Source organism: Rhodoflexus caldus (assembly GCF_021206925.1).
GTDB classification, from domain to species: Bacteria; Bacteroidota; Bacteroidia; order Cytophagales; family Thermoflexibacteraceae; genus Rhodoflexus; species Rhodoflexus caldus.
On sequence record NZ_JAJPRF010000006.1, the window covers coordinates 115343 to 173013 of the forward strand.

The following is a 57671-nucleotide window of genomic DNA, read 5'->3' on the forward strand; positions in this document are numbered from 1 at the left end:
GGCGGCGGCAATACGGAAATTCCGCACAGCATGATTGTCAATAACCGCAATCAACTGATAATTTTCGGTACTACCGGCTCTGCAAATTTTCCTACCACTACTGCCGCATTTGACCGCACGTATAACGGAGGAGTAGCGCACGAACCCATCGGCGGTATGCAATACTTGGCAGGTTCCGATATTTTTATCAGTATTCTCAACAACCTTGGCACTCAACTGATAGCCTCTACCTATGTTGGCGGCACCGGCAATGACGGGGTAAACCTCCGCGAAATTCAGGGCATCACCTTTCTTTCACCGCTGATTCGCAACTATGGGGACGAACTGCGCGGCGAGGTAGTAGTAGATGCTAATGATAATGTTTACATCGCTTCCTGTACGCGTTCTGCTAACTTCCCTGTGCGCAATGCCTTTGCCAACACGCTCAACGGCGCAACCGATGGCGTGGTATTTCGCATGAATCCGACTTTGAGCATATTGGATTGGAGTACCTACCTCGGTGGAAACGGTTTTGACGCTGCTTACAGCCTTCGCATAGCTTCAACAGGTGAAGTAGTAGTTTGCGGCGGAACTACCAGTACCAGTTTCCCTATCACGCCCGGCGCTTTAATCAGTACCTACGCAGGTGCAACCGATGGCTTCGTGGTCAGGTTGTCATCGGCAGGTGTATTGCTGAACAGTACATTTTTGGGTACAAACAATTTCAACCAAGCCTATTTGTTAGACTTAGACCAGCAAAACAACGTCTATGTATTTGGCACTACTGTGGGTGCTTACCCCATCACAGCGGACGTGTATGCCAACGGAGGCAGTGGACAGTTCATTCATGCCTTGCCGCCAACGCTGAACCGCACCTTGTTTTCAACAGTTGTGGGGGCTTCACGCGGTAGACCCGACATATCGCCTACCGCATTTTTGGTGAATGAATGCGGCAATATTTACTTGGCCGGATGGGGAGGCATTACCAACAACTTCCCCCCCTACCCGGGCTCAACGGCAGGTCAGGCGACCTCTGTTACAGGTATGCCCGTTACTCCCGATGCCATCAAAGCCTCTGCCTTTGCAGGCGATGATTTCTACATTGCCGTACTTAGCAGCAATGCGCGCTCACTCATCTACGGCACCTATATTGGCGGAAACAGTTTGGACGACGGCGACCATGTGGACGGCGGCACCAGCCGTTTTGATAAAAATGGAGTTATCTACCACTCGGTTTGTGCCTGCCGAAGCAACGGATTCCCCGCTACGCCCGGGGTTTGGGCTACCACCAACCGCGCATCGGCAACAGGTTGCAACAATGCGGCTTTTAAAATTGACATAGATGAACTGCGCGCGGCCTTCCTGACAACCGATGCGGCAGGCAACCCCACCAAAGAACTCTGTGCACCTGCCGACTTTCGTTTTCCGAACCGCAGCACCAACGCCACTCGCTTCCGTTGGGAAGTCCGCGATTTGGCAACCAATACCGTTGTATTTACTTCAACCGTCCGCGATGCACGCTTTGTATTCCCCAACGAAGGGCGCTACGCCATCCAACTGACAGCAGAAAGCGATATATTGTGTCGTCCGGCACAGGCTTTTGATACGGTTCGGGTGCGCCCGGGGCAACTGCGACTGGTTGCGCCTCCGCCCATTTGTCGCGGCGAAGCCGTGCAACTTTCTGCCGATACTCGCGACCCAAGCAGCACCTACACATGGTCGCCGGCCACGGGTTTGAGCAATCCTAATATTGCCAACCCCATTGCCCGACCTACGCAAACTACCACCTATCGCCTGCGTGCGACCAGCCCTACCGGATGTACGTATGACACAACGGTTACAGTAACGGTGCGCAATGTGCAGGCTGCTTTTACCGCACAATTAGCCGACCCTTGCGACCCTGCAACTTTTGTGCGCATTACCAACAACTCTACGGGAGGCGAGCGTTTTGAATGGGATTTTGGCGACGGCAGGACTTTCTCCGGCCGACAGCCTGCCATTTTCCGCTATGAGCGCCCGGGTACTTATCGCATTATTCTCACCGCCATTGAAGGCAACTGCATCAGCCGCGACACGGCTACCGTGCGCATCAGTGCGCAGTTGGTGGTGTCGCTGAATGCACCGCCGACTATTTGCAGCGGAGAATCGGTACAATTAACGGCCACAGGCGGCACACGCTACACTTGGACACCTGCCGCAGGTTTGAGCAACCCCAATATTGCCAACCCCATTGCATCGCCGCAACAAACCACTCGCTATAACTTGCGGGTAGAAGCCGAAAGCGGCTGTATTCGCGATACTTTCCTTATCGTAACCGTTGTGCCGCAACCGGTGGCGCGCTTTACCGCGGCAGTAGAAGGACAATGCGAACCCAATCCATTGGTACGCATCACCAACAACGGCACCAACAACGGCGAAACCTACACATGGGACTTCGGCGATGGCAGAACCTTTGAAGGCTTTCAGCCGCCAACGCAGCGCTACGCCGCCAACGGGCGCTACCTGATTCGTTTGACAGTGCGCAACGGACAATGTATTGCCCGCGACAGTGCCTTTGTCAATGTCAATGGGTTTAATCAGGCGCTGTTCCGCGCAGGTATCACGCTCAGCCCCAATACGGTTATTTGCTCCAATGAATCTGCACAATTGAATGCCACGGGCGGCGCACGCTATCAGTGGACACCTGCCACAGGTTTGAGCAATCCGAATATTGCCAACCCCATTGCCCGACCTGCGCAAACCACCCGCTATCAGGTGCGCATTTTTGATGCAGGCGGATGCTTTTTGGATACTGCCGTAACCGTAGAAGTTTTTCAGGCCATCAACATTGACTTTGAAGCTGTTACATCGGCAGAGTGCGGCAGCCCCGGAACACTGCAACTCATCAACCGCACTACCAATGCAACCAATTTTGTATGGTCGTTAGACAACGGCGTAACATTCAACGGACAAACACCGGGCACTGTAACCTATCCGCGCTCGGGTGTGTATCGCATCACATTGACGGCCAGCAATCGCGCATGTACGGCTACGCGCACCATTGAAGTGCCCATAGAAAACATCCTGCCGCCCAATGTGATTACGCCCAACAATGACGGCAAAAATGACTTCTTCGTTATTAACAACATTCGCGACAATTGGAAATTGCAAATATTCAACCGATGGGGCAAACCTGTTTTTGAATCGTCCAATTACCGCAACGACTGGGGGGGTGAAGGTACAAGCGCAACCTACTTCTACCTACTCACCTCGCCCGAAGGCAAAACCTGCCGCGGCTGGGTACAGGTAATTACCGAACAATAAAAAATTTTCTTCCGAGTTTAGGGATACAGCCTGCTTGCGTTTCTTATGGTTAGAAACACCGTAAGATGATGAACAAGCAGGCTTTTAATCAACTTTTACAGCGGTATTTAAACGGCACCTGTACACCGCAGGAGCGTTTAATGGTTGAGCAATGGTTTGAGGCATGGAAAGAAGACCGACCACAGTCGGCAGTATCGGATGAAGAATGGCAGCACATCACCGACCGCATGTGGAGCCGTATTATGCTGCAAACCGAGCAATCTAATACACCCGCTGCAACTGTAAAACCGCTTTACAGCCGAATGTGGTGGCGCATAGCCGCTTCCGTAGCATTGCTAATCGTCTGTTTTTCAGGTTGGTATTATTTTAACAGAACCCCTGCGGAACAATTTCGCATAGCCAATACCGACAGCAAGCCCAAACAATTACTCCTCCCCGATGGCAGCAAAGTAATCCTGTACAGCGGTGCACGTTTGCAATTCCCCGATGTATTTGCCGATACGATTCGGGAAGTCTTGCTGGAAGGCGATGCTTTTTTTGATATTACCCATCGGCCTGTTCAACCTTTCTACGTCAAAACCAGCGACTTGGCAATCAAGGTGTTGGGCACAAGTTTTTTTGTTCGCCAAACGGCAGAAGCAAAAACCGAAGTAGCCGTGCGAACAGGCAGAGTGGCCGTTTCGGAACGTTATTCGGTCAATGACAAAAACAACGGCGTGCTGCTTACGCCCAATCAAAAGGTGGTTTATTATGCCGAACAACAGCACTTTGTTACGGCTCTGGTAGAAAAACCCGTACCGGTAACTGCCAAACCCCCTGCATTCAATTACGAAGAAACCCCCTTGGCGGACGTTATCAACGACTTACAGACAACCTATCAGGTACAAATCACACTGGAAAACAATCGGTTAGCTAACTGCAACCTCACCGGCAACCTCAATCAGATGGATATGTATGCGCAATTAGATGCGGTAGCGCAAGCCATCGGCGCATCTTACCAAATTAAAGGCACAACCATCCTGATTGTCGGGGCGGGATGCGACTGATACGCCATTTGCTTTATTCAACCTAAATACGTATAATGAAAATGAAAAAGTTACTTACACACTCCATGCTTACCCTGCTTGCGATTCTGCTTTGGCAAGCGCCCTCTCTGGCCGGTATAGATTTACTGGAAAGAAATGTTTCTGTCAGCGTTCAAAATGCGGAAATGAAAACCGCACTCGCTCAAATAGAAAAAGCAGCCGATGTGCGTTTTATATACAGCCCCAAAGCAATTCATGCAGAACGAAAAATTAATTTGGAGGCAAAAAACGAGCGGCTGTCCGAAGTATTGAACAAATTATTGTTGCCTATGGGCATTTCCTACACTGCCAAAGGCAACCAAATTATCCTCAGCCTGCCCATGGATTTCTCACCTGCCTTACCCGACAATCCGATTAAGGGCAAAGTAACCAATGCGGCGGGCGAAGGTATGCCGGGTGTTTCTATCGTTATCAAGGGAACCAGCAAAGGCACAACCACCGATACCAACGGCAACTTTACCATCAATGCCGATAAAGGCCAGACGCTTGTGTTGTCGTTTATCGGTTACAAAACACAGGAAGTAACCATTGGCGATGAAACAACATTAAACATTACGCTGGAAGATGCTTCGCTTCAATTGAGTGAAGTGGCTATCGTAGGCTCACGCTCCAATATCGCACGTACAGACGTAGAACGCCCTGCACCCATTGACGTACTGAATTTCAAGGACTTACAAAACACAGGTCAGGTAGAATTGGGTCAAATGCTGCAATTTACCTCGCCTTCGTTCAACTCTGCCAAATACGGTATCAACGGTGTGGCTAACTATGCCGACCCTGCTACGCTGCGTGGCCTCTCCCCCGACCAAGTGCTGGTGCTGATTGAAGGCAAGCGCCGCCATCAGTTTTCAGCATTAAACCTTAACATTACGGTTGGTAAAGGAACGGTTGTAACGGACATGAACACCATTCCGGCGCTTGCACTTGACCGCGTGGAAATTCTGCGCGACGGTGCGGCAGCGCAATACGGCTCTGATGCCATTGCCGGTATTGTCAATGTCGGCCTGAACAAAAGCGTAAACAAAGGCAAATTCATGTCGCAGTTTGGTATTACTACCAAAGGCGACGGAGCCACTTACATGGCCGGCGTAAACTACGGCTTCCGATTAGGCAAAGACAAAAGCTACCTCAACCTGACTTTGCATTATCAACATGCCGACGGTACAGACCGCTCTGACCCGTTCAACGGCAATATTTACTCTACCAACGCTGCCACCGAGCGCGCTACCCGTGCTGCACGCGGCGTATGGCCGGTAGACGGCGAATTCCGCGTATCGGAATATGGCAGCAACCAAACCACAGCCTATCAGGGCTTTGCTAACTTTGGCTACCCCATCAACAACAAGTGGATGCTGTATGGCTTTGGCGGCTACTCTCAAAAGCAAATCAAAGCATTCGGATTTTTCCGCAATGCCATCCCTACCAATGCCAACTCCAATACAGACATATGGCCGGACGGTTACTCACCCATACTGCCCGGCAAAACCCTTGACTACTCAGGTGTCGTAGGTATCCGCAAACAAGTGTTCGGCGAGTGGAATTTTGATTTCAGCACAGGCTACGGCTACAACTCGCTGGACTTGGAGGCTAAAAATACATCCAACCCTTCTATGGGTGCAGATTCGCCCCGCGACTTTTACGTAGGCAAAAGTGCATTCGGACAAAGCACCACAGAGGTCAATTTGTCTAAAAACTTTATCGGCTTCTTAGGTACCAAAACCTTTAACGTGGCGCTGGGCAGCCAATTCCGTGTAGACCGCTTCCAATTGGTGCGCGGCGACCCTAACTCTTACCTCGTAGGGCCTTTGGCGCGTACTCGCGGCAAACTGCCGGGTTCCAGCGGTCGCCCGGGTATTGCCCCTGAAGACGAAACCAATACCACCCGCTCCAATATCGGCGTTTATGCGGACGTAGAATCGGACATTACCGATAAATTCCTTTTGGCAGCCGCACTGCGCTACGAAAATTACAGCGACTTTGGCAGCAATCTTTCGGGAAAAGTGGCTACCCGCCTCAAACTAACTGAAAGTTTCTCTGTCAGAGGTTCTATCAACCGCGGTTTCCGTGCGCCTTCGCTGCAACAGATTTTTAACAGCGTTACCACCTCTACGGTTCAGGCCGGCGAAATCCGCCAGACCAAACAGTTGCGCAGCGATGAACCTCGCCTCCGCCAATTAGGCATCAGCGAACCCAAAGCCGAAACCTCGTGGAACTATAACCTCGGCGTAACTGCTAATATCAAGGACAAACTGCTGGTTACGCTCGACGCATATCAGATTGATATTCAGGACAGAATTATCGTAACCGAAAACCTGATTGTCAATAATATTCCTGCCTTGCGTAATCTGTTCCCGGGCTTTCAGGAAGTGGCCTTCTTTACCAACCAGATTGACACCCGCACACAGGGCATTGACTGGGTTACTACCTACAAACACGCTTTCAACGAGCGTAAGAGTTTTAATGCCAGCGTAGCACTGACGCTGAACCGCACACAAGTTAGCCGCATTAAGCCTACTTCTTCGCAATTGCAGGAAGGCTCTGCGCGCCCTGTCGTACTGCTCGATACCATCAGTATTTCGCTGATAGAAACCAGTCAGCCGCGCGAAAAAGTACTTGTATCATTGGGTTATCAGTGGAAAAAACTCAGTACAACCGTGCGCTTCAACTATTTTGGCCCTGTTACCGCTTGGGAAAAACCGGCCAACTTGCCGCACCGCAGCCAGACTTTCAGTGGCAAAACCCTCACCGACGTAGTGATTACCTATAACGTTACCGATAAGTTTGCCATTACACTGGGCGGCAACAACATTTTTGACGTATATCCCGACCGGGTATTTACCAATTACGCATCCTACTTTAACGGACAAACGCCGTTTACGCGAAATGCCAACCAGTTCGGCTTTAACGGCGCGTTCTACTATATTAATGCCTCGCTTAACTTCTGATGGGGTGCGGCATTACGCAACCGATTTTTTTACAACATGACAAACATATTATTCCTGCTTGCTTGCCTGACAATGGGGGCTGCTTTCAAAAAAAGCGGCCTCCTCAAAGGCAATGCGCACGAAGTGATTAATCAGGTTATCTTATATGTTTGTTTACCCGCTGCTACGCTCATTTACGGCTCTGAAGCCAACCTGAACAGGCATGTGCTCATGCCCATACTGATGCCTTGGTGCTTATATGCCGCGGGGTTTCTTTTTTTCAAAGTAACGGGCAAACTCAACCGCACGCACCCTCACAGCGAAGCGGTATTGATTATGACCGCAGGCATCCCGAGCATCTCCTTTCTCGGGTTTCCCATTTTTGAACTTTTCTACGGTGCGGAGGGCTTGCGAATCGGAATTTTGATGAGTCAGGCCGGCTCTTTCATGGTTTGTGCAACCCTCGGAGTAATCACCGCCTCTTATTATGCTTCCAGCACACCTTCGTTCAAAAAAATATTGCTCAACGTATTGGGCTTCCCTGTTTTTCTGGCCTTTATATTTGCCATCGGCATTAATATGGCAGGGTTGGCCATACCGCCGCTTGCCAGAGAAGTCCTTCAAAAAATTGCGGCTCCGTTCAGTTTTCTGGCCTTGTTTTCAGTAGGTTTGCAGATAGACCTGTCGGGCAAACGCGCTCTGCTGAAGCATATTTACACGGGTTTAGGCTTCAAACTGCTGTTGGCACCTGTGCTGGTTTGGCTTGTGCTGTTCCCAATAGCGGGGCAAAAGGGTATGGTTGCCGAAATATGCGTTATCGGTGCAGCACTGGGGCCTATGAATACCGCTGCCATTATTGCCACGCAATATGGGCTCAATCCCCCGCTGGCCTCGGCTATGGTGGGTATCGGTTTGCCGCTCTCCCTGCTGACGGCATTGCCTGTTTACTACCTTTTACAATGGTTCAACTGATTTGGCGATATGAAAAAAATATTTACCAATCTTACCTTCTGGGTACTGACTGCCATCACGCTCGGTGTTCTTCTGGGGCATTTCTATCCGGAATGGGCGCTGGCCAAAATCATGGAAGCCCCCATCAAAACGCGTTTTTTGGGACAAGAGTTTGAAATAGGCGCAACGTTTAGCGAATTTTTAGGCAAAACCTTCATCAGTATTGTCAAAATATTCATTAACCCCATCATATTTCTTACCATCACGCTGGGCATTATCAGCATGGGCAACCTGAAAAAGGTAGGCAAAGTAGGTGCAAAGGCATTGCTTTATTTTGAAGTAGTAACAACCGTAGCGCTCATCATAGGCATTGCGGTAGCCAACATCATACGCCCCGGTGATGGCGTTGTTACCAATCAGGTGAAAGGAGGCGATATTTCCAAATATACGCAAGCCTCCGCCGAGTTTAGCTGGTGGCAGTTTTTTATGGATAACTCTACGCTGCAAGTGCTGGTGGTGGCCATTTTGTTCGGAACGTTTATGAGCAACTACTCCGGCAGGCAACAAATTATTGACTTTCTGAATCCAATTTCAAAAAAAGTATTTTGGGCGCTGCATAAAGTCATGCTGCTTGCTCCGATAGGTGCGTTTGGCGGCATGGCTTTTACCATCGGCAAATATGGCATCAAAACACTGCTGCCGCTTGCCAAACTGATGATTACGGTTTATACCACGATGGCGCTTTTCATTTTTGTTGTGCTGTGGTACATCATGCGCACATACCGCATCAGCTTGTGGAATTTTTTGAAATATATCCGCGATGAGCTGCTGATTGTGCTGGGAACTTCTTCATCGGAGGCTGCGCTGCCTTCCCTGATGGAAAAGCTGGAACGCATGGGCTGTTCAAAACCGGTGGTGGGGCTGGTTGTTCCCGCAGGTTACTCTTTCAACTTAGACGGAACGACTATTTATTTGTCAATGGCAGCTATTTTTCTTGCACAGGTATATAATGTACACTTAGATACCACACAAATACTGACCATCATCGGCATTCTGATGGTTACTTCCAAAGGTGCGGCAGGAGTTACGGGCAGCGGTTTCATTGTGCTTGCCTCTACGCTGACAGCCATCAAAGTCATTCCGATTGAAGGATTGGCACTGCTGCTCGGGGTGGACAGGTTTATGTCGGAGGCTCGCGCCATTACCAATTTTATTGGCAACGGAGTAGCTACGGTGTGGCTTGCCAACAACGAAAAAGAGTTTGACCGCGGGCAGATGGAAATTGCATTTAACAACCCGATTGCCAACCCGTCGGCTGAAAAACCCGCGCTTACGGAAAGCAAGGTATAAAAAAATAACCGAAAAGCCAACAGCTTTCCGGCTAAGTAACAGTTAATATATATTGAAGGTGATATGATGCGGCAAATGTATACAATAGTTTGCAAATAACTAAAAGCTCGCAAAATTTATTACATGCTATAAATCTTTCAGCACGCCACTGATGCCGCCGTCTATCTGAATATCGGCACCGTTGATAAAGCCTGCCTTGTCGGATGCCAGAAAAACGGCAACCTCTGCCACTTCATCGGGCTGCCCGATACGCCCCACGGGGTGAATCTCATTGAGTTTGCGGTAATCGTCAGGATTGGGGAAACCTGCCCGCAGCATGGGGGTTTCTATGGCTGCCGGGCTGATGGCATTTACACGGATGCGGCCTGCCAAATCAACCGCCAGCGCCTTTGTAAGCCCCACTAATGCCGATTTGCTCGTAGCATATGCCACAAAACGCGGCTTGGTCAGTTGCCTGTGGATACTTGCCACATTAATCACAGACCCTTTGGTTGCTTCCAAATGCGGCAAGCAATGCTGAATCAGCAAAAAAGGTGCGGTCAGGTTTACGTTCAGCGTGGTTTGCCACTGCTCTAATGTCAGGTCATCGGTTTTGTTCAACAACTGTTCGGCCGCATTATTGACCAAGCATTTCAGCGGGTATCGGCTGATAAGTTCGTCTAACGATTGCCCCAACTGTTGGCGATAGGCCTCATCGGTACAAAGGCGATTCAAGTCGGTTTGTATGTGTACATCGGCATTTTGCATGGGCTGCCGGTCTAAACCGATGGTAAAAAATCCTTCCCGTTTAAATAATCGGCAAATTTCTGCGCCGATTCGCCCCGAAGAGCCTGTAACAATTACGCTGTTCATGGTTACTGCTGTAATTTCCAAGGCTTCAAATCTATGATAAAAGTAGTTCCTTCGCCAACGCAGCTGCTGACATCTATTTTGCCTCCCAAAGCCGTAACCTGCGTTTTTACTAAGCAAAGCCCCAAGCCTTTGCCTTCTACATGAAAATGAAATCGTGCATAGAGTGAAAACAGTTTCTCGCCGTATGCTTCCAAATCTATGCCCAAGCCGTTATCTTTTACTTCTATGCGTGTGTATTTGCCATGCACACAACTTCTGACCTCAATAATGGGGCGACTTTGCGGTTGCCTGAATTTCAGTGAGTTACTAACAAGTTGATACAAAATACTAAACACATAAGGCTCGTAGGCAAACACGGCAGGCGCGCTCATAAAATCCGTTGTAACGATTGCCTGCAAGCGTTCTATCTCGCCTGCAAGCTGAATCTGCACCTTTTCCATTTCTTCGGCCAGCACCACTTTGGTTAGTATGTGGTTGCGGTTGTTGTTGATGTCAATAATTTGACTCATGTCGCGAATGACCGCATCTAACTCGTGGGTAGCATAAATCAGTTTGTAAATAATATCGGCTTCTTCTATGCTGATGGTTTGGAGCGGCATCAGTTCGAGCACTGCTCCCAAGCCCAAAACTCTTGCCGCCGGCCCGCGCAGGTTGTGCGCTATCATAAAAGCAAAGCGCTCTAACTGGTGCATGGAGTGAACCAATTCTTTGGTACGCGCTTCTACTTCCGATTCAAGCGTTTCTCGCTGCTTGTCGATCATCTGTTTGGCTTGTATCAGTTCTTTGTTTTGCTGCAACAATCGCTCGTTCTGGCTGCGGATTTCATCGGTCTGCCTGTTGATTTCAATGGTGCGCAGCCTTACTTCTTCTGCCAATTCGTGCTGGCGTTGCTTCAACTCCTGCACGCGCCACCGATAGAAGGCATAAGCAAGCCCTAATACAACCGCTGCCAGCCATCCGTAGGCCAAAGGGGTTTGCCAAAAAGGGGGCTTGATGCGAAAGGAAAACTCGGCTGCCTGCGGTGTCCAGTTTTTACCGTCTATGGATGCCCGCACCATGAAACGGTATTTATTGGGCGGCAGATTGGGGTAGTGCACCTCGTCTGTAACCGTAGCCGGCGACCAGTCTTTGTCTATTCCTTCCAGCATGTACTGATACGTTACCGCATCAGGATTGGTAAAGTAAATAGCGTGAAAACTGAAACTGAGGTGATTATCCTGATGATTCAGTGTCAAATTCAGCGGCAAACCGGCCGCATTTACACTGTCTGTATAATTTTTCCAATCAACCGATTTGTAAAAAAGGCTGATACTATTAATGTGTACTTGCGGCCAATAAGCCATCGGTTGGTCTTTTGCAGGTTGATAGGAAGTGATGCCCATTTGCGTGCTGAACCATATACGCCCGTAGTTGTCTTCCCAAATGCCGTTCAGGTTGGTTTCCATGCCAATAAAGCCCTCTTTGCGGCCATAGGAGCGTATTTCGGCAATCTCATTTTTGCTGTTGAAACTAATCCGATTGATACCCTTTTCGGCACCTACCCACAACCTGCCCTTGCTGTCGAGTTTCATCTGGTAAATGTTGCCGGAATTGAGCCCGTCGGCTTGGTTGTAATAATGCCGTTTGAATGAGCCGTCGGGTTGGAGCATTATTTTAACAAGACCCGCACCTGCCGTTCCTAACCAGATGGTTTTAGCATCGGTGTAGGCAATAGCCCTGACCATAATTTTTGCCAGCGAATCCCCGGGCAAAAAAAGACGGTAGGCCTTGTTGTCTGTAATAACACTTACGCCGCCGTCAATATTGCCCGTCCATATGCCGCTGTCGGGAATTTCGGCAAGTGCGATAACGCTTCCTGGAAGTCCGGCGGTTGAGTCGTTCCAATAACGGATGCTTTTACCGTCCCACATGGCTGCTCCGTGTGTGCGGGTAGCAAACCACAAACGCCCGCGGCTGTCTTCCAATATGCTGAAAATGCGTTCGTTAGGCAGTATTTTATCGGGAACGAGTTGCTCAAACTTGCCGTTGTTCGTGTAAAAAACCCCGTTTCGTGCCGATGCAAGCCACATTTTGCCTTTGCGGTCGGGCGTGATGGTAAAGTGGCAATTGTCTTTCAGCCCTTTTTGAAAATTGTAGTTCTGAAATTTTTTGCCGTCAAATTTATAGACCCCGTGCCCGTAAGATGCCAGCCAGAAGGTTTTTGTTGCCGGGTCTTGGGTAATGCCAAAAATATCGTGCGTTAAACCCGAGCTTGCGGTATAATGCAGAAAAGGGTTTTTAGGATTAATCCGCAGGATGCCGCTGCGCGTACCTACCCATATGTTATCCTCGCGGTCTTGCAGCAAACTAAGTAAAGAGGTATTCGCAATACCGTTTTCATCTCTGTAAGTCGTAAAATTCGTTCCGTCAAAAAATGCCAACCCTTCTGTTTCCGAGCCAATCCAGATATTGCCCTTATTGTCAGGGAGCAGCGCCCTGATTTCTTTCACGGGAACTTCCGCTGAAAAATCAACCACATTGCGCTGGGTTTTGCTGAATCGGTACAAATCATTGAGTGTTGCTACCCAGATTTGTCCTTCGGGGTCGCGTGCAATAGCCGAAATGCGCGTACCGTTCAGCCCTTTGAGCAAAACAGGACGTGCAATTGACTGATTGACAATTTGATAGATACCCTGCGCAGTACCGACCCAAAGCACCCCTTCTTCGTCTTCACAGATGCTGTAGATTCGGAACAACCGCTCTTCGTCCAAGGCAACAAATTGCAGATTGCCATTGACCAGTAGAAATAAGCCGCGCTCTGTACCTACCCACAGGTTGCCTTTTTGGTCTTCACAAAGCGCATCTACAGCAAAACCTCCTTGGGTGAGTGGTTGGAAGTTGTTGAACCGATTGCCGTTGAAATAGCTCAAACCGTTGCGTGTGCCAATCCACAAATGCCCCTTGCTGTCTATCAGCAATCGGGTGGCAAGGTCGCTGACTAAACCATCGCGTTGGGTGTATGTTTTGAAGCGTTTACCGTCAAAACGGGTAATACCGCTTTGAGTCGCAATCCATAGGTAACCGTCCTTATCTTGCACCATGTGGTTGCCGTTGGCCTGTGGCATCCCTTCGGCTATGCCATATTGGCGCACGTCCAGCAATTGTGCGGCTGTATGTGCGGCAAATAAATACACAACAGCCATTGATAGAATGGCTCTTTTTGCACTTTGAAGCCGTATTTGCCAATACATCACCGCATTTTTGCATTAAAAATGGAGCGCCACAGTTGTATCATTCAAAAAAATCATGGAAATATGCTATCTTACAACTGTATGGTTTCGTTAATCTATGCAGAATAATTGACAAATACAATTTTCTGAGCGTTTGCTCAAAAACTATTTCAGCGCCTGTTCTATCTGCCGCAAAGCCTGTTCTATGTTCCGATTGTCGGGGCGCTTGCGGTAAGCAGCTTGCAGATAGGGCTGTGCTTTGATAAACCATCCGCGCACTTGTTGCATAATAGATGCGCCCCGTTCCTGCCGTTGCTGCGGGGGCAGGCGACGGAGCGATTCGTTCACACTGACGGCACGGTTGTAGTACAACACGCCAAGTGCATAATTGGCGCGGTAGTAATCGTTTTGCAGTGCAATGGCCTGCAAATAGCTCGCTTCGGCCTCATCGGGGCGCTGCAACAGCTCCAAATTTTCGCCCCTTGCCGTATGCAACCATACATTATCGCGGTGGCGGAGGGCATAGTCATCCAGCAGTGCCAACGCACCCGCATAGTCTTTTTGTTGTTGCAGTGCGATGTAGTCTTGCACAAATCCTGTGGGCATTCCGGTCATGCTGTCCACGCGGACTCGGCTGTCGGGGCGAGTAACATATTTGGCACCTCCCTGATAATTAATGAAATAGGTCAGCATTTGGCGCAGTTCGCGGACAGTATCGGAGGCCGCAGCAAAAATATCCAGTCTGTACGATTGCCCCTGTTGCAAACTGTCAATCGAGATGCTTACATTGCCCCATCTGTTCTGAATACCCTCACTTATTTCGCGCTGTCGGCCGTCGGCAGTGCCTACTACTGCCATAAAAACAGCCGTTGGCAGCGTTCGCAAACGAATTTGCAGACTGTCGCGCGAAGTTTCAATAATCAGTTCACGGGCGTTGTGGAGCAGTTGCGGCTGTAATTCGCTGAAAATAGGATACACAATCGGTTTGCGCTCAAATTCATGCAGTGTAATGGGGCGTTCTAACAGTTGCCAACGCTCCTCCTCGGGAAAATGCGTAAACGAAAGGTCTTCGGGGGAAATCATGAAATACGTATCGTTGGGCAACTGGTTCTTACCGTCGCCTGCGCCCCATGTGACATCTACCAGTTCCCAGTGGCCGTCAATACGCACCGCATTCCACACGTGGTTGGGGCGAGCAATCTCATCGCCGACTTCATATTGTATGCCCTTTACCACGCCTCGCACCTGCACGCACGCCAAGCCTGCCTCGCGGGCAAGCAAGTGATACAACGCGGCAAAACCTTCACAAACGGCTTTTTTTCGCTGTAGCACCGCCGCCGGGCTTTGGTCAGGATTTACGGGGGCGCGGTATGCCTCCCAATCGTAGCTGATATTGCGGGTAATCCATTGGTAAATCGCATATGCCCTGTCCTGCTCGGCAGGGATGTCGCGGCGCAATTGCCTGCCCCACTCCTGCGGCGTGAGCGTTTGTGCATGAACCGTTCGGATGAGCAAACCTATTGCCAATACCGAAAAATACTTCCACGTTGCCATACAATGAAATGATACTGCCTAAACCGTGCTAAAATGATGTCTATACTAACAACGTCAAATCTTTTTAGTAACCTTGCGCAAAAGAAAATTACTCGGACAGCTGCATGAGTACCAAAGTTATCTCATTTGTAACCCTGAAAGGCGGTTCCGGCAAAACAACCCTGCTAATGCTGACTGCCGCTGCCATCCACAACCGAACAGATAAGAAGTTGCTCGTGATTGATTCTGACCCGCAACTTTCCGTCAAACAGATTTTTCTTCAAGAAAACAACCCAAAATCGTTTGATGTTTTTGCCATCAATTGGGCGCAGCCTAATCCGCAGGAATATTTTGATAAAGTACTGACGCTTGCCAAGCGAAAATACGACCTGATTTTCATGGACTTACCGCCGGGCAGAATCACCGACCCGACCATTTATTACAGCATCATGGCATCCGATATCCTGATTGTGCCTGTAGTTGCCAGCCAATTGGATATCAACGCCACCACTGCCTTTCTGGAACAACTGCCCGAACTGAAAAAAGACCGCCCGTTGAAGCCCTTAGAAGTTTTCGGAATAATCAACAAGCAAGACCAAAGCATTGAGTACAAACATTTGTCTAAATTGGCAGGTATTGGCGGGCTGGAAATTTTCTACTCTACGCTTTCCAACTTGGTGCGCTACAAGCGCGGTGTATCTACGTTCAAAGACATTGCCAATCCTGCCGACGCAAACGATGAATTCAATCGTTATTTTGACGAATTCCGACTGAAATGTTTCATTTAAATTTGGAACAATATTTTCGGTAGCAAACCGGAATTAACTTGTTTTACCCCCGATGAAAAAAAATAGTTTATCCGTTGCTTGGCTCATCGGCTGCCTGATGATGAGCCTTTTGGCATATGCACAGCCCAAAACACGCTTCTTTTTTGACGAAGGCGAGCGCCTGATGCGCGCCGGCAAATACGAAGCCGCCATTGCCAGCTATACACAGTCGTTAAAGTTGAAAGATAACTTCATCGTATTCAACAGCCGCGGCATGGCCTACGAACGGCTTGGCAAGTTTGAAGAAGCACTCGCCGATTACAACAAAGCGCTGGCAAACTTTGAACAGGAACGTGCCAAACGCAAAATGGAGTCTGACTATACGCCCACCTACCATTTCAATGCAGGAAACGCCAATTTCGGACTGAAGCGCTACAAAGAAGCTGTTAAGCACTACAATACCTTTATTTCCATAGCCACTGCCCAGCGCGATATAGAGGCTGCTCAAAAAGCATATATCAATCGCGGCCTTTGTATGGAAGCCGCCAAAGACTTTGAAGCTGCCAAACAGAACTACACTAAACTCATCAGCATATCGCCCAAATATGCACCTGCCTACGTTCGGCGCGGCATCATTTTTAACTCCGAAAATGATTTTGATGCTGCCATGCAGGATTTTGACAAAGCCATTGCCCTCAACCCACAGGAAAAAACAGCCTACCTCCATCGGGCAGAGTTAAAATTGAACACCAAAGGGCCGGCCGATGCACTGCCCGACTACAACTCCTACCTGAATCTAGCACCCAACGACCCTATCGCTCTCCAATCAAGAGCCACCATACTGATAGGTATGGAACAGTTCAAGGAGGCCATCAAAGACTACAACAAACTGTTGAGCCTGCAACCCAAAGCGGTAAATATACTGACGGCACGCGCCAAAGCACATAAATTAGACCGCAACCCCGAAGCCGCCATTGCCGACTATACCGCTGCATTGGCACTGCAACCCAATAATCTTCAAGTAATGTTAGACCGCGCTGCGCTTTACCGAAGCACCGGAAGGCTCAACGAAGCACTTGCAGACCTGAATAAGGTATTAGAAGTGCACACGGCCAATGCTTTTGCCTACGACCTGCGCGGGCGCACTCTCCGCGGACTTGGCAAGTTGGAAGAAGCGCTGAAAGATTACAACAAAGCCATCAGCTTAGACGATAAGCAAGCCGACTTTTTCAATAACCGCGGATATCTGTACAACCAAATGAAAAAATATGCAGAAGCTGTAAAAGATTTTGATAAAGCTATCAACTTAGATGCCAACTTTGCCTATGCCTATAACAACCGCGCTATTGCCCATTATCACCTGAACCAACTGCCTCAGGCGCAAGCCGATACGCGAAAATCGCTGGCATTAGACCCCGAAAATGCTTTTGCCTACCACACCTTGGGGCTCATCCTTCTGAAAGAAGGCAAAAAACAGGAAGCCATCCAAGCGCTGGAAAATGCCCTGCGATTAAAACCTGATAATCAAGAATTTGCGGCCACACTGGCAGAAGCAAGAAAGTAACCAAGCAATACGCACGTGAAAATAAAAGTCCTGAAAGCACCTCTGCCTTTCGGGACTTTTGCTTTATCATAGCACCACCTCTCCAACTTAAAGGAAGCAATTGCGATAAATACGGCCGTGTTTTATAAAAATTGCCTTATCCTGCTGCACACACACCCATACTCCAATCCAACATTAGCACTTTACAGGCATTACACACGGTTTTGGCAAGCATTTTCAGGTCATAAATTTTGCGTATAACGAAAAATAGCAATACATTTATTATTGCAACTGCCGACTTACCATCGGTGAATTATTCTTTTGTCTCACTAAACTAAAACCTCCCATGCCAAACTTAGTAGCCGAATTGAACAGTTTAGACTTTAGCGTCTACATAGGCGGGCCGCTGCAGGCAGCAGTACAAGCCCAAAATGCAGCATCAATGGCGCAAGCGAGCTTTATACAAGCCGTAGGCTTTGAAACCATCCAAACAGATTCCGGTACCGCTACTCGGTTGCGATACGTAGATTTTTCTTTCAAAAAATCTGTCGCCAACCCGGACTACGGTAAAACCTTAGAACAACTCAAACAGGAAGGGAGGGTTCCAAGTTCAGCAACCGCTATACCCGGTAACATCAAGGTAAGCGAGCGTTTTCTTGAAAACGATGTAACAATCAAGGTGCCGTTCCTAACCATGCTGACCCTGCCTGCCCTGCGAATCGAGGAACTTACCATCGATTTCAATGCGAAACTGACTTCTACGGAAACTTCCAATGTTTCCAGCGAGTTTGCGGCCAATGCAGAATTAGGCATTAATTACAAGATAGTCAATTTTAAAGCATCCGCATCATACAAACGGACTTCTACGAATGGTACAAGTGTAGAAAAAACCTACAATATGGGCGTTCGTGTCAGAGCAATTAACGATGAAATTCCTGCCGGTTTAGACAGAATCCTTACCATGCTCGAAGACAGTATTGCCAGCGTTAACGGCTGATGGTTTCATATTGTTTTTCCGATAAACAAAACTGTACGGGCAGCACAACTTGGATCATGTGCGCAATCGCCATTGAGCAGATGCCGGAGCAACAGTCTGCCCGTCAGTCTAACTAACAGATTATCAACATGCCAACCCTGAATGAATACCTTGGTAGTATTGTGTCAAGTATTACCAATGCCAGAATGATGTCCGACGTACAAACCGTAAAAGTGGCGGAAGAATATGCTAAACATAATCTTCTCAAACACTTTTCCATCCCCAGAATGAAAATTGCCGACGTTGAAATGACAATTCCCGTGGCGTTGGAAGAACTCCGCGAAAAAACAATCGCGGCATTTGAACCTATTGACAGCAAAAAAATCAGCAATATTGTTTACAATGAACTCATCAAAAACTTGTCACTTTCAAGACTGAAAAGCGACATCAGACATTCCGTGCAAGATAAAATTTACCGACTGACATTAGATTTTGAACAAAGTCTTCAAACAACCAACGACCTGAGTTATTTGAAAAAATACTGCTACGAAGTGGTCAGCATAGAAAAAGAACTTTTTCAGAGTAGAGACGGCTTAAAAAGAAAGATTGAAATCAACGAGCTCCCGCTTCACCTTGAAAAAATAATTTTACCGGAAATTAAGGTTGTCAATCAAAAGAAAGTGATTGAAGATTTAAACGTGATAGTTGAATCGCACAGATTGAGGGAGCAAAAAGCAGAAAATATTATCTACATCAAACTCAAAATCAGGGAAGACGGCATGGAATGGGACAGGGCAGAAAAAGCAGACGGAAGCGTAGAATCGAAGTTACTACCCGAATAAATACTCTCAGTCGGCTATATGATAAGAAAATCGGCAATACAGTTAGCAAGTGCTTTGAACGCAAAGCTCATTGAGTTCCCCAAAATTGTAACCGGACTTGAACAAAAAGACATAGATTTTCTGAACGTTTTTTTGTCATGGATAAAGTCATGTGAGGAAATACTTGCAGCACATAATATCAGTTCGGTTGCTGAATTGGCAGGACTCAGAGGGAAGATTATTGCTGCCAAATTTTCCGACAATAATAGCACAACCTCAGCTAAAAAGATACAGCAAAAAGTTGCGGCAGAATGCCTTTTTGATGCTCAAAAAATCGTTTTAGAAACCTTGAAACCTCTCGAGTTCAAATTAAATGAGTGTCGGGAGTTACTAAGACAACTGCTGCTCATTATTGCACAGACAAATGCCGTCAAATATGAAGACCATTTGCCGTTTGCTGCTTTTTTAGACAACATTTGGCAATTTATCATATCCAACGAGCAGCTGAAACCCGGAGCGGTAAAACTAAAAACCTTATTAACAGCTTCGGATATTCAGTTGCTTATGGCAGAAGAAATTAATATGGAAGATTTTACAAGCTAACAAACAGGCATGATGCGTTGAAAATTGCTTACCTGTTTTCTGCGCAACCACTTATACAAAGCACAAGTGGTTTGCAAAAAAAGTTATGCAAATTATTAAAAAGCAAAATAAATAAACCTGACAGGTACGTATAAAAAACGCACATGTGCAATTAAGACCGTCTATAATAGCGTTTACATTCGCGCACGACGTTTCCATGCAGAAGTTGCTGCCGTAGTTGGCGGGGCAGTTGCGATAACGGCAGGCGTGCCGGTTCCTTGTGCTAACAGGAAAGCAGCCAATGCCGCTGCCACGCGCTCCTCTTCGGGGCGGTTAGTACTTTGCAGAACCTCAGGGGTGAAATATTTTTCTACAAACTTGGTGTCAAATTGTCCGCTGATGAATGCCTCGTGGTTCAGTACGTAGGTACAGAAACCGAGCGTCGTCTGAATACCCGTAATTTGGTATTCCTCAATTGCCCGCAGCATTTTAGCAATGGCTTTGTTGCGGTCTTCGGCGTGGACAATCAGTTTGGCAATCATCGGGTCGTAGTAAATCGGGATGTCCATGCCTTGCTCGAAGCCGTCATCTACGCGGATGCCCGGCCCTTGCGGGCGCACGTAGGTATGCAGCTTGCCGATATCGGGCAGGAAGTTGTTGGCAGGGTCTTCGGCACATACGCGCACCTCAATGGCATGACCTTTAATTTGCAGGTCTTCCTGACGAATTGCCAATGCGTGCCCTTCGGCAACCAAAATTTGCTGACGCACCAAATCTACACCCGTAATCATCTCCGTAACGGGGTGCTCCACTTGCAGGCGCGTATTCATTTCAAGGAAATAAAACTCCAGCTTGTCATTGACGATAAATTCTACCGTTCCCGCACCGTAGTAGTTGCAGGCTCGCGCCACATCTACGGCACATTTGCCCATTGCTGCGCGAATTTCGGGAGTCAGCACGGCGGAAGGCGCTTCTTCTATCACCTTCTGATGGCGGCGCTGGATGGAGCACTCGCGCTCGAACAAGTGGATGATATTGCCGTGTTTATCGCCCAGCACCTGAATCTCGATATGTCGCGGTGCGGTAACAAATTTTTCAATGAAAACTGCCCCGTCGCCGAACGCTGCCTGTGCTTCGCTGATGGCGCGATGCATTTGCTCCTCAAATTCTTCTTCGTGGTGCACAAGGCGCATCCCTTTGCCGCCGCCGCCTGCACTGGCTTTAATCAGCACGGGGTAGCCGATTTCCGCCGCGCGCTGTTTAGCTGCCGCAATGTCGCTAATGGCTTCCTCTGTGCCGGGCACAAGCGGAATGTTATAGCGTTTGGCGGCCAACTTGGCTGAAAGTTTGCTGCCCATCATCTCGATAGACTCGGGCGAAGGGCCGATGAAAATCAGCCCTGCTTCGCTGACCTTGCGCGAAAAAACAGCATTCTCGGAAAGAAAACCGTAGCCCGGATGAATGGCATCTACGCCCATTTGCAGGCTGATTTCAATGAGTTTATCCATCAGCAAGTAAGATTGGGCAGAGGGCGGAGGGCCAATGCAAACAGCCTCATCGGCAAAACGCACGTGCGGCGCATTGCGGTCGGCTTCGCTGTACACAGCAACGGTTTGAATACCCATTTCGCGTGCGGTACGCATCACACGCAATGCAATTTCGCCACGGTTGGCAACCAGAATCTTATGTATCTTGCGCATATCGGTCAGGAATGTGAGCAAAGCTAAGCGCAAACGGTCGCAAAAAAAAATTTTTGCCTAAGGCTTGCACGAACCAAAATTTCCCTTTTGTTTTGTGCCACTGTTCGCCCAGGTGGCGGAATCGGTAGACGCGCTGGTCTCAAACACCAGTGGTAGCAATACCGTGCCGGTTCGACCCCGGCCCTGGGTACAGCAACAAGCCATCATCTCAACGGTGATGGCTTTTTTATTTGCAACAATAAAAAACGGGTACCGCCAAAACTTGGAGATACCCGTTTCTACGTGCGCACACGAAATTCTCTTACATTTTCACTACTCTGCCTGAACCTGTTGCATTTACATCAACACGTGCAGGATTGCCGCGATAATAAACCGACCCGCTACCCGAAAGCCTTGCAGTGAGGCTGCTGTTTACTGCTATATTAGCATTTCCGCTACCGGAGATTATCATACGTGCAACTTCGGTGTTTAGTGTTGCTGCGTGATAGCTGCCGGAGCCGGTGATGGTTGCATCTTGCTGCATGGCACGGTTAAAGAGTGTTACAGAACCAGAACCGCTTATTTCAGTACGCACAGATGCTGCATTTAAGCCAAGACTGACACTGCCGGAGCCGGTATTTACTACCACTATCGAGCCGGTTTGCCAAATATCACTGCTCATAATATTTCCTGAACCGGACGTAGTTACTTCGTTCAGTTCGGGCATGGTAAGGTAAACAGCAACTTCCTGACGTGTTGTCAGACATCCAATCATATCTACCTCAAGGGTTGCGCCGTTGAGTCGGGTACGCACATTGGGCAAAATATTACTCTCTGCACGTACACTGACTGAATAAGAAGGGCCTCGGCTGATGTAGATATTTGCAGAAGAAGAGTTTCTGACTTTTTGGAAGTTTGCATGGTTGCGCGTTTCGGTCATGGTAATACCGTTGCCGCTGATGCAACCATTGGAAATAAAATCACCAATGCTGATAAAACAACTTTGAAGGCCGACCGCTATAAAGGCAATCAGCAAAAGGGACAGTCCCCGTTTCATAATGAGTAAAGTTTAAGTTAAAAATTTAATTTTGACGATTCACGCGATTATACGCACGTTTTAAAGACAGGGTTGCAAGGATAAAGGTTGCCGAGGCGTACTAAAAATTCAATACCCGCAGTGCATCTGCTTTATCGCGGTACAATTGATGTTGCATACTCTCCAAGCTGTCAAATTTTTCTTCGCCGCGCAGGTATGCTATCAGCTCAACTTGTAAAAAAGAGTCGTATATTTCTTCGTTAAAATCAAAAATATTAACCTCAATGGTGCGTTCTAACTGGCTGCCCAAAGTAGAACGAACGCCGATGTAGAGCATTCCATTGTATGTTGCCTGATTCAGGCGTACGCGCACGGCGTAAATACCGTCTTTGGGGATGAGTTTGTAGCTTTCACTGATGTACAGATTGGCGGTCGGGAAGCCGATGGTGCGCCCCAACTGATTGCCTTTCACTACTTTGCCGCAAAGCGTATAAGGTGCTGCCAAATAGCGATTGGCGGTTGCAATTTCGCCTTGTAACAGTGCATGGCGTATTTTGGTACTGCTGACACCAACTTGCTCTATATCCTGACGGGGGATTTCTTCCACAGCAAAGCCAAAGTGCTCTTCATTGGCTTTCAAAAAGTTGAAGTCGCCTGCGCGGTTTTTCCCGAAGCGGTGGTCATAGCCAATAATCAAACGCCGCGTATTGAGTCCGTTTATCAGTATTTGCTGTACGTACTCCTCGGGTGTCAGCGTGGAAAAGGTTTTATCAAACGGCAATACGACCAATCGGTCAATGCCAATGGCTGCCAGTGCTTCGGTTTTTTCGGCCAGCGTAGAAAGCAGTTTCAGGTCTTGCTGCTCAGGGAAAAGTACCAAGCGCGGATGCGGCCAAAAAGTAATGACCACGCTCTCGGCATTGGGGTCAAACTGCTTGATTTGGCGTGCCTCGGCCACTAACGATGACAGAATTTTGCGATGCCCGACATGCACCCCGTCAAAAGTACCTTCCGTAACAATGGCATATGAAGGAGGTCTGTGCCCCGCTATTCCGTGCTGGACTTTCATTCTGTGGTTCGTTGTGCTTTAATTGCTTCAATGAGTTCGGGTAACTGCCAAGCGCTTTCCACCGCAAAATCGCCGATGCGAGTGCGCCGCAGACTGCCTAAGTATGCCCCCACCCCCAGTGCCTGTCCGAAATCGTGTGCCAAGCTGCGGATGTATGTGCCTTTGGAGCATACCACGCGAAAATGAACTACGGGGAAGGTAATTTGTTCCAGTTCAAAGCTGAAAATTTCTACCGGGCGCGGCTTGAGCGCTACCTCTTCGCCTCGACGGGCTTTCTTGTAGAGTCGTTCGCCATCCACTTTGATAGCTGAAAAAACAGGGGGCAATTGCTCAATGGCACCCTTGAAACGGTTGGCAGCCTCGCGGAGCATCGCCTCGGTCAGGTGGCTGATGTCCACAGCCTCGGTAGGTTCGGTTTCTGCATCGTAGGAAGGGGTTGTTTGCCCTAACACGATTGTGCCTGTGTATTCTTTTACCTGCGCCTGATAGCTTTCTATCAGTTTGGTTTTTTTTCCTGTACAAAGAATCAGCAAACCGGTTGCCAGCGGGTCTAACGTACCCGCATGACCAATTTTCTTTTGCCGGATGGCATAGCGAATTTTATTGACAACGTCAAAGGAAGTCCACTCGGCGGGTTTATCTACCAGCAGTACTTCTCCTGTTTCAAAATCAAATGGCGGCATAACGCAAAGTTATACCATAAATTAACATATCGGTTGGGGATATTGCTTATGCTTGTTGCCGGGTGCTATATTCAACAAACCATTGCAAAGCAGAAGCCATCGTATCGGTATAATGCAGTTCAAATTTGAAGCCCATGCTTTGCAAGCCTTTGACAACTAAGGGCGTAGTCATGCGCTGCACCAAATTTTGTGACTGCACAACTATGCATCGGTAAGTTTTGTCGGCCTGCCTCAAAATACGCGGCGCGTAAATACCTGTAAACCAAGCCCTTCCAAGTGCAGGGTCGTATTCCAAAGCGGAGTAGTCGTAGATAATATCAAAACAGCCGGTGCGCTTATTAACCGCAAATGCTTCTTCAAATCCTGCTTTGTACTCGTCTAATTCTATGCGCCCTTTCATGCGGTAAATAATCACCCGCGGCGACTCCTGCAACAAAATTTCAATATTACCGCTTGGGCTTTGATAAAGTAGCGTTTGATTGTTCATTCAGCTTATTAAAAAAACGACGCAAAATTACATATGTGGGATTGGCCAACCAAATAACTCATATTAAGCCTTGTTTAATTTTTTGCCCCCTTACAAGTTTTCTATGTTGGCTAAGTAATACTCTGCCTGTGCCAGAATTTTTTCCCGCTCAGCATTTGCCATTTTGTCCCATGTTACGTACATCATGCCTATGCGGGGGTTGCGTGCCAATTTTTCGCGGTGGCGCTCATAAAAATGCCAGTAAAGACTGTTAAACGGGCAGGCGCGGTCGCCGTGTTTCAGGTCTTTGCTGTAATGGCAACTCGTGCAGTAATCACTCATTTTGTGCATGTAGTTGGCACTGCTCACATAGGGCTTCGTACCGACCATGCCGCCGTCGGCAAACTGACTCATGCCGCGAGTATTGGTAATTTCTACCCATTCGATGGCATCTATGTAAATGCCTAAGTACCAGCGGTCTACCTCGTCGGGGTGGATACCTGCCAGCAATGCAAAATTGCCTGTAACCATCAACCGTTGGATATGGTGTGCATAGGCCTTTTGCAAGGACTGCCCGATGGCATGTTTGAGGCAGTTCATGTTGGTTCGGGCGTTCCAATACCATTGGGGCAGTGGGCGTTCGTGCCCAAAAAAGTTGAGTTCGGCATAGCGGGGCATCTGCGCCCAATACACACCGCGCATATATTCGCGCCAGCCGATAATTTGCCGCACAAAGCCTTCTATTTGCGCCAAACTGATGCGCGATTGATGATTACGCCAATGACTGACCGCTGCCTCAACAACTTCCAGCGGATGCAACAACTTTACATTCATTGCAAATGAAAGCCGCGAATGGAACAAATACGGATAACGACTTGCCATTGCGTCCTGATAGCTGCCAAATTCGGGCAAGCCGTAACGACAGAAATGAGCTAAAAGTTGCAAATTTTCTTCACGGGTGGTAAACCATTCAAAAGCCTCTATTTTAACGCTGCCAATTGTAGTAGGAGCTGCCTGTAAAACATCATGGTAAACTTCATTGACAACTTGCAACGAAGTTTCGGAAGGTTTCAGCGCAGGAGGCACAGGTGTTTTTCCGTCGTATTTTTTGCGATTCTCTGCATCGTAATTCCACTTGCCGCCTTCGGGTTCGCCCGATTCGTCAAGTAAAATTTTGTATTTCTTCCGCATGGCGCGGTAAAATGTTTCCATCAGGTAAGTTTTCTTACCTTTAAAAATTTCGGCCAGTTCCTCGCGACGCGTGAGAAAATGTTCGCTGTCGGCCATGTATGAAGGAATCGGCAACTGTCGGCAAAATTCAGCCAAATACACATCTAACCTGTACTCATCGGGTTGCTGGTATTCAAAGCGCTCTGCCCCGATGGCCTGCATAATTGTTGTAAGATTATCGGCAAAATTTTGCTTGTTATTTTTATCATTGATTGTCAAATAAATCACTCTATGACCTTTTTGCCTTAGCTCATCGGCAAACTGCCGCATGGCTGCAAAAAAGGCAGTGATTTTCTGTATGTGATGCAGCACATAATCCGTTTCTTGACGAATTTCCATGAGTACATACGTTACATCGGGCGCAACATTGGCAAACCAACTGTGTCGGGCATTGAGCTGGTCGCCAAGCAAGAGGCGTAAGGTCATGCTTTTATTTTGATTGATTACGTTATCAACACGCAAAAAACATTTATGTTTTGCAACCATTAAACCCGCAGACAAAGAGGCTGTCTTATTTGAAAAACATACCTATGAAAACCTTTTTTATCGCTTCTGCGGCCTGCTGCCTGCTCGCCATTGCTTCCTGTCAAAAAAATACGCCTTCTCCTGCCCCCAGTCCTTCTTCATCGTTGTATTTTCCGCCTGTAAGCGGCAATACATGGGAAACCGTATCGCCTGCATCTCTGCGCTGGAACGAGGGAGAACTCAATAACCTCTTCACGTTTTTGCAGCAAAAAAATACAAAAGCATTTATTGTTCTGAAAGACGGAAAGATTGTTGTGGAGCGTTATTTCGGCCGTTTTACAGCGGACAGCGTCTGGTATTGGGCATCGGCAGGCAAAACTCTGACCGCTATGTTGGTAGGTATCGCACAAAAAGAGGGGCTTTTGCGCATCAGCGACCGCACATCGCAATATTTGGGCAACGGTTGGACTTCGCTGCCTGCCGACAAGGAAAACCTCATCACCATTCGCCATCAACTCACGATGACTACCGGGCTGAATGATGCCGTGCCCGATGATGACTGCACGCTCCGCCAATGCCTGCAATATACGGCAGATGCCGGTACGCGATGGGCGTATCACAACGCCCCCTACACCCTGTTGGAGCGAGTGGTGGAAACGGCAGCCCGCACCGACTACAACACCTACTTTCAGCGAACTATTCGCAACCGCATAGGAATGGGCGGATTATGGGTCAAAACGGGTTTCAATAACGTTTACTTCAGTAATGCACGCAGCATGGCGCGTTTCGGCCTGTTGCTGCTCAATCGCGGCAAATGGGGCAGCACTCCGATTTTAGATGATGACAATTATTTTAACGACATGATTAACAGCTCCCAGCCACTCAATTTGTCCTATGGCTACTTGACTTGGCTCAATGGCAAAAGTTCGCATATGCTGCCAACCGTGCGCTTTGTATTCAACGGCGCGATGGTGCCCAACGCACCTGCCGATATGTATGCTGCTTTGGGAAAAAATGACCAGAAAATTTACGTAGTTCCTTCGCAAAATCTCGTTGTTATCCGCATGGGCGAATCGGCAGGTAACGTACAGTTAGCCGTTTCAAGTTTTGACAACGAACTCTGGGGGCAACTGAATAAGGTAATCCGATAGTTTTTGCGTATTTTTATTCGCATCATTTTTTCTTCTTATTCAGTCAATTGATACAGGCATGGCAAGTGATAATAACAACAGCGATGACAAAAAATTCTTGGAAGGCCCCCGCAGCAGGCAGGCTGAATTTATTTTTACGCTGAGAGTTTTGGCTGACTTTATTCGCGGCTTTCGCAAGTTGCACTTCATAGGCCCTTGCGTAACCGTATTTGGCTCGGCGCGATTTGATGAGCATCACCCCTACTACTTACAAGCGCGGGAAGTAGGTCGCCAATTGGCCAAAATGGGCTTTACCGTAATGACAGGCGGTGGGCCGGGCATTATGGAAGCGGCCAATCGCGGAGCCAAAGAGGCAGGAGGTTACTCTGTCGGTTGCAATATACAACTGCCACATGAACAAGCGCACAATCCCTATATGGATAGGTGGGTAACTATTGAGCATTTTTTTGTTCGGAAAGTACTGCTGCTGAAATATTCCTATGGCTTTGTCGTCATGCCGGGCGGTGCCGGCACAATGGATGAATTTTTTGAAACACTTACACTCATCCAAACCAAAAAAATCGCCAATTTTCCTATTGTACTCATTGGAGGGGCTTACTGGAAGCGATTGATTGACTTTATGCAGATGATGGTAGAACAGGGAACCATCAGCCCCGAAGATATGGACTTAATTTGTCTGACTGATTCCATAGAGGAAGCAATGGCGCACATTAAAAAATATGCCATTGACCGCTTCAACCTTACCTATCGCCGCATGAAACCCATGCCGTGGTTAGGAGAACAAATCGCCAAAGTGAGAATGAAGTTGGAGGTATAATGTAAGCAATCATAAAAAAATCCGCACCGATAGACCCCGATGCGGATTTTTTATACCCTTATGTCGCTTGCTTACAAAGCAGCTTTCAGCGCTTCATTCAGTTTTGGCACTACCTCAAAAGCATCACCGACAATGCCGTAATCGGCAGATTTGAAGAAAGGTGCTTCGGGGTCTTTATTGACCACCACAATCACTTTGGAAGAGTTTACCCCCGCCAAGTGCTGGATAGCCCCCGAAATACCGATAGCAAAATACAGGTTCGGGCTTACTTTGATGCCTGTTTGTCCTACGTGCTCGTGGTGCGGTCGCCAGTCCATGTCGCTCACAGGCTTAGAGCAGGCAGTTGCAGCGCCCAGCGTTTTGGCCAATTCTTCAATCATGCCCCAGTTTTCAGGCCCTTTCAAGCCGCGACCGGCAGAAACCACGATGTCAGCTTCGGGCAGCAAAATTTCACCGGTTTGCTTTTTCACTTCTTTCACCGTGATTTTGCTTGCGCTGATATTGGCGTTGAATGATTCTACTGCCAGCGTCTTGTTGTATTCTTTTGTGCCGGAAGCATTTTTCTTGATGCTCAACACTTTTACGTTGCTGTGCAGCGATACCTGCGTAATGGCTTTACCTGTGTAGGCAGCACGGGTTACAACAAAACCGTTGCTCAAATCGGGCAGCGCGGTAACGTTGGTTGCTACCGATGCTTTGAGTTTTACGCCAATCATCGGCACGGCCAAATCGGCATTGATAGATTTTGCAGTAACTACCACAGCGGCATTTTCCTGTTGCGCAGCAGCGGCCACAAGTTCGGCAATTTCGCTGCTTTGATTAACAGTACCGCCAAAGTGCAGCACCTTGTCTGCACCAAACTTGGCTAATTCGCCTGCATGGTCGGCTGACAAATCAGCAGCGGCAACAGCCACGGCTTTACCGCCCAGCATTTCGGCAACGGCAGCACCATAGCTCACCGCTTCCAAAGAAGATTTTTTTGCAGCACCGTTTTCGGCTTCTACATATATCAATACATTGCTCATTTTCAGACAGTTATTTAGTGGTTGAAATTACAGAACTTTTGCTTCTTCGCGCAGCAGGCGCACCAGCTCACCGATGTTGTCTTTGTCAATCATCTTCACGCTGCTGCGTTGCGGCGGCATTTCGTATTTGGTGATGTGGGTGTAGTTTTCCACTGCCACAGGTTCTACCACTTTGAGCGGCTTGGTCTTAGCCGACATAATGCCGCGCATATTAGGGATTTTCCACTCGGCAATCGGCTCTTGGCAGCCTGCCACAAAAGGTGTCGCTACTTCCACTACCTCTTTGCCTCCTTCAATTTCACGCTGCATCACGGCTACATTGCCGTTCAAATCCAGCTTCATGCAAGGCACCACGCAAGGCAGCCCCAGCATTTCGGCAACCATGCCGTGCACCTGTCCGCCGTTGAAGTCGCTGCTTTCGCGACCCATCAGAATCAGGTCGTAGTTTTCCTGCTTGGCAATGGCTGCAATTTGTGAAGCTACATAAAAGGCATCGTGTGGGTGCGCATTCACGCGGATAGCATCGTCTGCGCCGATAGCCAGTGCCTTGCGAATGGTAGGCTCTGTGTCTGCCAGACCTACGTTCAAAACAGTCAGCTTGCCTTTGGTTTCATCGCGCAACTCTACGGCACGCGCCAAAGCAAAATCATCGTAAGGTGCAATCACAAAGCTGATACCGTTCAGGTCGGGCTGTCCGTCTTTAAACGGAATCTTAGCATTGGTGTCCGGTACGTGGCTGATACAAATTAAGATTTTCATATCGTTAGGCTAAAGGGAAAGATGAATTTTCGGTGTACTTTATTTGTTTTGCGAATTAAGCCAACCTTTGGGTGAAATCAAAGGATTTGCCCAAAAATATTATGCTTGCATAACATTTTTCTAAACCACATTGTTTGATGAAACCCGAAGAAAGATTGCAGGAATTGCTGCAAATGCTTGAAAATGAGCCTGATGATGCTTTTCTGATTTATGCCGTTGCTACGGAATACCGCAAAAGCAACCCTGCCAAAGCCCTGCAAATGCTGGAACAACTTGCCGCCAACCAACCCGATTATACGGCTACTTATTACCATTTGGCAGCCATGTACCGCGAAGCCGGGCGCAACGATGAGGCAAGAGCTACTTATGAGAAAGGCATTGCCGTTTGCCAAAAAATGCAAGACCGCCACGCCCTCAACGAACTGCAACGTGCCTACAGGCAGTGGCTGGATGACTTAGAAGATTAGCCCCTGCTGCTTTTTTCGTACATTTGCTTAACTTCAAAAGCGTTGATGCAGGCTTTACTCACATAGGCTACAACCGAAACCATGAAAAAACGATTTAACATCACAGGTACTTGTCGGGCAGAAGAACATTACATGATGGACGACAGCCGCCGTTTCCAAAGTATTTTGGAAATGGTAGAATATGGCGATTATTTCGTCATCAACCGTCCGCGACAGTTCGGCAAAACGACGATGCTTTCCGCCCTGCGCAGGGAATTGGAAAAGCGCGAAGATTACCTGCCTATTTTCATGAATTTTCAGGGTCTGGGTTCATCGGTCTATGTGAGCGATATAGCTTTCGGGCAGTTTTTTTATAAGCAACTTGCCACAGCCTTGCAGCGTTCCAAAGCCTTTGAAAACAAGGAAACGCTGGCAAAGTTGCCCCCGCCCCAGTCCATGAGCGACCTTTCCGAACGCATTACCGACATTGTACATCTGACCGATAAAAAGTTGGTGCTGCTCATTGACGAAGTGGACGCAAGCAGCAATTATGAGCCTTTTCTAGTCTTATTAGGCATGTTGCGCACCAAATTTTTGAACCGCGATTTTCCCGAACACTATACCTTTTACAGCATCGTGTTGGCAGGCGTACATGACATTAAGTCGCTCAAATTCAAGCTGCGCCGCCCCGAAGAGGCACAAACTAATAGCCCTTGGAACATTGCCACGGACTTCAAGGTGGTGATGGAATTTTACCCCAACGAAATTGCCTACATGTTGCGGCAATACAGCGAAGCGGAAGGCGTGGAAATGGACTTTGAGGCAATATCGGAAAGGCTGTATTACTACACCTCGGGGTATCCGTTTTTGGTTTCCAAATTGTGCAAGACCATTGCCGAAGATATTTTGCCCAAAAAAGCCGACAAAAGCCGCTGGACGTTAGACGATTTGGAGCAAAGCGTGCAACTGCTTCTGCGGGAACGCAATACCAACTTTGACAGCCTGATTAAAAATCTGGAAAATAACGAAGCCCTCTACCGACTTGTTTATGCCATTATCTTAGAAGGGTACAAAATGCCTTATGCCCCCAACGAAAGCACCATACGTTTAGGAGAAATGTACGGTATTTTTAAGGGGAATGGCATCATCAAAATACACAACCGCATCTATGAACAGGTCATCTACAACTACATCCGCCTGCAAAAGTTCATAGAAGACAGGCAATATAATTTCAGGGATACTTACGTAGCGGCAGACGGCAGTTTGGACTTGGCAAGCGTCTTGCGCAGATTTCAATCATTCATGAAAGAGCAATACAGCAAGCGCAACCGCGACCTGATAGAGCGCGAATGGCGGCTGATTTTCTTAGCCTTTCTCAAACCGATTATCAACGGGCAGGGGCATGACTTCAAAGAAGTGGAAACTTCGGAAGAAAAGCGCTTGGATATTGTCGTTACCTACCTGCAATGGAAGTAAATTATTGAACTCAAACTCTGGCGGGGCGAAAAATCGCATGAGCGGGGCTTGAATCAATTGGTCAATTATTTAAACATTCACGGCGTTTCGCAGGGCTGGCTGCTGATTTTTGATGACCGCGAAAAACCCGATTGGCGCGAAGAATTGATACAACGCGACGGCAAAGAGATTTTCGCGGTCTGGGTGTAGCTATTTTATGATGATTTTTTTGCTTACTCTCTCCCCATTCTTATCAGCCACTACAATAAAAGCACCTCTGCCTAACTGTGATGTCGGAACAGAAAGCATCAAAGCGCCTTTGGGTAATATCCCGCGATACATTATTTGCCCCAATAAATTAATTACCGCAACTTCCGTATCCTCTTCATAAGGGCTTTCCATCAGAATATTGACCTGTTCAACTGCCGGATTCGGGTAAACCTTAAAATCCAATTTGGGTGAAGCATACAGGTTTTCTACACGTGAACCACTGCCCACGGCAGCAGGCAATTGAAAAGCTAAGGGAGGCACAGGGACACGCGCCATAGTTGAAGTACGCCAATCTAAACGGGCAACAGCATTCCCGCTATTCTCATAATATTCCATGCGGAAATCATACCATACACCGGCGGTCATTGTAAAATTAGCCGACACATCGCTGGCGCTTTTATTAACCCATCGGTCAATAATCAGCACATTATTAATCCAAAGGCGTACCCCATCGTCCGTATTGGCAATAAACGTGTAAACCCCGCTTGCTGTCGCACTAATTCTGCCTGTCCAACGCACAGAGAACTGATTGACCGGAATACCGGACATGGGGCTGCCGGAACCCCAATTGAAATTAATGTTTGCATCTGTTCGGGTCAAAGGAGTACCGGAAAGTGTCATGTTAGAGAAATATTCTCCCCGTAAACCGTTCGCAATGGTTGCAGCCTGCGTGGTTGCCTGTGCCTGATTGGAGGCAGCAGATTCGCCGTTGGCATTGACGGCTGTTACCATATAGAAATACGTCGTTGAAGCCTGTAAGCCCGTGTCGTTGAAGGCGTTAGCCGCTACGTTGCTTGACACACGATTGGCCGATGAGGGCGTAAAACCTCCCGTAGTACTGCGATACACATGGTAGCCCGTAGCTCCGCTCACGGCGTTCCAACTCAAAACAACCGTCGTTTGACCTGTGGCTGATGCCGTCAGGTTGGCAGGGGCAGCGGGTGGTTGAGGGGCTGCCTGCGTGGTTGCCTGTGCCTGATTGGAAGTCACAGATTCGCCATTGGCATTGACGGCCGTTACCACATAGAAATACGTCGTTGAAGCCTGTAAGCCCGTGTCGTTGAAGGCGTTGGCCGCTACGTTGCTTGCCACACGATTGGCCGATGAGGGCGTAAAGCCTCCCGTAGTGCTACGGTACACGTGGTAGCCCGTAGCTCCGCTCACGGCGTTCCAACTCAAAGCAACCGTCGTTTGACCTGTGGCTGATGCCGTCAGGTTGGCAGGGGCAGCGGGTGGTTGAGGGGCTGCCTGCGTGGTTGCCTGCGCCTGATTGGAGGCAGCAGATTCGCCGTTGGCATTGACAGCCGTTACCACATAAAAATACGTCGTTGAAGCCTGTAAGCCCGTGTCGTTGAAGGCGTTGGCCGCTACGTTGCTTGACACACGATTGGCCGATGAGGGCGTAAAGCCTCCCGTAGTGCTGCGGTACACGTGGTAGCCCGTAGCTCCGCTCACGGCGTTCCAACTCAAAACAACCGTCGTTTGACCTGTGGCTGATGCCGTCAGGTTGGCAGGGGCAGCGGGTGGTTGAGGGGCTGCCTGCGTGGTTGCCTGTGCCTGATTGGAAGCCACAGATTCGCCATTGGCATTGACGGCCGTTACCATATAAAAATACGTCGTTGAAGCCTGTAAGCCCGTGTCGTTGAAGGAATTGGCCGCTACGTTGCTTGCCACACGATTGGCCGATGAGGGCGTAAAGCCTCCCGTAGTGCTGCGGTACACGTGGTAGCCCGTAGCTCCGCTCACGGCGTTCCAACTCAAAGCAACCGTCGTTTGGCCTGTGGCAGATGCCGTCAGGTTCGCAGGGGCAGCAGGTGGCGGATTCGTACCCGTAATACCCAAGTACTCATTGATTATCAATCCGTTGATGTAACCCCAACGGTCTGCATTATTCCCCCAGTAGCTGAAATCTATCTCGCCGTTGGCCGTAGGCTGAACATATTCTACAGAAACCGTATTCTTGGAATTGTTCAAACACTCCAAACTCGCCTGACGACCATTGAAATCGTAAACCGTCAGCAACGGACGGTCGGTAAAACCTGTGCCCGCAAGGGTTCTGCCTCCGTGCATCGTGAACGAATACCGAAGGCTCGGATTCAATCCCGTAATCTTAAACCGCATCGTGTTTTGCGTGGCAAGCGTAATCCGCATCACCGCATCGGGCACGGGGCCGTTGGTCAGCGTGCTGTTGTTATCGCGAGTGCCCCAGTGAGACGAATTATTCGTGTTGTGATAACCAATCAGGTTGATGTTGGCCGCCGCACCGTTGGCATCACGCAAAGCAAATGTGGTTGTTCCGTTGATGGCATCCCCGTTGATAGTCGTCCAATCGGGAAGATTGGGTACCGTGGTATTGGAAAAGTTTACCTTCACCGTCCGCTGCAATTGCCAAGTAATGCCTTCGGTAGAGGTTGTGGCCGATAAAGCAACAATAGCGCTCACGTTGGGTACAGGTGCGTTATCTTGCGCCGCAATAAAAATTCTGTAAGCCGTACCAAATGTTAAACCGCTGATGGTCAAAGACTCTGTAACATTACCTGCGGTTTCCAATGAACCGCTTTGCAGCGCGCCTGTACCGCTTTGGAGCTGCGAATAGGTTGGTGTAGCAACCGTTGGAGAATAAACACCCCAAACAATGCGCCCCGGTTCATTAATCCTCATTCTCAGGCTTACGGTTGAAGTAGTAATCCCCGTGATTTCAGGGCTCAGCGTAAACTGTGGCGGCACGCCGTCGCGCTTGGAAAACTGCAACAACCAGTCATAAATATTGTCAGCACCGGTAATGTTCGGATAAACAACCGGGCGGATGTTGTCGTGTACCACACCCGTGATAGTCGTTAGTCGCACCAACGGATTGGGAGTAGGTATGCAGGCATTCATCAGCGACTGCATCTGTGTAGATTCGCTGTAAGGTACCACGTTATCGGGGTTGCCATGAAAAATCCATGTAGGGATGTGCTTTATGGTGCATGGATTATTGCCGCCGCGCGCATTAAACCCGGCGAAGTTTGTCCATCCCGAAACAGGCACAATGGCAGCCGGAAAATCAGGGTATTTGATGGCATATTCCCAAACACCGTGGCCACCAGTGGAGTAGCCGGTGAAATACATACGGTCTCTGTCGGCTTTGTAGGCGGTCAGGCTGTGCTGTACCAACAGATGCAACTGTTCAACATGCCACGATGTAACCGACTGTGTACCAACCGTATTTTTTTGTTTGGGCGAAATGACAATCATCGGGAAATCTGTGCCTTGGCTTGCCATGCGGGCAATAGAGCCTGCGCCCGTGGTTGGTGCAATCAACTGTTCCAAACCGTTGGCCTTGCCCTCGTTGCCATGTAAGGCAAAAAGTATGGGTTTAGGCGTATTGTCGTCGTCGTAGTTGCGGGGAAAATAGATATAGAACTCATAAGTATCTCCGCCGTTGAGGTTGTGCGTGATGCTGCCTGCCACCTGCGAAGCTGCCCATTTACCGTTAAAACCGGGCGGGCGGTCTGTTACGGATATGTTGAATGAACGCGTGGCTACTCCTCCTTCCGTATCGGTGGCACGGATGGTAACGTTGTAGTTGCCCGCATCGTTAAACTTCGGGCGCACTTCCAAACGTGCCGTGCGCCTGTCTGTTTGCACAATGTTCAAAAAACGAAGCGGTGTTTGCAAAGTAAAACTCACGGGTTGCGGCGCAAGGTAAGGGTCTATGACTTGCAATACCCTTTCATATATCAGCCGCTGCCCTGTTTCATTAACATGCACATTATCGCCGAAATCTACCTCAGGTTTAATGGTCAAATCGGCTGCCGCCAAATCATCAAAAATAGGGATGGCAAATGCACCATATGTACTGATAATTTGCGTTGCCTGATTTTTTAACTCTTGTCGGAGTGCAAAACCCAGATTGCGCGGCTGTGTGGTCGTTATAAAAAACAATGCACCTGCTTCCTCTGCCTGTTGTTTCAACAAGGCAAAATTCGCCATCGTTTCGGCAGTGGTGTAACCGTTTGCCAAATCGTTGGAAGGCAAGTGCACAATAATGATGTTAGGGTTCAGCGCTAATGCCGCCGTGATGTTTTTTTGAGGGTCAGGCTCAGGACGATCCTCCGGCGGAACACTGCCTGTGGGCAACACGTGATAGGTGGTGTAATTATTTACTGCAAGATTATGAAGGCTGTAAGGTTTACCCAAAGAAATGAGATATTTTCGCAGTCTTCTTACCCAAGAACTATCAGGAGGTACGCCAAATCCGGCAGCGGTGGAAGAGCCTAAAACAACAATGCGCGGATTAGCCAACACTCGCGCATCTTCGGCATCCGTGGCCGATAAACTTACATCGACAATTCCTGACTCATCAACCGTTAGATTGTTCAACGGAAGAATTTGCGGAGGCTGATTCTGCGCAATGGCAATATGGCCAAAAAACAACGCTGCCAATAGAATCAGAAATACATTTGAAAGCGCGCCCGAAGCACGCAGTAGAAAAATTTTCACCGGTCAGGCTTATCATATAAAACAAAACATCTAATTCAAAACACACATAGGGAAATTGATGTAATATATAGTTGCAATTTAGCAAAAATTTTAAAATAAACAAGCCTACGCGGGTATTTCCAATATTAACATTTTAGGCAAAACACATTCCGAATATCTCATTCTTAATCGCGCCGCCTGACCGTATTTCAAAGAAAAAACCCTCCTTTTGCCGACAAAAGAAGGGTTCTTGCACTTGACGAATAAAAACTTACACAAGTCCGCCTTTATCTTTATCCTTTTTCTTGTTGTTGCGTTTTTGGGCAAGGCGTTTGAGCAAACTTGCGGTAATATCTAAAAAGTTAGATTCGGTGATAATACCCACCAGACTGTCCTTATTAACAACAGGCAAGCAGCCCAACTGGTTGTTCCGCATCAAATCCATTGCCTCGTAAATCGTAGCCTGCGGGGTAATGGTAATCGGATTTTTTACCATCAAATCTTCCACGCGGGTATCTTTATCATCGGGATAGCGGCTTTTGCGCAAAAAATGCCGCAACAATGCCCGTGAAGAAATTAACCCGATGAGTCGCCCTTCGTCGTCTTCTACCGGCATGTAGCGAATGCGTTTCCAATCAATAATATCGGCGCTGAGCTCTACCAAATCATCTTTTTTAACTGTAAATAGGTCTGTGGTCATAAACTCCTCCACAATCATATTGGTAGGTTCATACTCCACAATATCACTTGTGCTGGCATCTTTCCACTGATGAACAGGTTCGTTATGCTCCTGATTTTTGGCCATTGCGGCAGTAATGGCTGCCGTAGCTTCTTCTTTGGTGGTTTCTTTAATCAGTTTTGCATAAGAGTTCAAAATCCAACGCGAACCGGTAATGCCTGTTTCGTTGCGTGCCTCTATAATGCCGATGTATTTCTCTATATCTTCCGAATTGATATTTGCCTTTTTGAGCCCTTCCTTGGCAAGCGGAATTAATTCTTTGCGAATCAAATCCATATCAATGATTTTTTTGCCATTGAACCAAGTAAATTTAGAGCCTAATCCTACGCGGGCAGCAGCCAGAAAGTTAGATTTGGCATCGTCAAAATCCATCAGTTTGGTAACATCGCCGTAAGCATCTTCAAAGCCGTTCATCAGGCCAATCCAGAAGGCGGCATTGGCTACCTCATCTACCACCGTAGGGCCGGAAGGGAATACGCGGTTTTCAATGCGCAGATGTGGTTTGCCGTTGGCACTGATACCGTAACAGGCTCTGTTCCAGCGGTAAACGGTAGAATTGTGAATGTTTAAAGCCCGCAAGCGCGGTGTTTGTCCGTTGCGCACACACTCCATCACATCTTCCTCTATATCGGACATGAAAATGACGCGGAAGCGCATGATATCCTCTTTGTACATATCCAGCAGAGAACCCTGCAACCACTGGCTGCCAAAAGTTACGCGCGGGCTGCGTTCGCGCAGGTGTTCGGAAGCAATGCGTGTATCAATGGATTGCCGGAACAAGGCAATGCGGGTTTCCGCCCACAAACGTTTGCCAAACAGCATCGGGGAGTTGGTGGCTATGGCCAGCACCGGCGCTGCAATGGCTTGTGCTATGTTGTATTTTCTGACAAACTCGTCGGGCTTAATCTGCAAATGCACCTGAAAACTCGTGTTACAAGCCTCTATCAGGGCAGAGTCCACCAATACATTCAATTCGTCCAGCCCTTCAATGCGCACCTCGTAGCGATTGCCGCGCATCATATTGATGGCCTCCATCAGCGAATAGTACCTGTCTACGGGCGTAAGATTGTCTAAATTAATGTCAAATTTTCGTATGGTTGGTAAAATACCTGTCAGGATAGCCTGTGTATCTTGCTCAAACGTAACTTCGCGCAGCGTGTGCAACATATCGTTGAGGTTGCTTTCCAACTCCGAAAAGCAGTTGCCTTCAAACGTGAGCGGCGGCACATTTGCCTCTATGTTAAACTTGGCCAGTTCTGTTACAAAGTTGGGATGTTTCAATCGTTCCAGCAGTTGCATATTCACCGGTGCGGGTTTTCCGTGCCTGTCCACCAAGCACATCTCCTGCTCGGCGCCAATGCGTATGATATCGGTTTCAAACCATCCCTCGCGAAGCATGATGTCCAATGCTTCCACATCTTTCAGTAAATAGCGCGTAAACCGATTCAGGTCGGTATGTGTTTTAGCTAATCGCACCCTCAGGTCGCCCATAAATTGTCGGTATTATGTTGAATTGTGTGTTACTAAAATAATTGAATTCGGAATAAAAACAAGCCTTTCATTTTTTTGGCAACAATAAGCCAAGCGATTGCAGCCATGCTTCACACAGTTGCGGCCATGCTGCTACGGGCGAATCCATACGGGTAGCCATGCCATACCCGTGCCCGCCTTTGGCAAACAGGTGTATTTCTGCACTCACGTTTTTAGCTTTCAAAGCCGTGTAGAAAGCCACGCTGTTTCGCACATCTACGGGGTCGTCGGTCGTGTGTACGATAAAAGCAGGCGGTGTTTGCTCGCTGACTAACAGTTCGTTGGAAAAACTATCAACCATTTGGCTGTCAGGATTTTTTCCAAGCAGAGCCTCGCGCGAACCGGTGTGCCCGAATTCATCGCGCATACTGATAACCGGATAAATCAGTATCGCAAAATCGGGACGGAGGCTGCCATTCGCATCGCCGGTCTGAAATTTCACGGCGGCAGAAGAGGCCAGATGCCCGCCGGCAGAGAACCCCATCACCCCTACCTTTTCAGGATTAATTCGCCATTCGGCTGCGCGCTGCCTTACCAATCGGATGGCTTGCTGCAAGTCGGTGAGCGGAACAATAGCGGGTTGCTCCATTGCCCGTGCATTGGGCAGGCGGTAGTGCAGCACCGCCGCAGCAATACCCAAATTGTTGAGCCACAGCGCAATATCGGTTCCTTCGTGTTTATTGGCCAAAATGTAGTAGCCCCCGCCCGGGCAAATAATCACCATTGTGCCATTGCGTTTTTCGGGTGGTGGTAAAAACAACTTTATGTAGGGAACGGTTACACCGCTGAGGATGTCTATGCCGCCCGGACGATGTTCAACCTTTTCAACAATGCCGTGCCCCGATTTGGCGTAAGGTACGGCACCCACATACAAAGGGATTGAATCGGTTTGCCGTGCATGTGCGTGTTTCATTCCTATGCATATAAAGATGACAAGCAGCCAACAATTTCTCATGATTATACGAATAAAGTATCGGGTGAATATCCGTAATTTTCCTAACAATTTACCAATATGCCAACCAGACACATGCGCCTGTTTGTAGTAGTCGTATTATTGATTCTGTGCAAAAACGCATGGGCGCAATCGTCCTATCAGGATGTTATTTATCTGAAAAACGGCGGCACGGTCAGAGGGGAGTTAATTCGCATTGACAACGGTATTTTGCTCATCAGAACCCACGGAGAAAGCCGTGTGGAATTACCCATGAGCGATGTGGAGCGCATCGCCAAAGAACCTCGCAATACTTTGGAAACCGATTCCATTAAACCAAGGTTTTTTAAATCGGAAGGCATCACTGTTTTTCAGGAAATCGGCTATGGTTACAGCACGGGGATGCTGCGCACCTCGCGTGGCTCTTTCAACTATCGCTCGCAAAGCTATACTTTTATGGGCGGCGTAGGCGTGTATATTGCTGATTATGTGATACTTGCTGCCGGAACAGGCTACGGACAGCTATCCCCCGACCGAAAAATAGTGCCGCTTTTCGGCGAAATTCGCACCCATCTGATGCGCAGGCAGTTTTCGCCCTATCTGCTGCTACGCGGCGGCTACTCCATCGGTTGGCGCGACAACCTGCCCGGCAATGACTGGGGAGGCGCATTGTTTGAAGCTGCCGCAGGTATCAAAACCTATCTTACCCCGCAATATGCCATCTATGCGCATGGCGGCTATCATCAACAACAACAGCGAATTGAGCTCATCAATCTGGCCACAAGAAACGTATTCTCCGAAAAAGCCAATTATCAGTTTTGGGGGATTCGGATAGGCGTACTATTTTAGAAATGGTTTAAATCCAATAATTTGCACCTTGAATTAAAAATTCCGTAACCAAATTGCAAAGTCTTATGAAAAAATGGAGAAACTTAACATTGATGGTGATAGCAACCATCTGCTGTTACGTATTTGCCGGTGCATATGCCAATGACAAACACGCCGACTCGGTAATTGGCGTTTGGAAAACCGGCTCGGGCAAAGGCATGGTACGCATCTACAAAGAAGGCGACAAGTACTACGGCAAAATTGTGTGGCTGAAAGAACCCAACGATGAGAACGGCAAACCCAAAGTAGATAAAAACAACGGCGATGAGTCGTTGAGAAACCGCCCGTTGTTGGGGCTGGTAAACCTGCGCGATTTTGTTTACAAAGGCAACAAAGTGTGGGAGGACGGCCGAATCTACGACCCCGAAAACGGCAATGATTACAGTTGTGAAATGAAACTCACCGATGAAAACACCCTTGAAGTACGTGGTTTTATCGGGGTGTCGCTGTTCGGCAGAACAGATGTATGGAAACGTCAGGTGAAGAAAAACTAATTGTATGCAATTCAGAATCAGCTTGTTGGCAACACAGGCAGCACGTGCTGTTATGCTGCTTGTGTGCTTTTTATTTACCGTCCGCCTGTCAATGGCACAAACCGACACAACCAAAGTTGAGGACAATTTTGACGAATACGGCGAATATGGCGACGATGAAAGCGTAAAGCGCTATTGTACACAAAAAGTACAATTCCTCAGCCCGACCAAACTCATCAGCATAGGCTATGAGTTGCAGTTGCCGCAAACCATTGAAACTACTTTCAAACCTTTTCTGGCAGGTATCCCCGGCACGGTACCTTCGGAGGGCAACCGCAGTGCTTCGTTTCTTTCGCACGGCTTGCGCTTGGGCGCAAACTTTCCCGTAATTTCACGCAGCAGCATTATTGTCAATCTGGGTGTAAACTACTACGAAAGCCGTATGCAGTTTGAAAATGAAGCGACCGTAAACAATGCCATGCACCGTGCTTTGCAGGAAAAAGGTTTGCGCACAACCGGACTGATGGCAACGGTTTTCAAGCCGCTCAACGAAAAAAACTTTGTCATAGTAGCAGCCAATGCCGACCTGAACGGCAACTATAACTTCTCTGACCTGCAACCACTGAATACTACCCGCTACAGCGTATTGGGTATTTACGGTTGGAAAAAGTCTGATAAACTCATGTGGGGCTTAGGCTGGGCGCGCACCTATCGCTTGGGCGAAGTAAACAACACCGTTCCCCTGCTGATGTACAACCGCACTTTCAACGACCGCTGGGGCATAGAAGCATTGCTGCCTGCCCGACTGAACGTGCGCAGAAACTTTTCACCAACCTCGCTGTTGCTGTTGGGCTATGAGTTGGAAGGTAACTCCTACCATATCCGCAGCCGTGCGAGCGACCCCTTCAGCCAGCGCATCAACGGTGCAGAAATACGCCGCTCCGAGTTGAAGGTTCGCCTGACTTACGAGCAGCAAATCTCCGGATTCATCTGGCTCTCGGCACAAGCAGGCTTGCGCATGAATGCAAATTTCAACGTATCGGCAACGGAAAATGCTCCGCGCCGCGAGTATATTGTAGAAAATACACTCACCAATCCGTTGTTTTTTGCGTTCAGTATCAATCTGGTAAGCCCATGATGACAAGCATACCGGCTACTGTTTTTCAAGCCCGATTTTCAGGATAACGGGGCAGCCGCTCAAAGCATTGCGCACCCCACGTGGTTGAGATGCTTGACAAAGGAATTGAAACGCTATCCGCAAATAAAAAATCCACTTTCACAAAAAGTGGATTTTTTTTATCGGCTCAGAAAATCATGTTATTTTCGGCTACTCAAACTATCAAAAACTCACATATGTGCGGAATCGTTGCATACATCGGGCCACGTCAGGCCTACCCTGTTTTACTGAAAGGTTTAAAGCGTTTAGAATATCGCGGTTATGACAGCGCAGGCATTGCACTCATAAATGATGATAATCAACTCAAAGTTTACAAGCGCAAAGGCAAAGTGGCGGAGTTGGAAGAAAGCCTGACCGGCATACCATTAGCCGCCAACATCGGTATCGGACATACACGCTGGGCTACTCACGGCGAGCCGAGCGACCGTAACGCTCACCCGCATATTTCGCAAAGCGGCAAAATTGCCATGATTCACAACGGCATTATTGAAAATTACGCCCAAATCAAGCAGGAGTTGCTCAACAAAGGCTATCGCTTCCACAGCGACACCGACACCGAAGTTCTGCTCAACTTTATTGATGATATCCGCGAACAAAATCACTGCCCGCTGGAAGAAGCCGTGCGCATTGCGCTCAAACGCGTTGTAGGGGCTTATGTAATCGTGCTGCTGGATATAGAAAACCCCGATACGCTGATTGCCGCACGTAAAGGCAGCCCGTTGGTTATCGGCATTGGCAAAGGCGAACACTTTTTGGCCTCCGATGCTTCCCCTATTCTGGAATACAGCAAAGAGGTGGTCTATGTAAACGACTATCAAGTAGCCATCATCAAATCCGATGAGTTGATTCTCAAAAACTTAGGTAATGAACGTCAGACACCTTTCATCACCAAGTTGGACATGGATTTGGCAGCCATTGAAAAAGGCGGCTACGACCATTTCATGATTAAGGAAATTTTTGAGCAACCCACCACCGTTTTTGACTGTCTGCGCGGTCGCTTAGATGCCGGTCTGGGGCTCATTACCCTAAGCGGGATTGAGCAAAACCTCGAAACACTCACACAGGCACGTCGGATTATCATTGTTGCTTGCGGCACCAGTTGGCACGCCGGTTTAGTGGGTGAATACCTGATTGAAGAGCTCTGCCGAATCCCCGTAGAAGTAGAATACGCCTCTGAGTTTCGCTACCGCAATCCGGTAGTGGGTGAAGGTGATGTGATTCTGGCAGTCAGCCAAAGCGGAGAAACCGCCGACACACTGGTTGCAATAGAAAAAGCCAAAGAAAACGGCGCTTTTATCTACGGCATCGTAAACGTTGTGGGTAGCTCCATTGCAAGGGTCTCACATACAGGCACTTACACCCATGCAGGCCCCGAAATAGGCGTAGCTTCCACCAAAGCATTCACCGCCCAACTGACCGTCATTACCCTTTTTGCACTGCGGTTGGCACTTGCCAAAGGCACTATCAGCCGTGAGCGCTTTCTTTCGCTTTGCAACGAACTTTCGGTCATTCCCGACAAAATTGCACAGATTCTGGACAATGCGGCTGCCGTTGAAGCAATTGCGCAGCGCTACAAAGACGCGCGCGACTTTCTGTATCTGGGGCGCGGCAATAACTTCCCCATCGCGCTCGAAGGTGCACTTAAACTCAAAGAAATCAGCTACATACACGCCGAAGGCTATCCGGCGGGAGAAATGAAACATGGCCCCATTGCCTTGGTGGACGATGCCCTGCCCGTTGTTTTTGTGGCCACCAAAGATGCGGTACATGAAAAAGTAGTCAGCAATATGCAGGAAATCAAAGCCCGCAGAGGCAGAGTAATCGCCATATTGACCGAAGGCGACGACTTTACGGCTCAACTTTGCGAAGCACACATTGCCATACCTGAAACAGACGAACTGCTCACTCCGCTACTCTCCGTTATTCCGATGCAACTGCTGGCCTATTACATCGGCGTAGCCAAAGATTTGGACGTAGACAAGCCCCGCAACCTCGCCAAATCGGTAACGGTGGAATAAGTTTTATGGTTTCCTTGCTACCACAAAGCGGTCTTTGCCGTGCAAATCCTGTTGCACGGCAACGTCTGCAAACCCCTTGGCGCGAAAAACTGCCGCCGTTGTTTCACCCAGTGCTTCATTAATTTCTACACCCAGCCACCCGCTGCTTTTCAGGCATTGCCAAGCGGTTCGGGCAATGGCCTCATAGAATATAAGCGGTTCATCGTCCGCCACAAAAAGTGCATACGGCGGTTCAAAATCCAACACGCGGGCGTGCATCTGCGCCTGCTCGCTTTGCCGCACATACGGCGGATTGCTCACTAACACATCGCAAAGAGGCAACAACTCCGCAAGGGTATCGGATAGCACATCCGCCTCTCGGATAACCGTTTTCACGCCTAATCGGCGTGCGTTCAAATGCGCATAATACAAGGCCTGCGGGCTGTTGTCAATCGCATAAACCTCTGCCTGCGGATAGCGCAAGGCAAGGCTGTGCGCAATGCAACCCGTTCCGGTGCATAAATCTGCAATGACAGGTTGCCGGACGGCAAGACTGCCTAAAAAATCATCGGCCATTTGTACCAATTGCTCTGTTTCCGAGCGGGGAATTAGTACGCCCTCCCCTACGGCAAACCGCTGCCCTGCAAACCAACCATAACCCAACACATACTGCACGGGCATGTGTTGCCGTAATAAAGGAAGCGCCTCACTCCATTTGTCAAAACCCTGTAAATCAGGCGCTTTGCCTGCAATCACATCAACAGGTCGCAGCCCGAAAAAATCTTCCATGAGCCAATTGGCGATGCTGTCAGCTTCTTGCGGTTCGTAGATGTCGCGCAGTTCCTGCCTAAGATGCTGTAAAATACTCTTCGCGTTTGTCAAACTTTTATACTGTTAAAACCGTTTTTATTGTAATTTCACACGCCTGTATCAACCTTAAACTACCTTCGGTATGCGTCAAAAACATTTACATGAATCATCTGGCTTCAAAAATACTCTTTCTGTTTTTCTTCTTGTGGTATGCAGGCAGCGCGCTGGCCTCTGATACCCTGAAAATTACCAAACTTTTTCAGCCCAAAGAAAAAGACGGGTTGCTAATTCTGCCACTGCTTTACTCCACCCCCGACACGCGGTTGGCCTATGGCGCTGTGGGCTTCTATTATTTCCGCATTGGCGATGACGAAGACAAAAACCGCCTGTCCTACGTGAAACTGCTTACCGACTACACCCAAAACAGGCAGTTAGACATCTGGTCGTCATGGAATATTTTTTTAAAAGATGAGGCATGGCTGCTGCGTGGCGAAGCCCGTTACCGCAACTTCCCTGACCGATTCTACGGCATTGGCAATCAGAGCCCTGCCGGCAATCCCGAATTGTACAGCTACGATATTCTCAATGCCCGCCTGACTGCCATGCGCCAATTTTGGGATAAAATATATGCAGGCATTGACTATCAAATCGCCAACTTGCACAATTTCAGAGTAGAAGCAGCAGGAATTTTGCGCAGTCAAAATATTACAGGCAGCAGCGGAGGCGTTAACGGAGGTGCAGGACTGATTTTTCTGATAGATTCACGCGATAACGTTGTGAATGCCTCGCGAGGTACTTTTTTGGATGTGGGTATCTATGCCTACGGCAAAGCACTTGCCGGAGATTTCTCTTACCGCAATTTGACGGTTAATTTTTCCCGCTACCACCGTATCGGTAAAAAAGATGTGATTGCCTATCAGATATTGGCTAATTTCAATTTCGGGAATCCGCCTTTCCTGATGCTGGCCGCGGCAGGCAATGACGACATCCTGCGCGGATATGCTCGCAACCGCTTTCGCGACCTGAATTTTGCAGGCACACAGGTAGAGTATCGTCGCCATTTGTTTTGGCGCATAGGGGCTGTGGCTTTTGCAGGCATCGGCGATGTTTTCAAAACACCCTCCGATGTGAATTTGCAAACACTCAAATACAGCTACGGCGGCGGGCTGCGCTTAGCCCTCAACCGAAAAGAGCAACTCAACCTGCGCTTGGATTACGGATTCGGCCGACACAATCAAGGCTTGTATTTTTCCATTGCCGAAGCGTTTTAGGGCTTGTAAAACTGCAATCATACTAAAAATAATACTATTTTAGCCCCAACTGCAATCCGACGATGTTTAGGTTGTATAAACATTCAAGCAATAGTTTAAATGTTTAAAACCGCAAAAAAATTCGCAATTCAGGCCTATTTATTGCATCTTTGCAGGCAATAACAGGCCGCCCCTACCCCGCGCCTTTACCGAAAAATCTTGTAAAAATCCTAAAACAAATCCGCTTAGACAATTTGTTTCAGGATGTAAGATTGATGTTTGATTTATCTTATCTATTGCACATACAATGACAAACACTGATTCCGCAACTTTTACAGAACCATTGCTGGTTGAAAACCCCAATCGTTTTGTATTGCTGCCCATCGAGTACGACGATATCTGGCAGATGTACAAAAAACATGAGGCAAGTTTTTGGACTGCCGAAGAAATAGACCTCTCACAAGACCTGAAAGATTGGGAAAACCTCAACGATGGCGAGCGTCATTTCATCTCGCACGTATTGGCGTTTTTTGCTGCCAGCGACGGCATTGTGAATGAAAACTTGGCTGCCAATTTTCTGCACGAAGTACAGTACTCCGAGGCAAAATGTTTCTACGGCTTCCAGATTATGATGGAAAACATCCACTCGGAAACTTACTCGCTGCTGATTGACACCTACATTAAAGACCCTGCGGAAAAGCACCGCCTGTTCAACGCCATTGAAACCGTCCCCTGCGTGCAGAAAAAAGCCGAATGGGCGCTGCGCTGGATTAAAAGCCCCAACTTTGCCGAGCGCTTAGTGGCCTTTGCAGCCGTTGAGGGTATTTTCTTCTCGGGCAGTTTCTGCTCTATTTTCTGGCTGAAAAAGCGCGGCCTCATGCCGGGGCTCAGTTTCTCTAATGAGCTGATTTCCAGAGACGAAGGCTTGCACTGCGACTTTGCTTGCCTGCTCTACACCCGCCATTTGAAAAATCGCCTGCCGGAGGAACGAGTGCTCGAAATTATTACTGATGCCGTAGAAATTGAACAAGAGTTTATCACAGATGCTCTGCCCGTGGACTTAATAGGCATGAATTCGCGGCTGATGAGCCAATACATTGAGTTTGTGGCCGACCGCCTGCTGGTGGAGTTGGGCTACAAAAAGTACTACGGCTCGTCTAATCCATTTGATTTTATGGAAATGATTTCGCTGCAAGGAAAAACCAACTTCTTCGAAAAACGCGTAGGCGAATATCAAAAAGCCGGCGTGATGAGCGAAAAATCAGCACAGAAATTCAGCTTAGACGAAGATTTTTAATAGCGTAACGTTTAAATAACCTCACAGGCCACCCGATGGGTGGCCTCGTTTTTTTAGAACCAATCAAGCCAAATTAAAGCATCTTCCATAATACAAGCCGATAGTTGCCACTAACCTACGGCTTTATACAAAAACGCAAGCAGTTTGCGAAAAGTTTTTTGGGTAAGCTACTGAAAAACAGGCGTTTAAATCTAATTGTAAATCCGATATCCCAAATCCGAATTCCCCAACGCCTGCTTGGCTTATCTGAAATTGTAGCTTTTTTGCCAAAGTATCTTTTTCTTAGCCCCGTATTGCCCGATGACTACTCGCGCCGCCTTAAATTCTGGTAATACCAAGTCGTGTTTGGCTGTTCGGTTTTGCAACTGCTCGGCAGGGAATCGGAAATTCAAATTTTCATAGCCTGTCTTTCGCTTATCTATGGGCAAGTCATTTTTGTTTTTGGGATACACATGGACAAAAAATTCGGGCTTAATGTCTGCCTCATCTGCATCGGTGCGGTAAAAAATCAACCTGTCATCTTTTAAGAAGACCTTAAAAAAGTCATCCACAATCATCAGTGCGCCTTTCAAATCGCCGCTGCGGTACTGATTGGCTGCATGGATGCCCAACACAACGCCCTTTGCCGGTTTTTCGCTGCTTCGCCAGTTAAAATCGTCCAAATATTTGTTTTCCTGCTTAATCTCGTGCGGCGGGATAAACTTTCCTTCGGGCTGTTTAATAAACAAAATATCCTGTAACTGCGCCGAATCGTTGAAAGTGATAATCATGTCGCTGCATTTGACGTAGTTCAGCCCCATAAACAAGGTATCCTGTTCCAGCACGTGGAAAATACTTTCACCGTTGCCGCTCACAAAAACCTTGCGCAGTTCACCTTTGTAAAATTTTGCGTCAATATTTTTGCCTTTGGTCTGATTGAAATTGAGCAGCGTGTCCTGCGAAATCACAAAAGCCTTTTCCTGCAAACTCATGGAGTCTATCTGACTATTCTTCATGCGGACGCTGATATCTTTGGCTACTAACTGCGAACCTTTCGCCCAAATGACGGGGTCGTAGTAGAAAAAAATGGTAGAATCGTTCAGATGATAACCCAGCGAGTCGCATTTTGACTGAAAATCGGAACGATAGATGCGCACATTGCGGTAAGCAGTCAGTTTTTTAATGGCAGGCAATGAGTCGGCCAATGGTGCTTCCTTGTAAGAAATCAGCGTATCGGCGGCCAGAAAGAGTGTATCCTTGCTGTTTTTTTGCGGGCTTATCAGAACGGCATTGCCATATACTTGACTTGTTTCCAGCACGCCATCGTAGCGCGTAAAGTCGCCAAGGATAATAAAGTTGTCTTTTTTGTTGTAAAACTCTACATTGCCTTTGGCAAATCCCCGTTCCATTACGCGGTCATAATCCAACACATCCCCGCTGATGGTATATTCGTCCGTATCAATTTTGGTGCGCCCTTTAAAGTTGGATTTGCCAAGCACGGTATTGTATTCGCCTTTATCGGTGATAATATCGCCGTTGCGGGTTTTAATGCGCGTCCGTGAATTGAAATAGACTATTTTCGAGCGGGCATTGTAGGTGAGAGTATCGCCTGAAAGCTCGGTTTCGGGGCTTTGGTAGTGTACGTTTCCGCGAAAATTGGCAACCTTGGTAATGGTGTTGTAGTAACCGACGCGGCTGGTCAAGCGCGAGCTGTCGTCCTGAACCGTGCCGCCACCGCTGTAATTAGCTATTTTGGTGGCGAGGTTGTAGTCCAAGCGATTCGTCGTAACGGTTTTGTCCTTATCGCGCAGCACAACATTACCGCGCAGACGTGCTATGCGGGTATTGCCATCGTAAAAAAGCGAATCGCCGACAGCCGTGGTACTGTCCGCATCAATCAGGTAGATGCGCCCAAAGGCATGTACCACATTCCGACCTATGTATTGGATGGCGCTGTCGCAAAACATCATAGCACCCCCTTGCCGGAACCCGATTTGTGCTTTTGTAAGCGAATCCATCAGTACTTTTCGCACATTTTCGCCTTTTACAACGTCTCCTATGAGCACTCCTGCACCGGGCAACAATTCTATTGGGGGCTCTTTTTTGGCAGGTTGTTGTTGTTTGGCACCTGCGCTGCTGACGCCTGATGCGGGATTTTGTGCGTGCAAGCCGCCTGTATATGCCAAAAAGAATAACAGCAAACCCCAAATAATTGCCCTGCGGCCTCCGATTGCCGATTTTTGTAATGGTATCATAGCTGCAAAACTATGGAAAAAGCCCTGCCATGCGTTTGCAAGCGGGCTTAAATAGTGTTAAGAGATGTGGAGTTCTCGCTTTTAACCCATCCATCGGCGTTCATTTGTGCTACTTGCCAAAATCTGCTTATTTACACAAAAGCGCAAGAGATTTGCGAAAACACTTGCGTAAATTATTGAAAAACAAGGACTTAAGCCTAACAGGTCTTTCAAGACCCATCAGGTTTATCCATATTATAGGGCTTTTATTCACTTGGTTGATAAAATAAACCCGACCGATTGTTGCATACGGTCGGGTTTGTTTTATTGATTATTCATCATCTGCTTCTCCGTTGGCACTGACCGTATCGGGTACGGGCATTCCTTTTGCCATAGCCCTTATTTTAGCTTCAATCTCATCGGATAATTCGGGATTATCGGCCAACAGGTTTTTCACTGCATCGCGCCCTTGACCGAGCTTGTTGCCGTTGTAGGAGAACCACGAGCCCGATTTTTTGATAATTTCCATTTCAGAGGCTAAATCAATGATTTCCCCTACTTTTGAGATGCCCTCGCCATACATAATATCAAACTCGGCCTGACGGAAAGGCGGAGAAACCTTATTTTTCACCACTTTTACACGGGTGCGGTTGCCCACCACGTTATCTGCACCTTCTTTGATGGCACCAATGCGGCGAATATCTAAACGAACGGATGCGTAGTATTTCAGCGCATTGCCGCCGGTGGTGGTTTCGGGGCTGCCAAACATCACCCCGATTTTATCGCGAAGCTGGTTGATGAAGATACAACAGCAGTTGGTTTTGCTGATGGTGCCGGTTAGTTTTCTGAGCGCTTGGCTCATCAAGCGAGCCTGCAAGCCCATTTTGCTGTCGCCCATGTCGCCTTCTAATTCTGCTTTGGGGACGAGTGCAGCTACGGAGTCAATAACTATGATGTCTATTGCGCCGGAGCGGATGAGTTGTTCGGCAATTTCAAGAGCCTGCTCACCGTTATCGGGCTGTGAAACTAACAGGTTATCTAAATCAACACCAAGTTTTTCGGCATATACCTTGTCAAACGCGTGCTCTGCATCTATGAACGCCGCCAAACCGCCTGCTTTTTGTGCTTCGGCAATGCAGTGGAGGGTCAGTGTTGTTTTACCTGATGATTCGGGGCCATAAATTTCTACTACACGGCCGCGAGGCAGGCCGCCAATGCCTAATGCAATATCTAAGCCCAACGAACCGGTTGAAATGGCAGGAATGTCTTCTACCTTATCGCCATTCAAACGCATGACCGTGCCTTTGCCATACGCCTTGTCTAACTTGGCGATGGTGAGTTCCAGCATTTTAAGCTTTTCCTGTTTTTCTTTGTCTTCTGCCATGACTGATTGTTATTTCAAAGCGTGAATTTAGCACTTCTGCAAGCAATTTGCAAGCAAAAATCAATAAATAATTACAAGCGCACAATATTAATTGATTTCCGATTCTAATCTTGCGATGCGGAATCGGGCTTTGGCATAATAACTGCCAAACGGATATTTATTAATGTACGCTTTGTAGGCTTCCAGAGTATCCTCGGCGCTCGCTTTTTCCCATTCCAAAGTTTCCTGCACTTTTTCTTTTTCCTGCAATTCGCTGATGCGCTCTTTTGCCTGACTTTCGTATTTAAGCAGCGTTGAGCGGTTCAGATAGTCCTGATATGCCTGAGAAGTATTGGCCGACAGGGCTTGTTGCCAAAAGTCTTCCTCGAACATCTCGGCAGTGTTTGGGTAGGTTTCTGTTACAGACGCTGCAACTGCGGGTGCAACTGCGGGTGCTTCATAGGCACTCGTATTGGCGGCAGATGTTTCTTCGTGAACGCCGTTATTGTAAACAGATGCAGGCGTTTCTTCGGCAGGCGGGGTGTAGGTCGCCGTCGTTTCCTCTTCCACGGGAGCGGCGGCATTCCTGATGCGGCTGATGCGGTAATAAGCATCTGCAATATGTTCAGAGTCGGAGGTTCGGGAAATGTATTCCATGTAACCCTCTATCGTGTCTTTGCTGAGTGCCTCATTCCAGAGAGTTTCTTCATCTTTGGGGAGTTCGGCTGAAGGTTGCGGCGCGATTTCCTGCATTTGAGGCTGCGCAACCTCTATTATCGGCTCAAACAAAGACTGTTCTGCCGGCTGCTCCTCTTGCTGAATGGCAGGGCTTATCTCGGTTGCCGCAGGTGCTTGCCATTGCACGGAAGGCGATGTTTCAACGGGCTTTGCGGGGGTGTAAATAGGTTCTTGGTGCAGGCTCAACCAATAGTCGGCTTGGTCAATGTATGCCCCGTTGGGAAACAGGCTGCGGTAAAGTTCAACCGCTGCGCGTTGATTGCTTTGCAGGGCAGCATCCCAAACGAGTGTATCGTAGTGCTGTTGCATTTTCGCGGTCGTCTCCTGCTCTATTCGCGCCGTAAGTTCTTTTTGCAACTGGGCAACACGTTCGGCAACGGCTGCATCCGCCTTTTGCTGCATTTCTTCCGCTATGCGGGCGCGGACATCGGTTTCAGCTTTTTGTTGCAGATATACCAACACATCTACGTAGCGCTGGCACTCTTGTGCACGGCGTTCGGTTTTTGTGTCGGTATGAATGGTCATGGCTTCGCGATAGGCTTCCAGTGCTTCTACAAATTCATAGCGGAAATAATGACTGTCTGCCTTATCAATCAACTCGTGATAGCGCTGCTCGGAGGAGCTGATTTGCAGCCGTTCGGCGTAGAAAGCATCGCCGGGGTGGTCGCTTACCAAGCGCGCATAGGCGGCTTTTGCTTGGTCGTATTGTTGCAGTTCAAAATAATGATTGGCTAAATCTGCCGTGCAGCGTTCTATTTTTTCCAGCAAAAACGGCACGGGAATCAACTCAAAAGCGGCCTCATAGGCACGGCGCGCGGCGATATACTGCTTTTGGGCATAAAACTGTTCTGCCTCCTGAAAGCGGTTGATAAATCGGATATGGGTGGCCGTGTCGTCGTCGTTGGCATAAAGCCCTTGTGCCTGTGAGAAATAGGTGAGAGCAAGGCCAAAATCATGTGCATCAAAAGCCTGCCGAGCTTCGGCAAACAGGCGCTGAAACTCTTTGTAGCGCTGGTTAGGGGCTATGGCTATGCCAAGCGTTTGCTTTTTGGCGGCCATCAGCGGCTCGGGCTGGCGGTTGCGTTGTGCAATTTCGCTGAGTTCCTGACAAATATCTTCCAAGGTAAGCCACTCTTGCGGTTTCATTATGCCTTCCCGCAAAATGCGGCTGATTTGCTGCCCCAGTGTTTCGCGTCCTTCTTGCCACGGTTGAGCAATGAGGAACGATTTTTTCAGTTTGGCCGCGTGCCGGTGCAGTTCCTCGCGTACCGCCTGCATCATATCGGGAGCATCGCCCGAGAAATGGCAATCCAGCACAAAAACCTTGTGTGCGCCCTCCGGCTCGCGGACGATATCGGCCAATTCCTGTATGGAAATACCATTTACGTGGATTTGCGCCTGCGTAGAATACGGCAAGGTGATATAAATTTGACCGCGGCGCAAAATGGCTGTGCCTGCAATATAAATCAACAGCAAGTCGCCGGCCTGTTCGGCAGCCAAAGCGATTTGCTCTTTAATTCTGATAACATCCGGCTCATTGTTCAGCCAAACGATATCTTCGGCATGTAAACTGCTAATTAAGTGCTGCCCAATCGCCTGCTGCATCAAGCCTGCCGCAGGCTCGGCCATTGTGTGTACCGTAATATCGCTGTCTTTTGTATAACGATTAGTGCTGAGAAGTACTGCTTTGCCGTTTTGTAAGGTTCCGGATTCCATCATATTGCAACTGATTAAAGCAATGGTTTTCGCAAAAATTTTGCCTTGCCGACCAAAATTAAGCATTTTAGCAGCATGAATGGCAAATATTTACTGACAAAAATCGGGCGAAGCATACGTGTTCTGGCGAGAAACTTCATTCGGGATGACTGTTTTACACATAGTGCGGCGCTTGCTTACTATACTACTTTTTCATTAGCCCCCATTCTGTTCATTATCGTATCGGTCAGCGGATTCTTTTTTGGGCAGGAAGCCGCGCAGGGCGAGATTTACCGCAAAACTGCCGACCTGATTGGCGAAGAAGCCGCGCGACTGATTGAATCCATTATTCGCTTTGCCTATTTGGAAGGAAATAACCCTTGGGCGCTTACCGCCGGTATAGCTACGGTCATCATTGGTGCCACATCGGTATTTTCGGCCATCCACAATTCGCTCAACAGAATATGGGGTATCAAAACACGCGAACAACTCACCTTCTGGCAACTGCTGCACAAGCGATTTATGGGACTGCTCATTACGTTTGTGATAGGGCTGCTCATTATTGTACTGATAATTGCAGAACAAACGCTTACGATTATTTACAGTCATATAGAAAAAATACTGCCCGAACAATTGCAGTTTATCGGCATTTTAACCGACCGAGGTTTAATATTCAGCATTTTGCTGCTACTGTTTTGGCTTATTTATCAATGGTTGTCCGATGTAAAAATGCGTTGGTCGCATACTTTCTACGGCGCTGTGTTTACCACAATTTTTTTTGGTGTCGGGCGTTGGTTAATTGGCATGTACATTGGTTACAGCAGCATTAATCTGATTTACGGAGCTACGGCTTCTTTGGCAGTATTGTTGGTATGGATTTACTACTCTGCCATTATTTTTCTGATGGGGGCGGAATTTATCAAATCGGTCAGCGATTTTTCAACACGTAACCGACATAAGGCATCTATTTCTAATCCAACTCATTCAATCACATGAAAACCATTTTGCACACCGCAGCAACTGCTTTTATTCTGATGTTCAGCAGTTTTACTCCTTCCGGCAACGAGCCGTGCGATTGCGTGGCGGCTGCTCCGCAACAAAACAACAAACCGCTTTTTATTTGTGAGAACCGCGCCAATCCCGGACAGCCCATCAAGTGCCGTGTGGAACGGGGCAAAACGACTTACCTGTTCACCAACAAAAAGACCCGCGCCGACCGCTATGAATTTGAAGTTACAGCCACACAGGGCACCAACGCCAACAAGGTATTTTTCACCGACTTAGTGATTAAAGACGAGCGCAGCAGCAGCGGCGTTTACAGCGTACTGTTCTACTATGCAACCAACGCAGGTTACATGTGGAAAATCTCTAAGCCGGACTACCTGCGCGTGTCGTACGATACCAAAAGCAATGAACTTTCTTTTGAAGCCGTAGGTAAAATGAGCAGTTTTTTGGACACTAAGAACGGTTACGGGCCGGGCGAAGTAGAAAAAACCATGAAAGAACGCTTCAAACAAAAAGGGTTCAGCGAAGAAAACATGATTCGCGCGGCTTCTGCCTATTTCATCTTGAACTACACCAAAGCATTCCAGAGTTAAAAAAAACAGGCAAAAAAGTTGGTTTTTTTGGATAAAAAAGTCAGCACAGGCCATTTTCGCAAGCATCTGCGTGCTTGCATGATGTGCTCTGTTTTGCTTGACTGCTTAGTAACTTTTTTGGCAAACAATCATTAAACTTACGGTAAACTTACTTCCCGTATGATGGAGACAATGGTTGCGCCGCCTCGTGTCAAAGGCTTGCCGCTGATTGGCAATGCGATTGACTTTATGAATGACCCGCTGCAATTTCTCGTGTATCACAGCCGCCATACCGGGCGCGTTTTTGAGATGCAAATCGGCAGCCGCACCATGACGGTCGTATGGCATCCGTCGGATGTGAAACAGGTGCTGTTGGAAAATGCCAAAAACTACGGCAAAAGTGAGGGATACAAGGCGGTGCAACGCATGTTGGGCAACGGCCTGCTCAACAGCGAAGGCGATTTTTGGTTGCGCCAGCGCAAACTAATTCAGCCGGCTTTCCACCTCTCCAAAATAGCCGGCATGACCAACCTGATGGTCGCCACCTGCGGCAACATCCTGCAACGCTGGGAACAAAAACCGCAAGGCGAGATAATAGACCTTTCGGCCGAACTGATGCGCATTACGCTGGAAATTGTAACCAATGCACTTTTCAGTACCGATGTCAGCCAAAATGTGCAACAGGTGTACGACCACATGGGCGTATTGCTCGAGTATGCCTACTATCGCATCGTTTCGCCTGTCAAACTCCCCGAATACGTGCCTACCCCCGGCGAACTGCGCTTCCGCAAAGCCCGCCGCGAGTTTGATGACCTCATCTACGGTATCATTGCCAAACGCAAACAGCAACCCTGTCACTACAACGACTTGCTGGACATGCTGCTGGCAAGCATTGACGAAGACACGAACACAGGCATGACCGAAGAGCAACTGCGCGATGAAATCATAACCTTGTTTATGGCAGGCCATGAAACAAGCGCCAATGCACTGGCGTGGTGCTTCTACTTGCTGACACAAAGCCCCGAAACAACGGCACGCATACGTGAGGAGATTGCCCGCGTTACGGGCGGACAACCTGTCCATTTTGAACACCTTGGCGAGTTAAAGTTTGTTAATCAGGTCATCCAAGAAACCCTGCGGCTTTACCCGCCCGCATGGGTCATTGGCAGAAAGAGCCTTCACGGCGACACCATTGCCGGCTACCACGTTCCGGCCAACCGCACCGTTGTAGTAAGCCCCTATGCAACCCATAGGCATCCCGATTTGTGGGAGAATCCCGACCAATTTAATCCCGACCGCTTCGCTTCGGAAGAAGTGAAGAAGATGACGCAGCCGGGCAAATTTCAGTACATTCCGTTTGGCGGAGGCGCGCGTATGTGTATCGGATATAATTTTGCGCTGCTGGAAATGCAACTCGTTTTGGCAATGATTTTGCCTCATTATTCCTTAGAGCTGCCTCAAGGCACCAAAGTGCAAACAGAACCGCTGATTACACTGCGTCCTAAAAATGGTCTGAAAATGAACATCCGCCGATTGTAACACTACGGTCGTTCATGCGTGCAGGCGAGGCAGCACTAAACGAATGTATTTTTCAACTCGTCTGACACATGAAAAAAAACTTTTACACTTTCGCTAAACAATTTGTAGCCCTGCTGCTTGCCGTTTTCCTGCTACAAGGTGCTTCTTTGGCACAAGAACCTATTGATGCTGCCATTGCAGGCGAATCGTGGGCTTCCGTAAAAGCCAATAAGGAAGGGCGACTTATTTTACTTTACTACAAAAGCCGTCCGTTTAACTACTTGGATGACTATGCTCGCCAAACAGGGATTGACTACGAAATGGTCAATTTGTTCATCAACTTTGCCAAGAAAAAGTACGATGTAACCCTCGAGCCTGTGTGGATAGAACTGGCCGATTATGAGGAGTTAGCATCGTCATTTCCCAATGTGCGAAACGGTGCCATCGGTCTGCCTGCTATTTCCGCCACTCCCGAAATGGGGCAAATGGCACTGCTCACACGCCCCTACATGCACAACAAATTAGTCGTAGTAACGCATCCAAGCATTCAAAAAGCCGCATCGGAGGCTGCGTTGAAAGCAGCAC

Annotated in this window: 43 protein-coding genes and 1 tRNA gene (2 of these 44 running past the window's edge); 26 read left to right on the forward strand and 18 right to left on the reverse strand. The window is 48.2% G+C overall.

Features of this window, described 5'->3' with window-relative positions; genetic code table 11:
* The 5 genes from NDK19_RS09155 to NDK19_RS09175 form a co-directional block, all read left to right on the forward strand.
* Positions 1-3282, forward strand: partial view of a gliding motility-associated C-terminal domain-containing protein gene (locus NDK19_RS09155; protein ID WP_250631573.1) — the 3' portion only. The gene continues 1017 nt to the left of window position 1, outside the view; the window shows 3282 of its 4299 coding nt (coding positions 1018-4299); its start codon lies off the left edge, out of view; its stop codon occupies positions 3280-3282.
* 65 nt (positions 3283-3347) lie between these two features.
* Positions 3348-4328 (forward strand): FecR family protein, encoded by a 981-nt coding sequence (locus NDK19_RS09160; RefSeq protein WP_250631574.1) that lies wholly within the window; start codon positions 3348-3350, stop codon positions 4326-4328.
* A 41-nt stretch (positions 4329-4369) separates the two neighbouring features.
* Entirely contained in the window at positions 4370-7312 is a 2943-nt protein-coding gene (locus tag NDK19_RS09165; RefSeq protein WP_250631575.1) for a TonB-dependent receptor domain-containing protein, read from the forward strand.
* Positions 7313-7348: 36 nt separating this feature from the next.
* A complete protein-coding gene (locus tag NDK19_RS09170) occupies positions 7349-8263 on the forward strand; it encodes an AEC family transporter (RefSeq protein ID WP_250631576.1) in 915 nt (304 codons plus the stop codon).
* 9 nt (positions 8264-8272) lie between these two features.
* Positions 8273-9592 carry a cation:dicarboxylate symporter family transporter gene (locus tag NDK19_RS09175; RefSeq protein WP_250631577.1) on the forward strand — a complete coding sequence of 440 codons (1320 nt, stop codon included), beginning with the start codon at positions 8273-8275 and terminating at the stop codon, positions 9590-9592.
* A 126-nt stretch (positions 9593-9718) separates the two neighbouring features.
* Here the strand turns inward: NDK19_RS09175 and NDK19_RS09180 are convergent, their stop codons facing one another.
* From NDK19_RS09180 to NDK19_RS09190, 3 genes are all read right to left on the reverse strand, one after another.
* Positions 9719-10465 (reverse strand): SDR family NAD(P)-dependent oxidoreductase, encoded by a 747-nt coding sequence (locus tag NDK19_RS09180; RefSeq protein WP_250631578.1) that lies wholly within the window; start codon positions 10463-10465, stop codon positions 9719-9721.
* Entirely contained in the window at positions 10447-13626 is a 3180-nt protein-coding gene (locus NDK19_RS09185; protein ID WP_250631579.1) for a sensor histidine kinase, read from the reverse strand. The genes NDK19_RS09180 and NDK19_RS09185 overlap by 19 nt, the downstream gene beginning before the upstream one ends.
* Before the next feature lie 192 nt (positions 13627-13818).
* Entirely contained in the window at positions 13819-15207 is a 1389-nt protein-coding gene (locus tag NDK19_RS09190) for a transglutaminase domain-containing protein (RefSeq protein ID WP_250631580.1), read from the reverse strand.
* Positions 15208-15311: 104 nt separating this feature from the next.
* On the opposite strand from NDK19_RS09190, the gene NDK19_RS09195 reads away from it, so the two are divergent.
* The 5 genes from NDK19_RS09195 (at position 15312) to NDK19_RS09215 (ending at position 19896) form a co-directional block, all read left to right on the forward strand.
* Positions 15312-15974, forward strand: a complete 663-nt coding sequence (locus NDK19_RS09195) for a ParA family protein (protein WP_250631581.1) — start codon at positions 15312-15314, stop codon at positions 15972-15974.
* Positions 15975-16026: 52 nt separating this feature from the next.
* Complete coding sequence (locus NDK19_RS09200; RefSeq protein WP_250631582.1) at positions 16027-17517, forward strand: tetratricopeptide repeat protein; 1491 nt, start codon at positions 16027-16029, stop codon at positions 17515-17517.
* Positions 17518-17842: 325 nt separating this feature from the next.
* Positions 17843-18493 carry a DUF2589 domain-containing protein gene (locus NDK19_RS09205; protein WP_250631583.1) on the forward strand — a complete coding sequence of 217 codons (651 nt, stop codon included), beginning with the start codon at positions 17843-17845 and terminating at the stop codon, positions 18491-18493.
* 128 nt (positions 18494-18621) lie between these two features.
* Complete coding sequence (locus tag NDK19_RS09210) at positions 18622-19314, forward strand: hypothetical protein (protein ID WP_250631584.1); 693 nt, start codon at positions 18622-18624, stop codon at positions 19312-19314.
* Between the two features lie 18 nt (positions 19315-19332).
* Entirely contained in the window at positions 19333-19896 is a 564-nt protein-coding gene (locus NDK19_RS09215) for a hypothetical protein (protein ID WP_250631585.1), read from the forward strand.
* Between the two features lie 173 nt (positions 19897-20069).
* Here the strand turns inward: NDK19_RS09215 and accC are convergent, their stop codons facing one another.
* Positions 20070-21575 carry an acetyl-CoA carboxylase biotin carboxylase subunit gene (accC, locus tag NDK19_RS09220; RefSeq protein ID WP_250631586.1) on the reverse strand — a complete coding sequence of 502 codons (1506 nt, stop codon included), beginning with the start codon at positions 21573-21575 and terminating at the stop codon, positions 20070-20072.
* Positions 21576-21681: 106 nt separating this feature from the next.
* Between accC and NDK19_RS09225 the strand changes: the two genes are divergently transcribed.
* Positions 21682-21765, forward strand: a tRNA-Leu gene (locus NDK19_RS09225).
* A 111-nt stretch (positions 21766-21876) separates the two neighbouring features.
* Here NDK19_RS09225 and NDK19_RS09230 read toward each other — a convergent pair.
* The 5 genes from NDK19_RS09230 to NDK19_RS09250 form a co-directional block, all read right to left on the reverse strand.
* Positions 21877-22611 carry a head GIN domain-containing protein gene (locus NDK19_RS09230; protein ID WP_250631587.1) on the reverse strand — a complete coding sequence of 245 codons (735 nt, stop codon included), beginning with the start codon at positions 22609-22611 and terminating at the stop codon, positions 21877-21879.
* A 100-nt stretch (positions 22612-22711) separates the two neighbouring features.
* A complete protein-coding gene (locus NDK19_RS09235) occupies positions 22712-23659 on the reverse strand; it encodes a bifunctional riboflavin kinase/FAD synthetase (protein WP_250631588.1) in 948 nt (315 codons plus the stop codon).
* Complete coding sequence (truB, locus tag NDK19_RS09240; protein WP_250631589.1) at positions 23656-24342, reverse strand: tRNA pseudouridine(55) synthase TruB; 687 nt, start codon at positions 24340-24342, stop codon at positions 23656-23658. The genes NDK19_RS09235 and truB overlap by 4 nt, the downstream gene beginning before the upstream one ends.
* A 46-nt stretch (positions 24343-24388) precedes the next feature.
* Entirely contained in the window at positions 24389-24829 is a 441-nt protein-coding gene (locus NDK19_RS09245; RefSeq protein WP_250631590.1) for a hypothetical protein, read from the reverse strand.
* Positions 24830-24919: 90 nt separating this feature from the next.
* Complete coding sequence (locus NDK19_RS09250; protein WP_250631591.1) at positions 24920-26464, reverse strand: cryptochrome/photolyase family protein; 1545 nt, start codon at positions 26462-26464, stop codon at positions 24920-24922.
* Positions 26465-26568: 104 nt separating this feature from the next.
* Here NDK19_RS09250 and NDK19_RS09255 point away from each other — a divergent pair, with 104 nt between their 5' ends.
* Positions 26569-27654, forward strand: a complete 1086-nt coding sequence (locus tag NDK19_RS09255; protein ID WP_250631592.1) for a serine hydrolase domain-containing protein — start codon at positions 26569-26571, stop codon at positions 27652-27654.
* Positions 27655-27712: 58 nt separating this feature from the next.
* Complete coding sequence (locus tag NDK19_RS09260) at positions 27713-28471, forward strand: LOG family protein (RefSeq protein ID WP_250631593.1); 759 nt, start codon at positions 27713-27715, stop codon at positions 28469-28471.
* A 71-nt stretch (positions 28472-28542) separates the two neighbouring features.
* On the opposite strand, the gene NDK19_RS09265 is transcribed toward NDK19_RS09260, so the two are convergent.
* Together NDK19_RS09265 and NDK19_RS09270 are read right to left on the reverse strand one after the other, a co-directional pair.
* Positions 28543-29496: an electron transfer flavoprotein subunit alpha/FixB family protein gene (locus tag NDK19_RS09265; RefSeq protein ID WP_250631594.1), complete on the reverse strand. Its 954-nt coding sequence runs from the start codon at positions 29494-29496 to the stop codon at positions 28543-28545.
* Between the two features lie 27 nt (positions 29497-29523).
* Entirely contained in the window at positions 29524-30255 is a 732-nt protein-coding gene (locus NDK19_RS09270) for an electron transfer flavoprotein subunit beta/FixA family protein (protein ID WP_250631595.1), read from the reverse strand.
* Between the two features lie 137 nt (positions 30256-30392).
* Between NDK19_RS09270 and NDK19_RS09275 the strand changes: the two genes are divergently transcribed.
* The 3 genes from NDK19_RS09275 (at position 30393) to NDK19_RS09285 (ending at position 32366) form a co-directional block, all read left to right on the forward strand.
* Positions 30393-30722, forward strand: a complete 330-nt coding sequence (locus tag NDK19_RS09275; protein WP_250631596.1) for a tetratricopeptide repeat protein — start codon at positions 30393-30395, stop codon at positions 30720-30722.
* Between the two features lie 81 nt (positions 30723-30803).
* Positions 30804-32177 carry an ATP-binding protein gene (locus NDK19_RS09280; RefSeq protein WP_250631597.1) on the forward strand — a complete coding sequence of 458 codons (1374 nt, stop codon included), beginning with the start codon at positions 30804-30806 and terminating at the stop codon, positions 32175-32177.
* A 48-nt stretch (positions 32178-32225) separates the two neighbouring features.
* Complete coding sequence (locus NDK19_RS09285; RefSeq protein ID WP_250631598.1) at positions 32226-32366, forward strand: hypothetical protein; 141 nt, start codon at positions 32226-32228, stop codon at positions 32364-32366.
* Here NDK19_RS09285 and NDK19_RS09290 read toward each other — a convergent pair whose 3' ends face one another.
* From NDK19_RS09290 to NDK19_RS09300, 3 genes are all read right to left on the reverse strand, one after another.
* Positions 32367-36911, reverse strand: coding sequence for a fibronectin type III domain-containing protein (locus NDK19_RS09290; protein ID WP_250631599.1), 4545 nt, complete (start codon positions 36909-36911; stop codon positions 32367-32369). It lies immediately after the preceding gene.
* Between the two features lie 250 nt (positions 36912-37161).
* Positions 37162-39120, reverse strand: a complete 1959-nt coding sequence (locus NDK19_RS09295; RefSeq protein ID WP_250631600.1) for a CBS domain-containing protein — start codon at positions 39118-39120, stop codon at positions 37162-37164.
* A gap of 67 nt (positions 39121-39187) precedes the next feature.
* The gene (locus NDK19_RS09300; protein WP_250631601.1) at positions 39188-40072 is read right to left on the reverse strand and encodes an alpha/beta hydrolase; all 885 of its coding nucleotides are present in this window, start codon (positions 40070-40072) and stop codon (positions 39188-39190) included.
* A gap of 99 nt (positions 40073-40171) precedes the next feature.
* On the opposite strand from NDK19_RS09300, the gene NDK19_RS09305 reads away from it, so the two are divergent.
* The 4 genes from NDK19_RS09305 (at position 40172) to glmS (ending at position 44646) form a co-directional block, all read left to right on the forward strand.
* Entirely contained in the window at positions 40172-40939 is a 768-nt protein-coding gene (locus tag NDK19_RS09305) for a hypothetical protein (protein WP_250631602.1), read from the forward strand.
* Positions 40940-41004: 65 nt separating this feature from the next.
* Positions 41005-41472, forward strand: a complete 468-nt coding sequence (locus tag NDK19_RS09310; protein WP_250631603.1) for a DUF2147 domain-containing protein — start codon at positions 41005-41007, stop codon at positions 41470-41472.
* 4 nt (positions 41473-41476) lie between these two features.
* Positions 41477-42589 carry a DUF6268 family outer membrane beta-barrel protein gene (locus NDK19_RS09315; protein ID WP_250631604.1) on the forward strand — a complete coding sequence of 371 codons (1113 nt, stop codon included), beginning with the start codon at positions 41477-41479 and terminating at the stop codon, positions 42587-42589.
* A 215-nt stretch (positions 42590-42804) separates the two neighbouring features.
* Positions 42805-44646: a glutamine--fructose-6-phosphate transaminase (isomerizing) gene (gene glmS / locus NDK19_RS09320; RefSeq protein ID WP_250631605.1), complete on the forward strand. Its 1842-nt coding sequence runs from the start codon at positions 42805-42807 to the stop codon at positions 44644-44646.
* A 3-nt stretch (positions 44647-44649) separates the two neighbouring features.
* Here the strand turns inward: glmS and prmC are convergent, their stop codons facing one another.
* Positions 44650-45507, reverse strand: a complete 858-nt coding sequence (gene prmC / locus NDK19_RS09325) for a peptide chain release factor N(5)-glutamine methyltransferase (RefSeq protein WP_250631606.1) — start codon at positions 45505-45507, stop codon at positions 44650-44652.
* Positions 45508-45596: 89 nt separating this feature from the next.
* Here prmC and NDK19_RS09330 point away from each other — a divergent pair, with 89 nt between their 5' ends.
* Together NDK19_RS09330 and NDK19_RS09335 are read left to right on the forward strand one after the other, a co-directional pair.
* The gene (locus tag NDK19_RS09330) at positions 45597-46706 is read left to right on the forward strand and encodes a BamA/TamA family outer membrane protein (RefSeq protein ID WP_250631607.1); all 1110 of its coding nucleotides are present in this window, start codon (positions 45597-45599) and stop codon (positions 46704-46706) included.
* A gap of 286 nt (positions 46707-46992) precedes the next feature.
* Positions 46993-47982 (forward strand): ribonucleoside-diphosphate reductase small subunit, encoded by a 990-nt coding sequence (locus tag NDK19_RS09335; RefSeq protein WP_250631608.1) that lies wholly within the window; start codon positions 46993-46995, stop codon positions 47980-47982.
* A gap of 242 nt (positions 47983-48224) precedes the next feature.
* On the opposite strand, the gene NDK19_RS09340 is transcribed toward NDK19_RS09335, so the two are convergent.
* The 3 genes from NDK19_RS09340 to NDK19_RS09350 form a co-directional block, all read right to left on the reverse strand.
* The gene (locus NDK19_RS09340) at positions 48225-50216 is read right to left on the reverse strand and encodes an OstA-like protein (protein WP_250631609.1); all 1992 of its coding nucleotides are present in this window, start codon (positions 50214-50216) and stop codon (positions 48225-48227) included.
* Positions 50217-50526: 310 nt separating this feature from the next.
* Complete coding sequence (gene recA / locus NDK19_RS09345) at positions 50527-51579, reverse strand: recombinase RecA (RefSeq protein WP_250631610.1); 1053 nt, start codon at positions 51577-51579, stop codon at positions 50527-50529.
* A gap of 87 nt (positions 51580-51666) precedes the next feature.
* Positions 51667-54015, reverse strand: a complete 2349-nt coding sequence (locus NDK19_RS09350; RefSeq protein ID WP_250631611.1) for a hypothetical protein — start codon at positions 54013-54015, stop codon at positions 51667-51669.
* Between the two features lie 72 nt (positions 54016-54087).
* Between NDK19_RS09350 and NDK19_RS09355 the strand changes: the two genes are divergently transcribed.
* The 4 genes from NDK19_RS09355 to NDK19_RS09370 all read left to right on the forward strand — a co-directional run.
* A complete protein-coding gene (locus NDK19_RS09355; RefSeq protein WP_250631612.1) occupies positions 54088-54987 on the forward strand; it encodes a YihY/virulence factor BrkB family protein in 900 nt (299 codons plus the stop codon).
* A complete protein-coding gene (locus NDK19_RS09360) occupies positions 54984-55589 on the forward strand; it encodes a hypothetical protein (RefSeq protein WP_250631613.1) in 606 nt (201 codons plus the stop codon). The genes NDK19_RS09355 and NDK19_RS09360 overlap by 4 nt, the downstream gene beginning before the upstream one ends.
* A gap of 159 nt (positions 55590-55748) precedes the next feature.
* Complete coding sequence (locus tag NDK19_RS09365) at positions 55749-57107, forward strand: cytochrome P450 (protein WP_250631614.1); 1359 nt, start codon at positions 55749-55751, stop codon at positions 57105-57107.
* 68 nt (positions 57108-57175) lie between these two features.
* Positions 57176-57671, forward strand: partial view of a transglycosylase SLT domain-containing protein gene (locus tag NDK19_RS09370; protein ID WP_250631615.1) — the 5' portion only. It continues 575 nt past the right edge of the window; only the first 496 of its 1071 coding nucleotides appear in the window; the start codon lies at positions 57176-57178; its stop codon lies beyond the right edge, outside the window.

Excerpts from the sequence above, each read along its gene's own strand:
- NDK19_RS09245 (WP_250631590.1), bottom strand. The coding sequence starts at position 24,829 with ATGAACAATCAAACGCTACTTTATCAAAGCCCAAGCGGTAATATTGAA.
- glmS (WP_250631605.1), top strand. The coding sequence starts at position 42,805 with ATGTGCGGAATCGTTGCATACATCGGGCCACGTCAGGCCTACCCTGTT.
- NDK19_RS09260 (WP_250631593.1), top strand. The coding sequence starts at position 27,713 with ATGGCAAGTGATAATAACAACAGCGATGACAAAAAATTCTTGGAAGGC.
- NDK19_RS09340 (WP_250631609.1), bottom strand. The coding sequence starts at position 50,216 with ATGATACCATTACAAAAATCGGCAATCGGAGGCCGCAGGGCAATTATT.
- truB (WP_250631589.1), bottom strand. The coding sequence starts at position 24,342 with ATGCCGCCATTTGATTTTGAAACAGGAGAAGTACTGCTGGTAGATAAA.
- NDK19_RS09230 (WP_250631587.1), bottom strand. The coding sequence starts at position 22,611 with ATGAAACGGGGACTGTCCCTTTTGCTGATTGCCTTTATAGCGGTCGGC.
- NDK19_RS09265 (WP_250631594.1), bottom strand. The coding sequence starts at position 29,496 with ATGAGCAATGTATTGATATATGTAGAAGCCGAAAACGGTGCTGCAAAA.
- NDK19_RS09250 (WP_250631591.1), bottom strand. The coding sequence starts at position 26,464 with ATGACCTTACGCCTCTTGCTTGGCGACCAGCTCAATGCCCGACACAGT.
- accC (WP_250631586.1), bottom strand. The coding sequence starts at position 21,575 with ATGCGCAAGATACATAAGATTCTGGTTGCCAACCGTGGCGAAATTGCA.
- NDK19_RS09210 (WP_250631584.1), top strand. The coding sequence starts at position 18,622 with ATGCCAACCCTGAATGAATACCTTGGTAGTATTGTGTCAAGTATTACC.
- NDK19_RS09275 (WP_250631596.1), top strand. The coding sequence starts at position 30,393 with ATGAAACCCGAAGAAAGATTGCAGGAATTGCTGCAAATGCTTGAAAAT.
- NDK19_RS09185 (WP_250631579.1), bottom strand. The coding sequence starts at position 13,626 with ATGGCTGTTGTGTATTTATTTGCCGCACATACAGCCGCACAATTGCTG.
- NDK19_RS09360 (WP_250631613.1), top strand. The coding sequence starts at position 54,984 with ATGAAAACCATTTTGCACACCGCAGCAACTGCTTTTATTCTGATGTTC.
- NDK19_RS09205 (WP_250631583.1), top strand. The coding sequence starts at position 17,843 with ATGCCAAACTTAGTAGCCGAATTGAACAGTTTAGACTTTAGCGTCTAC.
- NDK19_RS09310 (WP_250631603.1), top strand. The coding sequence starts at position 41,005 with ATGAAAAAATGGAGAAACTTAACATTGATGGTGATAGCAACCATCTGC.
- NDK19_RS09330 (WP_250631607.1), top strand. The coding sequence starts at position 45,597 with ATGAATCATCTGGCTTCAAAAATACTCTTTCTGTTTTTCTTCTTGTGG.
- NDK19_RS09190 (WP_250631580.1), bottom strand. The coding sequence starts at position 15,207 with ATGGCAACGTGGAAGTATTTTTCGGTATTGGCAATAGGTTTGCTCATC.
- NDK19_RS09300 (WP_250631601.1), bottom strand. The coding sequence starts at position 40,072 with ATGAAACACGCACATGCACGGCAAACCGATTCAATCCCTTTGTATGTG.
- NDK19_RS09350 (WP_250631611.1), bottom strand. The coding sequence starts at position 54,015 with ATGATGGAATCCGGAACCTTACAAAACGGCAAAGCAGTACTTCTCAGC.
- NDK19_RS09365 (WP_250631614.1), top strand. The coding sequence starts at position 55,749 with ATGATGGAGACAATGGTTGCGCCGCCTCGTGTCAAAGGCTTGCCGCTG.
- NDK19_RS09270 (WP_250631595.1), bottom strand. The coding sequence starts at position 30,255 with ATGAAAATCTTAATTTGTATCAGCCACGTACCGGACACCAATGCTAAG.
- NDK19_RS09335 (WP_250631608.1), top strand. The coding sequence starts at position 46,993 with ATGACAAACACTGATTCCGCAACTTTTACAGAACCATTGCTGGTTGAA.
- NDK19_RS09280 (WP_250631597.1), top strand. The coding sequence starts at position 30,804 with ATGAAAAAACGATTTAACATCACAGGTACTTGTCGGGCAGAAGAACAT.
- NDK19_RS09170 (WP_250631576.1), top strand. The coding sequence starts at position 7,349 with ATGACAAACATATTATTCCTGCTTGCTTGCCTGACAATGGGGGCTGCT.
- NDK19_RS09215 (WP_250631585.1), top strand. The coding sequence starts at position 19,333 with ATGATAAGAAAATCGGCAATACAGTTAGCAAGTGCTTTGAACGCAAAG.
- NDK19_RS09165 (WP_250631575.1), top strand. The coding sequence starts at position 4,370 with ATGAAAAAGTTACTTACACACTCCATGCTTACCCTGCTTGCGATTCTG.
- NDK19_RS09160 (WP_250631574.1), top strand. The coding sequence starts at position 3,348 with ATGATGAACAAGCAGGCTTTTAATCAACTTTTACAGCGGTATTTAAAC.
- NDK19_RS09355 (WP_250631612.1), top strand. The coding sequence starts at position 54,088 with ATGAATGGCAAATATTTACTGACAAAAATCGGGCGAAGCATACGTGTT.
- NDK19_RS09195 (WP_250631581.1), top strand. The coding sequence starts at position 15,312 with ATGAGTACCAAAGTTATCTCATTTGTAACCCTGAAAGGCGGTTCCGGC.
- NDK19_RS09305 (WP_250631602.1), top strand. The coding sequence starts at position 40,172 with ATGCCAACCAGACACATGCGCCTGTTTGTAGTAGTCGTATTATTGATT.
- NDK19_RS09315 (WP_250631604.1), top strand. The coding sequence starts at position 41,477 with ATGCAATTCAGAATCAGCTTGTTGGCAACACAGGCAGCACGTGCTGTT.
- recA (WP_250631610.1), bottom strand. The coding sequence starts at position 51,579 with ATGGCAGAAGACAAAGAAAAACAGGAAAAGCTTAAAATGCTGGAACTC.
- NDK19_RS09295 (WP_250631600.1), bottom strand. The coding sequence starts at position 39,120 with ATGGGCGACCTGAGGGTGCGATTAGCTAAAACACATACCGACCTGAAT.
- NDK19_RS09235 (WP_250631588.1), bottom strand. The coding sequence starts at position 23,659 with ATGAAAGTCCAGCACGGAATAGCGGGGCACAGACCTCCTTCATATGCC.
- NDK19_RS09200 (WP_250631582.1), top strand. The coding sequence starts at position 16,027 with ATGAAAAAAAATAGTTTATCCGTTGCTTGGCTCATCGGCTGCCTGATG.
- NDK19_RS09175 (WP_250631577.1), top strand. The coding sequence starts at position 8,273 with ATGAAAAAAATATTTACCAATCTTACCTTCTGGGTACTGACTGCCATC.
- NDK19_RS09255 (WP_250631592.1), top strand. The coding sequence starts at position 26,569 with ATGAAAACCTTTTTTATCGCTTCTGCGGCCTGCTGCCTGCTCGCCATT.